The following is a 57,069-nucleotide window of genomic DNA, read 5'->3' as shown; positions in this document are numbered from 1 at the left end:
GCACATCCACAAGAAATCGTGATCGCCGCGTCCGCACCGATCCTGGCACGCCACCTATCCTTCCCACGGAAAAGACCTGTCGCCGGCCGGAGTATAACGAGCCCAGGCCGGGAGAGCGGGCATCATCCAGCAGTGAGACTGACCGGCGGCCGCACCGCCTAACTGAGACTGGCGCGTGCAGGGCAAGTGCGAGCGCAACGCGGGAAAGCCTGGGTGAGACGGTCTTATGGAGGATTCGCAGCGCTTGTCCTCGCCGCCGAGCCGCGTGGACGAGGCCTTGCCGTCATCCACCCTACCCTGGACCCACCACCCTGCGTCGAACCCGCCATTCGCACCGTGCCGCCCCCTCTCCCGCCTGCGGGAGAGGGTTGGGGTGAGAATGTTCCAGCCTGAGCGATTGGCCACTCCGGGAAGCCCGCGTGGATGAGGCCTTGCCGTCATCCACCCTACCCTGGACCCGCCACCCTGCGGAGAAACCGCCATCCGCACCGTGCCGCCCCCTCTCCCGCCTGCGGGAGAGGGTTGGGGTGAGGGTGTTCCAGGCTGAGCGCTTGGCCACGCCGGGAAGCTCGCGTGGATGAGGCCAGGCCGTCATCCACCCTAAACCGCTCCCACTCCAGACCGCGCTAGAACAACCCCATCTGCCGATCCAGCAACCGATCGAAGCGGTCGCCGACGAAGGGCAGGATGGCGTCGGCCACCGGGGCCAGCTGGCGCTGCACATAGTGATCGTAGTCCGGCGGCGCATGGGGCAGTTCGACCGGTTCGGCGCCCGAGGTGGTGATCAGGTAGCTGATCCAGCCGCCGCGGCGAAAGCGGCTGCGGCGTCCCAGGCGGGCGTTTTCCGCCTCCAGCAGCCGCGCCGCGCGGACCTGCGGCGAGAGGTTGCTCTGGTACTCCTCCAGCGGCCGGCGCAGGCGCTTGCGATAGACCAGCAGGTCGTCGAAGTCGCCGGCGCGGGTCTGGGCGACGAAGTCACGCACATAGTCCTCGTGGGGCTCGCCGGTGAAGATACGCAGATACAGCTCGCGCTGGAAGCGCTGGGCCAGCGGCGACCAGTCGCTGCGCACCGTCTCCAGGCCCTTGAACACCAGTTCCGGCTGACCCTCGGCACCCGGTCGCAGCCCGGCGTATCTTTTCTTGCTGCCCTCCTCCGCGCCGCGGATGGTGGGCATGAGAAAGCGGCTGAAGTGGGTCTCGTACTGCAGCTCCAGGTGGCTTTCCAGTCCCAGCTCGGTCTGCAGCTGCGCGCGCCAGTGGGCATTGACCGCCGCCACTAGGTCGCGACCGATGCGCTCGGCCTCGGCTTCGGCATGGGCAGCCCCGAGCCAGACGAAGGTGGAGTCGGTGTCGCCATAGATCACCCGATGACCACGCGCCTCGATCAGCTCGCGGGTCTGGTGCATCACGGCGTGGCCGCGCAGGGTGATGGACGAGGCCAGGCGGTGATCGAAGAAGCGGCAGTGCGGGGTGCCCAGCACGCCATAGAAGCTGTTCATGATGATCTTCAGCGCCTGGGCCAGGGGTGCGTTGCCGGCGCGCTTGGCGGCGTCGCGCCCCTCCCAGACCCGCGCCACCATCTCCGGCAGGCAGTGCCGGGTGCGATGGAAGCGCGCGCCGCGAAAGCCCGGTACCGTCTCGTCCTCGGGCAGCGCCAGGCCCTCCACCAGGCCCACCGGATCGATGAGAAAGGTGCGGATCAGCGAGGGATAGAGGCTTTTGTAGTCCAGCACCAGCACCGAGTCGTAGAGCCCGGGCCGGGAATCCATGACGAAGCCGCCGGGGCTGGCCTCGGGCGGCTGGGCGCCGAGACTGGGCGCGACGAAACCCTGGCGGTGCATCAGCGGCAGATAGAGGTGGTAGAAGGCGGCGATGGAGGCGCCATGACGCTCCAGCGGCAGACCGGTGACACTGGCGCGCTCCAGCAGGAAGCGCAGCAGCCCGGTCTTGGCGAAGATCCGTGTGACCAGTTCGCAATCCACCAGGTTGTAGCGCGCCAGGGCGCTCTTCTCGCCGGCGAACATGCGGTTGATGGAGGCCATGCGGTCGTGGGGATTGTCGATGGCCTTGCCCTCGCCCAGCAGGCTGCGGCTGACATTCTCCAGGCTATAGGAGGGAAACACCCAGGTCGCCGACTTGAGCGCCTCCACCCCGTCGATGATCGGCCGTCCGGCCAGCAGGGCGTGGAAGGGACGGCCCTGGCCGCCGGGTTCGTAGCGATCGTCCTCGGCGGCGCCCCGGCCCAGGTGCAGCGGCACACCCAGCTTGCGCGCGTGCTCGTGGAGCACGCGGATGTCGAACTGCAGCACGCTCCAGCCGATGATGACGTCAGGATCATGGCGCGCCATCCAGGCGTTGAGGCGTTCGAGCAGAGTGGCGCGGTCGGCGACGTATTCCAGATCGAAGTCCACCGCGGCGTCTTCGCCGGTGGGGGGGCCAAGCATGTACACCTGACGCTGGCCGCAGCCGTGCAGGCCGATGCTGTAGAGCTCGCCGCGCTCGCTGGTCTCGATGTCCAGCGACAGGGTCCGCAGCGTGGGGCGATAGTCGGGATCCGGCCGCAAGGGCGCGCCGTCGGCGGTGGGTAGCGTCACCGGCGCGGTGATGAAGCGTTCCATGAGAAAGCGATCCGCCGGGGCGATGTCCGTCTCGTAGACCTCGATGCCGGCGGCGGGGAGGCGCTGCTCCAGTTCGCGCAGGGTGCGATAGCGCGGCGCATAGAGCCCCAGGACGGGGCGCCGCTGGAAGTCCTGCAGCGCCAGCTCGCGGATCTCCACCCCGGCCGGCAGCAGGCGCTCGATGTCCGCCCGTCGCGCGGCCGGGGCGAAGGCCACCGCCTGCTGCCCCGGCACCCGCAGCTGGTGCGGACCGCTGTCGGTGGCGAACCAGAACACCAGCTCCATCCCGGTGGAAGTCTCGCGCCAGAGGCGTGTCAGCAAGAAACCCTGGACGGCGGCCAAAGCAATGGCACTCCTCGACATGGATGAAGGGTCCATTCTCGCAAGGCCAGCCGATACCGGCGACCTCGACGTGCCAGATGGTCCGCTCGTCGCCCCCGCCGAACGGCCTGTGTCCTGTGGCGATGATCTTGCATCGAATGCCCACACCCGTCGTAGAGCCGACTTGTCGACTTTTGGGCGCACCCTTGGTTATAGCTGTCAGGCCGTGTATGAATCCGTTGTCGTCGTCTTTCTCCAGCGCTGTCTCACCCCGCTACAACGCCCAGCAAGCACGGGTGCGCGAGCAGGCGCGCCGCTGGCTGGAGCAGGACGTCCTGGTGCTGGATACCGAGGCGACCGGGCTGGGCGAGGATGCCCAGCTGATCGAGGTGGCGGTCATGACCCTCAGCGGTCGGGTGCTGCTCGATACCCTGGTCCGCCCGAGCATCGCCGTACCGCGCGAGGCGACCCTGATCCACGGTCTGACCGATGCCCACCTGGCCCAGGCGCCACGCTTTCCCGAGGTGTTCGCCACCCTCTGGCCCCTGCTGCAGGGCCGCACCGTGCTGGCCTATGGCATGGCCTTCGACTATCGCCTGCTGGCCCACAATGCCCGCCGCCACGGTCAGGCCCTGCCGCCGGAACTGGAGTGCGAGACGCCGCCGGTACAACTGGTGGATGGCACCCGTCTGCACTGCCTGATGCAGCTCTATGCGCACTTCTGGCAGGAGCCGAGTCTGGACAGCCGCAGCCAGGACGGCTGGCGCCGCAAGTCCCTGGCCATGGCTGCCCGCCAGCAAGGCATCGCCGTGCAGGAAACCCATCGCGCCCTGCCCGATTGCCGACTCAAGGCCGCTCTGGTGCAGGCGCTGGGCGAGGACGCACCGGCTACCTGGAGCGGGCTGCAGGCCCTGGCGGGCTAGCCGGGCAGCAGTCCGCCGGCAACACCGGCAAGCAGACCGGCTAAATTCGCGCGGCTTGCCATACTGGAGGCGTCATCCAGCCCGAGGCACCGCCATGAAAGCCGTCGTCTATGAAGCCTTTTCCGCGCCACCCCGCCTGACCACGGTCGCGGACCCCACCCCCGAGCCCCACGGCGTCGTACTCAAGGTCATGGCCACTGGCGTCTGCCGCAGCGACTGGCACGGCTGGGTCGGCCATGACAGCGACATCGAGCTGCCCCATGTGCCAGGCCACGAACTGGCCGGGGTGGTCGAGGCGGTGGGCAGGGACGTGACCCTCTGGCGCATCGGCGACCGGGTGACGGTGCCCTTCGTCGGTGGCTGCGGCGCCTGTCCGCAGTGTCATGCCGGCCACCAGCAGGTCTGCGATCACCAGTTCCAGCCCGGCTTCACCCACTGGGGGTCCTTCGCCCAGTACGTCGGCATCCACCAGGCCGATCTCAATCTGGTCGCCTTGCCCGAGCAGCTGGACTTCGCCACGGCGGCCAGCCTCGGCTGTCGCTTCGTGACGGCCTTTCGCGCGGTGGTCGATCAGGGCCGGGTCAGCGCCGGCCAGTGGGTGGCAGTGCACGGCTGCGGCGGCGTCGGCCTCTCGGCGATCATGATCGCCCGCGCCCTGGGCGCCCAGGTGGTGGCCATCGACATCACCGCCGACAAGCTGGCCCTGGCGCGTCGTCTCGGCGCGGTGGCGACGATCGATGCCACCCAGGTGGCCAGCGTCCCCGAGGCGGTGCAGGAACTCACCGGCGGCGGTGCGCACGTCTCCCTCGACGCCCTGGGGCATCCCACCACCTGCTGCAATTCCATCGCCAGCCTGCGCAAGCGCGGCAAGCACGTCCAGGTCGGGCTGCTGCTGGGTGACCAGGCGACCCCGGCGCTGCCGATGAACCTGGTGATTGCCCGGGAACTGGAGATCCTCGGCAGCCACGGCATGCAGGCCCATCGCTACGACGTGCTGATGACCATGCTGCGCCAGGGCACCCTGGCGCCGGAGCAGCTGATCGGCCGCGAGATCAGCCTGGCCGAATCCAGCGCGGCGCTGATGCACATGGATACCTTCGCAGGCACCGGGGTGACCGTCATCACCCGCTTCGACTAATCCGCCTCCGCCGCCTGCAACACCCAGCGCAGGCCCTGCAGGTCCTCGGCGGTCAAGGTTTCGCGCAGGCGGCAGAGACGATAGTGAACGCGGGTGTTCATGGCCACCCACTCCAGATCCTGGCGGGTGGGTTGGGCGACGAAATATTCACCGTAGCGCTCGTCCAGCCCGGCCATGCGGTACTGGCCCTTGAGCGGCAGGTAGATCTGGCCGTTCATCTCCCAGCGACTGGCGCTGCAGCCATTGAAGCGCACCTTGTCGCCGAAGGTGGAGAGCTGGGTGCGGAAATCGGTGGTGGCGTTGCCGGCACTGGTCTTGAACTGACTGGCGATCACGCTGAAGACGATGCCTTCCGGCGAGGGCGCGCCACGCCATTCGATGACCCGGCGATTGAGGGCCGCGTCGAATCCATCGGTGAAGATACCGGCGGCCTGCGCCGTGAGCGTTGGCAGGGTCAAGGCACCCAGCAACGCCATCATTGTTTTCAAAACGAGCTCCTGGTGATGACCCCATCCTCCAGCCTGAGGCAGCAGGCCGAGGCGGCAAAGGGCCAGCTTCAGACTTTGGAGACCCGATTGGCTGAAAGGTGCCCCCAGCGGTCCGGATAAGCGGTATCTTTCACAGTCTAGGCTCTGTACGAAAGGTGCCTGCGCTCGGTGATGCTGCGTAAAAAATCAGCTCGGAATGCTCATTTACCCCTCGTAAACTCCGCTTCCTCGCCGATTTTTGTCTTGCCTGACCTTCGCTCGGCGACTTTTCATACAGAACCTAGCGACGAGCCTGCCTCGTCCACCCCCTTGAACCGTCGCCGGCGAGGCGTACGGCCCGACCACGAAACGACCGGCCAAGCCGCCGGAGAGCACTGCGAGGATCTATGAGCGCTGCGGACATCGATTGGAAGACCCTCGGTTTCGACTACATCAAGACCGACTTCCGCTATATCGCCACCTATCGCAACGGCAGCTGGGGACCCGGCGAGCTGACTCGCGACAACCAGCTGCATATCAGCGAAGGCTCCACGGCCATCCACTACGGCCAGCAGTGCTTCGAAGGCCTCAAGGCCTATCGCTGCCAGGACGGCTCCATCAACCTGTTCCGTCCCGATCGCAACGCCGCGCGCATGCACAGGAGCTGCGCCCGCCTGCTGATGCCGCCGGTCCCCACCGAGATGTTCATCGACGCCTGCCAGCAGGTGGTCAAGGCCAACGAGGCCTGGATTCCGCCCCACGGTACCGGCGGCGCCTTCTATCTGCGTCCCTTCGTCATCGGCGTGGGTGACAACATCGGCGTGCGTACCGCCCCCGAGTTCCACTTCGTGGTGTTCGGCATCCCGGTCGGTGCCTACTTCAAGGGCGGCATGACCCCGCACAACTTCGTGATCTCCGGCTACGACCGCGCCGCGCCCCAGGGCACCGGCGCCGCCAAGGTCGGCGGCAACTACGCCGCCAGCCTGATGCCCGGCGCCCAGGCCAAGGCCGAAGGCTTCGCCGACTGCATCTACCTGGACCCCCTGACCCACAGCAAGATCGAGGAAGTCGGTTCGGCCAACTTCTTCGCCATCACCGGCGACGGCAAGTTCGTCACCCCGCGCTCCGAATCGGTGCTGCCGGGCGTGACCCGCATGTCGCTGATGGACCTGGCGCGCGAGCGGCTGAACCTGGAAGTGGTCGAGGGCGATGTCCATATCGACCAGCTCGACCAGTTCGTCGAAGCCGGCGCCTGCGGCACGGCGGCGGTCATCACCCCCATCGGCGGCATCCAGTACGGCGAGAAGCTGCACGTCTTCCACAGCCTGACCGACGTCGGCCCGGTGACGCGCAAGCTGTACGAAGAACTGACCGGCATCCAGACCGGCGACAAGCCGGCCCCGGAGGGTTGGATCGTCAAGGTCTGACCTGGGGTTGGTTTGGTTCGAAAAAGGCGCCTCAGGGCGCCTTTTTCGTTGGAGAAGGGGTTGGCGGTAGGTTGGGTTGAGCGCAAGCGAAGCCCAACGCCAAAGGCACGGCGTAGGTTGGCGCTGAGCGCAAGCGAAGTCCAACGGATTGCGGTTAGGGTTATAGGTGCCCTAGCTATTTATCGCGATCTGTTCGTGGCTCTTGTTTCGCCCACCCGGGCGACTCACTTTTTTCAATCGCGAAAAAAGTAAGCAAAAACGCTTGCCCCGACCATCCGGCCCTACGCTTCGCTCCGGGTCCGCTCACGCCAGCGCCGTTCCGGCGTCGGCCTACACGGGCCGTCCATGGCCCGTTAGGCCTCTCGCCGCATCCATGCGGCTCGACCCACTCCACGACACTGGCGTTCACCCTGCTGAACGGGGCGATTCGCCAGCCTGAAAGTATTGGTGGAAGGACCTGTAGCGTGGACAACGGCGAAGCCTTGTCCACTTTTCGCGGTCAAGCACATCAGTGGAAAACGCTGCGCGGTTTTCCACGCTACGCCTTGACTCTACTGGAATCGCGGCCATGGGCCGCTCCTACGGGATATCCGGCTACTGTAGGAGCGGCCCATGGCCGCGATAAAGACAGTTGGTTCGGCAGTTAAAGGCTGCCAGTGGAAAACGCTCTGCGGTTTTACACGTTACAGATCTTGTGAACGCCCAAGCTTCAGGCTTGCGCCCCGTCCCCGTCAGTGAGGCCGAGTGCAGGCGTTGCGGAGGGGGTTGCGAGGCAGGACGCCGAGCAAGGCGCGAGGGGCAGGAGGCCCCTTCGTGCCGTGCCCCCGGAGCGGCGCCGGAGCGAGGGGACCCGGAGCGTAGCGAAGGGCCGAAACGTGGAGTGTGCTTTCTTTTGCTTACTTTTCTTTGCACCGGGCGGCGATCCGCAAGCAAAGAAAAGTAAGTCGTCGGCTAGGCGAAACAGGGGCTACAAGCGAAACTCAACAACTAGCCGAAGCATCCAAGTCCGCAACGTTGGGCTTCGCTTGCGCTCAACCCAACCTACGCCGCCCTACCCTACACCCTCTCCCGCCGCCGCAGGATGGCGCGGGCGCCGATGAACAGCACCGCCACGCAGATCGCCGCCGCAAAGAACCACCGCTTCGACACATGATGCTCGGCGAAGAAGTCCCGCAGGATCTCGCCCACCGCATAACCGATGCCGGTCATGAAAAAGCCCCAGAGCAGCGCGCCGATGATGTTGAAGAACAGGAAGCGCCGCGGGCGTACGCCGCTGGCGCCGATCAGCAGCGGGCCGATCAGGCGGAAGCCGTAGGCGAAGCGGATACCGATGATCCACAGCGCCTCGTGGCGATGGATGCGGCTGCGCAACCAATCGATGCGCGCCTGCTGACGCTTGAAGCGCCCCAGGATGCGGTCGCCATAGCGCCGCCCGAGAAAGAACAGCGTCTGGTCACCGATGAAGCCGCCCAGGGCCACACAGACGGCCGTGAGCGGATACAGCAGGTAGCCGTGGCGGGCGGCGATGCCGGCCAGGATGGCCACGCCATCGCCCTCGATCAGGGCGCCCAGGACGGCGGCGCCGTAACCGTAGTTGCTGATGACCTCGCTGTCGATCATGGTGCGTCCCTAGAGACCGAGAATGGTCAGCATGATGAAGGTGCCGAACAGCACGAAGTGGGTCATGCCCTCGATGGCGTTGGTCTCGCCGTCGTTGAGGTTGATGGCGGCGACGATCAGGGTCACGGCCATCATCACCGTTTGCACCGGGGTCATGGCCATCTGGATGGGCTGGCCATTGTACAGGGCGATGGCTTCCACCACCGGCACGGTGAGGATCACCGTGGACAGGCTGGCGCCCAGGGCGATGTTGATCACCGACTGCATGCGATTGGCCATGGCCGCGCGCAGCGCGGTGAGGATCTCGGGGCTGGCGGAGATCACCGCCACCACCAGCGCGGGGACCAGCGCTGGCACCGCCAGGCCTTCCAGGCCGGTATCCAGCGACTTGGACATCACCTCGGCCAGGGCCCCAGTGGCGACGATGCCGACGATCAGCATGGCGATGGACAGGGTGGCGCTGCTTTCGCCATGGCCAGCGGTGGCGGCTTCGCCCTCGACCGCCGGACGCTTGCGCTTCTTGTCCGGGTAGTTGTAGCTGAAGAAATAGCTGTGCGGGCCGGTCTGCATGCGCAGGAACAGGGTATAGAGCAGCGCCATGGCGCCGATGGTGAAGAAGGAATAGACGTGCCACTGGGCCGAAGGGATGAATTCCGGCACCAGCATGGAGATGCTCACCGCGGTGATGATCATCACCCCGTAGCTGCGGCTGGAATCGTCGTTGTAGGGCTGTTCGCCATGCTTGAGGCCACCGAGCAGGGCGGCCAGGCCGATGATGCCGTTCATGTCCAGCATCACCGCGGCATAGATGGTGTCGCGGGCCAGGGTCGGCGAATGGTCGTGGCTCATCATGATCGCCAGGATGATCACCTCCACCAGCACGGCGGAGAGCGTCAGGATCATGGTGCCATAGGGATCGCCGACCTTTTCCGCCAGCAGTTCGGCGTGGTGGGCCACGCGCATGGCCGCGCAGATGATGGCGGCGATCAGACTGCCAGCCGCGATCAGCGCCAGGGTCTGGCCACCGCCGAGCAGGGTGTGTTCGAACACATAGGCCAGCACCGTGGCGCCGATGGCGACCAGCAGCAGGGTTTCGTCTTTGAGGGCGGCAAGCATGGAAAGGTGCGTCCTTGGTTAAGCAATGCCTTGTTACGACCGCCATAGACGGCAAAACGCTCGCAAGCCGAGTCAGTACCTCTGCAACCCCGCCGTAGGCGGCCCGCTATGCTCGAAGCCGCCGCCGCGCTCATGCCGAGTTGATGTGCTCCTTGCAGTACAGCCGGCGGTAGGCGGCCGGTGTCATGCCGCGCTGGCGACGGAACAGTCGGCGGAAATAGGCACTATCGCCGAAGCCGCAGCGCTCGGCGATGCGCGCCAGTGGCAACTCGGCATTGAGGAGCAGGCGCTCAGCCGCGGTAATACGCTGGCGATGGATGGCTTCGGTCAGGGTAATGCCGAAGGTCTGGCGGAACACCCGGCCCAGGTAGTCGGGATTGCAGCGCAAAGCACTGGCCAGCGTTGCGGCGCCAAGGGCTTCGCCGAAGCGCGTGCCGATCAACTGGCGGGCACGATAAGCCAGGGCCACCCCGGCCCCCTGGTCGGCGCTGGCCAGCGGACTGCGCGCCAGGCGCTCCAGCAGCGCCAGCAGCAGCAGTTCCAGGGCTGCCGGTGGGGCGCCATCTTCCTGTTCGGCAAGAAACAGCCGCAGCAGGGCGACGAAGCGCTCCGGCACCTGCACCTGGGAACGCTGGGGTATCGCCAGGGCCTCTCCCGCGGCGGGCGCAGCGGCTAATTCGAAATGCAGCCAGTAAAAACTCAGGTCGGGATCGAAATCGCCTAGGCCTTCGTGCAAGCGCCCCGGCTGCAGCAACAGGGCTTCGCCGGCGCCCAGGACGAATTCCTCGTCCTCCTCGCGGAGCCTAAGGATGCCGCGGTTGACGTAGATCAGCTCATAGGAATCGAGGATTCGCCGTGGATGGCGTCCCACCCCGCGGGAGATGAAGTGGCCGCCGTTCTGTACCTGCAACGGGCTGGCGAAAATCAGTTGCAGCATGACCGCACCCTTGGCATTCGTCGATCCATCCAGCTTGGCACGATAAGTCGGAATCGTCCCGTTTTTATACGTCTCGGCTCTCTTGTCGGCCGCCGCCCACGGATGCCAACCTAGCGTCCAGGCCAACCGCTCCAAAGGCGGCAGGAACAGGCTCAGACCGTCCAATTCGACGGTCGCACTCCAATAATGACAAGAAAGGGAGAAGCTCGCATGACCACCTCGGTCCTTACCTCCGCACCCCTCGCGCCTGCCTCGTCTGCGGCGGAATTATCTCGGACGGAAAAATTCGGCTATGGCCTTGGCGATGCCGGGGGCACCATCATCACCTGCCTCATCGCCAACTTTCTTACCTTCTTCTACACCGACATCTTCGGCCTCACCCCAGCCGTGGTCGGCACCCTGTTCCTGGTGCTCCGGGTCGTGGATGCCCTCGCCGATCCGCTGATGGGCACCCTGGCCGACCGCACCAACAGCCGCTTCGGTCGCTTCCGCCCCTGGCAACTGTGGGCCGCTCTGCCCATTGGGTTGGCCGGCATTCTGACCTTCAGCACCCCGGACCTCGATCCCACCGCCAAGCTGGTCTATGCCTTCGTCACCTACCTGGCGCTGTCGCTGAGCTACAGCGCCATCAACGTGCCCTACTGCGCCCTGATCAACGCCATGACCACTCGCCAGCAGGAGGTGGTGTCCTGCCAGACCTGGCGCTTCATGCTCTGCGGCCTCGCCGGGTTGCTGGTCTCGGTAGGTCTGCCCTGGATGGTCGTCGCGTTCGGCCACGGCGACCCAGTACGAGGCTATCGCTGGGGCGTCACCCTGCTTTGCACCGTGGCGGTGGCCATGTTCCTCTGGTGCTTTTTCAGCGTACGTGAGCGCGTACCCCTGGCAACCCTAGGTCACTTCAGGCTGCGCCAGCACCTCGCTGCGATGAAGCGCAACGACCAGTTGCTGCTGATGCTGGTGCTGTCCTTCCTACTGATCAACGTGTTCAACGTACGCGGCGGCGGCTACCTGTACTTCATCACCTACGTACTACACGGCAGTACGGCCTACACCTCGCTGTTCTTCGCCATGGTGGCCTTGGCCACCACCGGTGGCGCCCTGCTGGTTCCGCCCCTGTCGCGCCGGGTCGATCCGCTCCGGCTGTACCTGGGCGTCAACCTGTTGCTGGCGGTCTGGAGCCTGGGACTGTACCTGGTGCCCACCGGCACCGAGCACGCCCAGCTCTGGCTCGGCCTGATCTTCGCCACGTGCCTGGTGCAGGGCATGACGCTGCCGCTGCACTTCTCCTTCATGGCCTTCGCCGACGACTACGGTCGCTGGAAGACCGGGGTGCGCTCCTCAGGGCTAAACTTCGCCGCCAACCTGTTCTGCATCAAGCTGGCCTGGGCCTCGAGCGCCCTGATCATCAGCGTCCTCTTCACCCTGGTGGCCTACCATCCCGGCCAGGGCGCCCAGACCCCGGCCTCGCTGGCCGCCATCACCCTGCTGCAGACCCTGGTCCCCGCCCTGCTGCACCTGGCGCTGGCGGGCGTACTGGTGTTCTGCAAGCTGAATCGCCCTTTCATGCAACGCCTGGCCGACGACCTGCAGGCCGCCTGCTGATCTTCTGGAGGATTTCATGACCACTACCCTTCACGACACCCCGCGCGTCCGGCTCGACGACCCTTTCTGGAACGCCTATCGGCAACTGATCCGCGAAGTGGTCATCCCCTACCAGTGGGAGGCGTTGAACGACCGTGTCGACGCCGCCGAGCCCAGCCACGCCATCGACAACTTCCGCATTGCCGCAGGACAGCGCCAGGGCGAACACCACGGCATGGTGTTCCAGGACAGCGACGTGACCAAATGGCTGGAAGCGGTGGCCTACCAGCTCGCTCAAGCTCCTGATCTGGCGCTGGAAGCCACCGCGGACGAGGTGATCGCCCTTATCGGCGCCGCCCAGCAGCCGGACGGTTACCTCAACACCTACTTCACCGTGAAGGCCCCCGCCGCACGTTGGACCAACCTCGCCGAATGCCACGAGCTGTACTGCGCCGGCCACCTGATCGAAGCCGCCGTGGCCTACTACCAGGCCACCGGCAAGACCGCCCTGCTGGACATCGCCCGGCGCCTGACCGACCACATCGACCAGGTGTTCGGCCCTGGCCCGGAGCAGTTGCGCGGCTATCCGGGACACCCGGAGATCGAGCTGGCGCTGATGCGTCTGTACGAGGCCACCGATGAGCCACGCTACCTGGCCCTGGGTCGCTACTTCGTCGAGCAGCGCGGCCAGCAGCCGCACTACTACGACGCCGAGTACGAGCGCCGTGGCCGCACCTTCCATTGGCCCAGCCACGGCCCGGCCTGGATGATCAAGGACAAGGCCTACAGCCAGGCCCACGCCCCCATCCTCAAGCAGGACAAGGCGGTCGGCCATGCGGTCCGCCTGCTCTATCTCTACACCGGGGTCGCCCACCTCGCCCGGCTCACCGGCGACGCCGAACAGGCCGTTGCCTGCCAGCGCATCTGGGACAACCTGACCCAGCGCCAGCTCTATGTCACCGGCGGAGTGGGCGCCCAGAGCCATGGCGAATCCCTGACCTGCGACTTCGACCTGCCGAGCGATACCGCCTACGCCGAAACCTGCGCCTCAGTGGCCTTGGTGATGTTCGCCCGGCGCCTACTCGAGCTCAGCCCGGAAGGCCGCTATGCCGACGTTCTGGAGCGGGCCCTGTACAACACCGTGCTGGCCGGCATGGCACTGGACGGCCGGCACTTCTTCTACGTTAATCCTCTGGAGGTAGACCCCGCGACCTTAGGCGGCAGCCACCGTTACGACCACGTTCACGCCATGCGCCAGCGCTGGTTCGGTTGTGCCTGCTGTCCGCCGAACATCGCCCGCCTGCTGGGCTCGCTGGAGGACTATATATATCTGCAACGCGAGGACTGCCTGTATGTACACCTCTACGTAGGCAGCGACCTCGACTGCACCGTCGCCGGCCAGCGCTGGCACCTGCGCCAGCGCAGCGCCTACCCCTGGCAGGGCCGCATCGATTTCGAGTTGAGCGGGGAGGCCCAGAGCGGCACCTTTACCCTGGCCCTGCGGTTGCCAGACTGGTGCCCGGCGCCCGGGGTACGGATCAACGAAGAGGCGGTCGAGGTTGCGCCCCTAGCGCGCGACGGCTATTGCCTCCTGCGCCGCAAGTGGCAGGCCGGCGACCGGGTTGAGCTGGACCTGCCCATGCCGACCCAACGCCTGCGCACCCACCCTCGGGTACGCCAGCTGGCCGGCAAGGTGGCCCTGCAGCGCGGGCCGCTGGTTTATTGCCTGGAGCAGGCGGACAACGGCGTCGATCTGCACAACCTGTCACTGCCACCAACGGCGCACTTCCATGAGATCCAGGGCCGTGCGCCGCTGACGCAGGTCGTGCAGCTGGAGACCGACGGATTGCGCTGGAACGGAGCAGGCAGCCCCGACCAGTCACTCTACCGCCAGGATCCGGCCTCGACTCAGGCAAGTCCGCAGCGACTCACTTTCATTCCCTACTACGCCTGGGCCAATCGTGGCGAAGGCGAGATGCGGGTCTGGGTCAACGAACGCTGAGGGGCATCAGGCGGTGTCTGCCGCCAGGCATGGCTGGATTGAAACCGGCGCGTTCACCGGCCTGACCTTCTGTCCTAGGCAGCCGGGCTCATTTGCCTCTCGGAGACGTAGGCATGAGCCCGGGCCTCTCACTGCGCTGACCTTTCCTTGCCCAACCTTCGCTCAGGTGCCCCTAGTTCGCTTCCGATCCACGCGGCGCCAGGCGCTTCCACACCGCCTTGGTACCCGAGGCGCAGGCCTGGCGATACCCCAGGGCATGGCGCTCCACCAGGAACCAGGAGACCACCGCCAACGGCAGGGTGATGCCGATCGAGAGCAGCACCATGGTCCAGGCCTCGATGCCGGGGATCACCGCCGCCAGGGTCTGCTGCACCGGGAAGGAATAGATGTAGAGCCCGTAGGAATAGTCGCCCACCTCGTTGAAGGCGCGGATGCGCCCGCCCGGAACGAAGGCGAGGTAGAGCAGCACGTAGCCCAGCGTCAGGTTGTAGACCAGGAAGAAGCTGTCACGGTCGGGGGTGGCCACCGCCAGCAGTGCCACGGCGGCAGCGAACAGCGCACGTGACAGCGGAATGTAGCCGCGCAGCACATAGAAGGCGCCCCCCAGAAAGAACATCTGGAACAGCCGCAGCAGGTGCGATTCGCTGGCGAAGAAGTAATAGGCGAACAGCTTGAACAGCACGGCACCGGCGGCGAACAGCAGGATGGCGCGCTGGAAGTGCCGGCTGTCCAGGCGCAGCCAGAGCACGGCCAGCCACAGCAGCGCCAGGGCGCCGTACATGCCCACCTCGAAAGGCAGCGTCCACAGCGAGCCGTTGACGATGGTCTGTAGCGGATTACCCTCGAACAGCCCGGGCAGGTCGAATTCGGCACCGGCGATCAACCCGGTGTTCTTCAGCAGATAGAACCAGGTCTGGGGATCGCTCAGATAATCCTGCAGCGGTGCCCGGGTCAGCCAGGCGCCGAGGCCGAGCACCGTCAGCATCAGCATCACCAGCAAGCCTGGCACCACGCGCAGGGCACGGCCCCAGACGAAGTCGATGATGTCGGCGCGGCTGAGCAGACTCTTGGTGACCAGGAAACCGCTGGTGATGAAGAAGATGTCGACCGCGATATCGCCGAGGGTCATGCCCAGGCTCTCGCGCCCGGGTTCCGCCGTGGCGGTGCCACTGGAGATGGCGAAACTGTGGCTGAAGACCACGGCGAGCGCCGCGATCATGCGAATCAGATTGAGATTGTTGTTCTTGCCGCCAACGTAATCCTGAACGGTCTGCACGGATACCTCACGCCTGGTGTTTGGAGCCATGCGTCCCGATTGTAGTCAGATCCGGACCCAATGCAGGTGTTATGGCCCTTTGCTGGCCCAAAGCGTGGAATGCTGGGAATTTCTAACCGACGAAGCCACCGTACATCGGTCAGCGGGAACCCGGATGCCTGCGGAAAACCCGGCAAAGCGTGCGACAATCGTCCATCTTTTTCCGATTCAAGCTATCCCGAGGCTCCCATGTACGACTGGCTCAACGCCCTGCCCAAGGCCGAACTGCACCTGCACCTGGAAGGCACCCTGGAGCCCGAACTGCTGTTCAAACTGGCCGAGCGCCATGGCGTCGCCCTGCCCTGGGGCGATGTCGAAGCCCTGCGCGCCGCCTACAACTTCGGCAACCTGCAGGAATTCCTCGACCTCTACTACGCCGGTGCCGACGTGCTGCGCACCGAGCAGGACTTCTACGACCTGACCTGGGCCTATCTGCTCAAGTGCAAGGAGCAGAACGTCATCCACACCGAGCCCTTCTTCGATCCCCAGACCCACACCGATCGCGGCGTTCCCTTCGAGGTGGTGGTGCGCGGCATCACCCAGGCGCTAAGCGACGGCGAGCGGCAGCTGGGCGTGACCAGCGGGCTGATCCTGAGCTTTCTGCGCCACCTCTCCGAAGATGCCGCCCAGGCCACCCTGGACCAGGCACTGCCGTTCCGCGACCACTTCGTCGCCGTCGGCCTGGACAGCTCGGAAAAGGGCCATCCGCCGAGCAAGTTCAAGCGTGTCTTCGCCCGTGCCCGTGCCGAAGGCTTTCCGGCCGTGGCCCACGCCGGCGAGGAAGGTCCGCCGGAGTACATCTGGGAAGCCCTCGACCAGCTCGGCGTGGTGCGGATCGACCACGGCGTGCGCGCCTTCGAGGACGAGCGCCTGATGGCCCGCCTGGTCGACCAGCAGATCCCGCTCACCGTCTGCCCGCTGTCCAACACCAAGCTCTGCGTGTTCGACGACATGAGCCAGCACACCATCCTCAAGATGCTCGACCGCGGCCTCAAGGTCACCGTCAACTCGGACGACCCGGCCTACTTCGGCGGCTACGTCACCGAGAACTTCATGGCCCTGCACGAAGGCCTGGGCATGACCCAGGAGCAGGCCCGGCGCCTGGCGCAGAACAGCCTCGACGCCCGCCTGGTGAAATGAGCATGAGCCTGACCGCTGCCGAGATTTCCTACTACGAACGCTTCGCCGAGCGCCTGGCCGACGCCGCCGCCGTGGCCATCCAGCCCTACTTCCGCGCCCAGCTGGCGGTGGACGACAAGGGCGACGCGGCCATCGCCGGTCGCCGCTACGACCCGGTGACCATCGCCGACAAGGCCGCCGAACGGGCCATGCGTGAACTCATCCAGGCCGAGCATCCGGATCACGGCATCCTCGGCGAGGAAGAAGAGAACGTCGCCGGCAGCAGTCCGCTGACCTGGGTACTCGACCCCATCGACGGCACCCGCGCCTTCATCACCGGCCTGCCGCTGTGGGGCACCCTGGTGGCGCTCAACGACGGCAACCGTCCGGTGATCGGGGTGATGAACCAGCCCTTCACCGGCGAGCGCTACCTGGGCACCCCCGCCGGCGCCTGGCGCAATGGCGCGGCCCTGCGCACTCGCGCCTGCGCCAACCTGGCCCAGGCCCGGCTGATGTGCACCAGCCGCGACATCTTCGACACCCCCGAGCGCCTGGCCGCCTTCGACGCCGTGGCCGCCGAGGTGCAGCTGGCCCGCTTCGGCGGCGACTGCTACGCCTACTGCATGCTCGCCTCGGGTTTCGTCGACGTCATCATCGAAGCGGGCCTGCAGCCCTACGACGTCCAGGCGCTGATCCCCATCATCGAAGGCGCCGGCGGCCGCATGACCGCCTGGGATGGCGGCGATGCCCAACAGGGTGGCGCCATCCTCGCCTGCGGCGATCCGCAGCTGCATGCGCAGCTGGTGGAGCGGTTGCAGCACCTGGCTTGAGGCTTGGCAGGCGGGTCCGTAGGTTGGTTGAGCGCAGCGAAGCCCAACGCGGAGTTTGCCGTGATGCCTTGGTTTATCAGTGCCCTATTTGCTTATCGAGTGCTCGGATGGCTTTTGTTTCGCCTCCTAGGGCGAAACAAAAGCCTCAGCAAACCTCGATAAACAGCCAAGACACCAAAAGCCATCGCGTCCCCTCGCCAACCTCTTAAGCCCCCTCTAAGCCAACTCCCGTATACCGGCAGGATTCCACCAAGAGTCCCTGCCGTGCGCCCCTCTTCGCCCCCTGCCTCCTCCAGAGCCGCAAAGCTGGAGCGGGCCCTGCTGCTCGGCTGCCTGGCCGCCTACCTGCTCGCCGGTCTGTTCGGCCGTGGTCTGTGGAAGGCCGACGAGCCCTACTCCTTCGGCATGCTGTGGAATTTCCTCACCACCCCGGACTGGCTGATTCCCCGGGTCGGGACCGCGCCCTTCATGGAAAAGCCGCCGCTGATGTACTGGACCGGCGCCCTGGCCGCGCGGTTGTCCGCGCCCTGGCTGAGCGTCCCCGACGGCGCGCGGCTGGCGGTGCTGGGCTGGATGCTGGTAACCCTGGCCGCCCTCGCCTGGCTGACCCAGCGGCTGCTGCCAGGTCGCCGGCGCGAGGCCGTGCTCGCCCTGCTGGGCATGTTCGGGGTGGTGCAGCACAGTCATCTGCTGATCGCCGACGTGCCCCAGCTGGCCGGCGCCACCCTGGGCCTCGCCGGGCTGGCCGCGCACCTGCACGACAACCGCCACCCCTGGCGCCAGGGCCTGCTGTTCGGCAGCGGCCTGGGTATCGCCTTCATGAGCAAGGGTCTGCTGGTGCCCGGGGTGCTGGGCCTCACCGGGCTGCTCTGCGCGCTCTGCTGGCCGCGGCGGCTGGTCGAGCCGGAAGGGCGTCACTGGCTGCTCGCCGCCAGTCTGGCCGCCCTGCCCTGGTTGCTGCTCTGGCCGGCGCTGCTCTGGCACCGGGCGCCGGAGCTGTTCCATACCTGGCTGTGGACCAACAACATCGGCCGCTTCTTCGGCCTGGAGGCGCGCAACAGCGATACCGATGGTCTGGCTTCCAGCCTGGAGGATCTGCTGGCGCTGTCCTTCCCCACCGGGCTGATCCTGCTCGGCGCTACCCTCTGGCAGCTGTATCGCCGTGGCGGCAGCCCGCTGAAGCGGCTGGGTCGGCATCCGGGACTGGCCACGGTGGTGCTCTATGCGCTCGTCTGCCTGGCGGTGCTGCTCAAGTCGGCGGTGTTTCGCAGCCTCTATCTGCTGCCGCTGTTTCCGGCCCTAGCGCTGCTGGCGGCAAGGTTGCAGCCACCGCCGGTCATCGCTCGCCTCGGCCGTGATACCAGCCTGGCACTCTGGACGCCGCTCATCGTCCTGCTGGCCCTGGGCGGTATCGGCCTGGCCCTGGGTTGGGCCCTGCCCTGGCCGCAGCTGATCCGCGAGCACTTGCCGATCACGGAACGCCTGGCGCCGAGTCCCCTGGCCTGGGCGGTCGCGCTGCTGGCCCTGGTAGGCTGGGGCGTCACCCTGGCGCTGCGTGTACAGCTGGCAGCCGCCAGCGTCTGGTTCGTCGGCCTGACGGTCAGCTGGACCCTGGCCAACAGCCTCTGGCTACCCTGGGTCGACCTGGGCAACAGCTATGCGCGGCCCTTCACCGCGCTGCAGCGGGTGCTCCCCGCCACGGATTGCGTGGCCAGCTACGGCCTGGGCGAGTCGGAGCGCTCCATGCTGCACGTCTACAGCGGCTATCCCCCACAGGAGCTGAGCGGTCTGCACCAGGTGCCCTGCCGGGTACTGGTAGTGCAGGACGAGTGGCACGAAGCCGTGACGGTACCGCCAGGCTGGCAGTTGCTCTGGCAGGGCGCCCGCCCCGGCAATCTCAAGGAGCGCTTCCGCGCCTTCACGGTGTTGCCGAGGGTGCCCTGAGGCGTTGGGCTTCGCTGCGCTCAACACCAACCTACAAGAACTCATTCCCCCGGTAGGTTGGTTGAGACGGCTCCACCGTCGAAGCCCAACGGGCCGTACTCAAAGGTCGCCGCCATTACCCCAGGCCGCGAGCAGATCCTGGGATTCCATCACCAGCCCCAGGTGCAGGGAGACCATGCTCAGCGCCGCCCGCTCCAGGCCTTCATCGGTTCCCCGCACTAGGTCGCGCAGGACGATGACCCGGTAGGTGCGGTTGCTGGCGTCGAAGGCGGTGTTGAGCACGCAGCAGTCGGTGAGGCCGCCATCCAGCACTAGGGTGGTGATGCGCTGGTTGCGCAGCAGGAAGTCCAAATCGGTGGGATAAAAGGCCGACAGCCGCCGCTTGTTTTCCACCCGCAGATCCTCGGGCAGGACCTCGGTGAGCAGCTCGGTCCAGGGCGAGCCTTCCAGGGCATGGGCGTCGGCATTGGGAATCGGCCCGACGTGCAGCGGAAAGGTCCGCCGCCAGGCCGCAGGAATACCGCCCAGGTCGTCGGCACCATTGGCACGCAGTACCGATTTCACATGGACGATACGCACGCCCAGGGCGCGGGCCTGGCGGTGGAAGGCGTCCACCGGTGCCACCAGGTCGCGGGCGCGGGGCGCCGGGCAGGGGCACTCCGGCGAGGCGTCCAGGTGGCCGCGGTGCAGGTCGATGGACAGCACCGCCGTGGTGCTCGGGTCCAGGTAATCGGCGAAGTCCGCCCGCGCCAGCAGGCGGGGCTCCTCGTAGACGAAAGCACGCAGGTTCATCGACGCTCCTCGCGGACATAGGCTTCGCCCAGGGCGCCGGGCTGGCTCAGGCGGTCACGCCCGGCCAGGGCGACCCAGATCATCACGCCCAGGGTGACGACATAGGGCGCCATCAGGATGAAGTATTGCGACAGCCGCACCCCGGCGGCGGCCAGTTGCGGAATCAGCGCCTCGATGCAGCCGAACAGCAGCGCCCCGGCCAGGGCGCGCCAGGGCGACCAGCGGGCGAAGATCACCAGGGCCACGGCGATCCAGCCACGACCACCGGTCATCTCGGCGATCCACAGCTTGGTGCTGAGCACGGCGATGTAGCCCCCGGCCAGACCGACCAGCGCCGCGCCGGCGAGGATCGCCAGCAGCCGGTAGCCAGCCACCGAGAGTCCTGCCGCATCGGCCGCCTGGGGATTCTCGCCCACCGCCCGCAGGCGCAGCCCGGGGGTGGTGCGTTCAAGCCAGGCGATCACCGCGAAGAAGATCAGCGGGGTCAGATAGACCAGCAGGTTCTGCTGGAACAGCCGTCCCACCAGCGGCAGGTCCGACAGCGGCCAGAGTGCCAGCGCCGGCAGCCCGGACACCGGCTGGTTGGTCCAGCCCCAGAGGGTGCCGAGCAGGCCGGTGAGGCCCTGGCAGAAGAACACCAGGGTCAGGCCAGCAATCACCTGGTTGATGCGCAGCCAGATCACCATGACGGCGAACAGCAGCGACACCAGCGCCGCGGCGCCCATGGCCGCCAGCAGCGCCAGGCCGGCATTGCCCAAGGCCAGTTGCGCGCCGATGCCGAACAGCGCGCCGACCAGCATCAGGCCCTCGGCATGCAGGGCCAGCACCCCGGATCTTTCCGTGAGGATCAGCCCCAGCGCCGCCAGGGCGTAGGGTATGGCGAAGTCGGGGACGTTACCCAGCCAGCTGGCGAGCAGGTTCAAGCGGCACCTCCCTGGCTGCGTCTGAGCCGATGGCGGATGAAGAAATCCGAGGACGCCACGCAGATGACGATCAGCGCCTGGATCAGCTGCACCATGGCGAAGGGGATCTGGTAGAACACCTGCAGATTGCGCCCGGCGACGAACAGGGTCGCCACCAGGAAGGCCACCACGGCGGCGGCCAGCGGATTGTTGCGCGCCAGGAAGGCGATGAGGATGCCGGAGAAGCCGTAGCCCTGGTAGAAGGACTGGGTCAGCCGCCCCTCCTGCCCGGCCGCCACCACGAAACCGGCCAGCCCGGCCAGGGCGCCGGAAGCCAGCACCGTGGCAAGGATGGTGGCGCGCACCGGCACGCCGACGGCGCCGGCCACCCGCGGATTGGCGTCGACGAATCTCAGGTACAGCCCGGCGCGACTCAGGGCGACGAACCACCAGGCCAGCACCGCCACCAGCAGCGCCAGGGGCACCGCCAGGCTCAGCCCGGGTAGCAACTCCGGCAGCCGCTCGAAGGAGCGGAACAGCGGCGAATAGGGAAAGGTGTCGCGCGGGTCCTTCCAGGGGCCGAATACCAGGTGCAGCAGGAAGTTGGCGGCGATGTAGTTGAGCATCAGCGAGGCGATGATCTCGTTCACCCCCAGGCGCAGCTTGAGCAGCAGGGGCGCCAGTGCCCAGAGCAGGCCGCCGAGCAGCGCCGCCACCAGCATCAGCGGCAGGCGCAGGGCTTCCGGGCCGATCTCGAACAGTGACACTGCCGTGGCGCCGAGGGCCCCCCAGATCATCTGGCCTTCCAGCCCCAGATTCCAGAAGCGCGCGCGAAAGGCCAGGCAGCCGGCCAGACCGACCAGGATCACCGGCGCGGCCTGGAACAGGGTGGCCTGCAGGCTCTGGGCATCGAACAGGGTGGCGACCACGAATTCGTTGAGCAACTCGCCAGCGGGCACCCCCGCCAAGACCAGGATGGCGGCCGACAGGCCCAGGCCCAAGAGCAGCGCAAGACCGAGGATCAGCGCCTGCCAGGGCCAGGCCAGCTGCTGGCGGATCTCCAGGGTGTAGCGGCGGCTGAACAGCGGTTGCCGTGGTCGCGGGCTAGCGACCTCGGCCAGGGGAGCACTCAGGGGTTCAAGCATGATTCACCATGGCATGGCCGATCGCCTGGCGATCGGCGGGTCGCTGGAATTCGGCGACGAGGCGTCCGGCGCTCATCACCCCGATGCGGTCGGCGAGGGCCAGTACCTCGTCCAGGTCTTCGCTGATCAGCAACACCGCGGCGCCGGCCTCGCGGGCGGCCAGCAGCCGTGCCTGCACCTCGGCACCGGCGCGCACGTCGAGGCCACGACTGGGACTGTGGGCCAGCACCAGCTGCGGTTCGCGGCCGAATTCCCGGGCGATCACCAGCTTCTGGGCGTTGCCGCCGGACAGCAGCGCCGCCTTCTGCCGCACCGAGCGCACGCCCTGGACATCGAATTGCGTGACCGCCGCCTGGGTCGCGGCTTCCTGGGCGCGTCTATCCAGGCGGGCGAAGCCACCGAAGCGACCGCTGTGCACCGCGCCGATGGCGAAGTTGTCGGCCACCGACAGGGACCCGGCCAGGGCGCTGCCATAGCGGTCGGCGGGAATGGCGGCGATGCGCAGGTCGCGGCGTCGGGCGCTGGCGGCCGCGGCCAGATCGCCGAAGCCCTCCAGCCGCACCTCGCCTTCGTAGGGCTGCGGCAGGCCCATCAGCACGTCGGCCAGCTCGCCCTGCCCGTTGCCGCCGACCCCGGCGATGCCATAGATCTCGCCAGCGCGCAGCTCCAGGTCGATACCGTCCAGCGCGCGCCGTCCGCCGCGTTCCGGGGTGCGCAGGCCACGCACCGTCAGCAGCGGTACCCCGGCGGCGCCTCGCGGAGTGTCGGCGAGCGGCTGGGCATCGCCCACGGTGAGGCGCACCAGTTCGTCCACCGACACCTCGGCGGGGTCCAGGCTGCGCAGGGTGCGGCCGCCGCGCATCACCGTGAGGCGGTCGGCGTAGCTCAGGGCGTCCTGCATGCGATGGGTCACCAGCACCACCGCCGCGCCCTCTGCCGCCAGGGCGCGCAGGGTCTGCAACAGCCGCTCGCCTTCGCCGTCGGTGAGCACCGCGGTGGGTTCGTCGAGGATGAGGATGCGCGCCCCGGCCAGCAGCACCTTGAGGATCTCCACCCGCTGCTGTTCGGCGATGGACAGCTCCGCCACGCGCTGCTCCGGGCGAATGGCGAAGCCCAGGGCGGCGGCCTGCTGGCGGATGCGTTCGCTGATCTCGGCCAGGCGCCGGCGGTGGCTACCCTGCCCCGCCGGCAGGCCGAGCAACACGTTCTCCGCCACGCTGAAGGGTCGCACCAGCTTGAAGTGCTGGTGGACCATGCCGATGCGCAGCCGGGCGGCGTCCGCCGGACCGCGCAGCCGCACCAGGTTGTCGTCCACCAAAAGCTCGCCGGTCTCCGGCGCATAGAGGCCGGCGGCGATGTTCATCAGCGTCGACTTGCCCGCGCCGTTCTCGCCGAGCAGCGCATGCACCTCGCCCCAGCGCACCAGGAAGTCCGCCTGCTGCAGCGCCTGGAAGCCATCGAAGGTCTTGCCGACGCCACGCAGTTGCAGGGCGTTGTGTCTTTTCATGCTGGTCGGCCTTTGTCCAAGGATCGCCTCCGTGGAAAACGCTGCGCGGTTTTCCACCCTACCCAGGGGTGAACCGCTACTTCTGCGTCGTCACGCCCTGGACGAACCAGTCCATCTGCCACAGCGCCGGGTCGGACAGCACTTGGCCGGCGGCGACCCGCTCCTTGCCGTCGCGATCGCTCAGAGGACCGGCATAGATCTGCTTGCCCTTGAGCAGCGCTTCGCGCTCGGCGAGGATCTTTTCCTGGGCCGCCTTGGGCACGGCGTCGCCGAAGCCGGCGATGTCGGTGCCGCCGTCGGCCATGGACACCAGGGCACCGTTGGGTGCGGGTTTCCAGTGGCCGGCGATGACGCGCTTGAGCTCCGGCACCAGGAAGCGATCCCAGACCCACACCGAGGAGCAGAGGGTGGCCTCGGGCGCGAACTGGCGCATGTCGCGGTGGTGGCCGGTGCCATAAACGCCACGCTCCTGGGCGACGATCTGCGGCGTGGGGGTATCCACGTGCTGGCCGATGACGTCGGCGCCTTGGTCGATCAGCGCCGCGGCGGCGGCGCGCTCCTTGACCGGATCGTTCCAGCTGCCGGTGTAGATCACCGTGAGGGTGGCATTGGGATTCATCTGCCGGGCGCCCAGCTCGTAGGCGTTGATGGTCCAGTTCACCACGCCGAAGGGATTGGCGGCGACGAAGCCCAGCTTGCCGGTCTTGGACGCCGCGCCCGCGGCCATGCCACAGAGGTACTGGCTTTCGTAGGTGCGGCCATAGAAGGATTCCAGGTTGCGCCCGTTGGTGGTGCCCGAGGCGTTGAGGAAGGCCACCTCGGGATACTGTTCGGCCAGTTGCTTGAAGGTGTCGGAATAGCCGAAGGCGGTGCCGATGACGATGTTGGCGCCGCGCTTGATGAAGCGCTCGGCGGCCGGGCGGATGGCCGAGGCGGTCTCCGGCACGTTTTCCACGAACTGGATCTTCATACCCAGTTCCTTCTCGATCTTCACCCGCGCCTCGTCCATGGCCTGGGTCCAGCCGCCGTCGTTCTTGGCGGTGAAATACAGCATGGCAATCTTCGGCTCGCCCTTGAGGGTGAAGCCCTCGTCGTCCGCCTGCGCCCCGGTACCCAGCCCCATCAGCGCCAGCACACACGCCACTCTTCCCAGCCATCTGCTCAGCATTGTCTCGTCCTTAGCCTTGTCTACAACATGTGGTTGATACGGAACACGTTGCCTTCCGGGTCCAGCAGCACCGCCTGGTACCAGTGGTAGTAGGTTTCGTAGGGCGCCTTCAGCAGGCGGGCGCCGGCGGCCTCGGCCACCGGCACCAGCCGGTCCACTTCGGCGCGGCTGTCCACCTCCAGGTTGAGCAGGAAGCGGCAGCCCTCACTGCCGGCGAATTCGCCCAACCCCAAGAGCTCATAGGCCTCCGGCGCGTTGAAGCCGATGGCGGTCTTGCCGGTGTCCAGGCCACGGAAGATCGGCGAGCGGATCGCCTCGATCTCGGGAAAATCGAACACCCGCTGGTAGAAGCCGCTCAGGGCCACCACGTCCTGGGCGAAGACGTTGACGTAGGAAAGACTCGGCATCAGGCCACCCGCACGCCGGTCTGGGTTCCGCCGAAGGTGGTCTGCTTGACGAACTTGGATCTCAGGTGGTCGCCCGAGGTGATGGGCGCATGGCGCGGCGGCGTGCCGGGCGTGGCGCAACCGGGCAGGCATTGGATGAGGGTGTCGTAGTTGGGCTGGTGGAAGAACACCAGGGACTGGCGGCGGGTGTCGCAACCGGCATCCGCCGGTGGATTCACCACCCGGTGCAGGGTCGAGACCCAGCGGTCGTTGGTCCACTGCATCATCAGGTCGCCGATGTTGACCACGAAGCCGCCCGGCACCTTGGGCACGTCCACCCACTCGCCGTCGGCATTGCGCACCTGCAGGCCACCGGGCGCGTCGTCGGGGCGGACGATGGTCAGGCTGCCGTAGTCGGTATGAGCCCCGGCGCGCAGCTGGCCGGGCAGCGCCGCCTCCTGCTGATGCGGATAGCAGAGCGTGCGGAACATGCTGATGTGGCGATCGATGCGACTGTCGAAATAGGTTTCCGGCAACGCCAGCCCCAGGGCGAAGAGGCGCATCAGGGTGCGTGCCAGGTCGCTCATGGCGGCGAAATACTCGGCATAGGCCTCGCGGAAACCGGGGATGGCTGTCGGCCAGACGTTGGGTGCGAAGTGCGGCCCGGCTTCCGGACCGCGGTAGTAGGCCGTCTCCGGGACGTCCAGCGGACCAATGGAAAAGGACTCCTTGAGATCCCCTGGTGCCGCCTCCTCCAGGCTGTAGGACAGACTCTCCTCGGCCACCGCGCTGTAGCCGCGCACCTGATCCGGGCGCGGCCGATCGGCCTTGCGCTTCTCCGCCAGCGGCAGCTCGAAGAAGGCCCGCGAGAGGCGCGAGACCCGCTCGACCAGTTCCTCGGGCACTTGGTGATGGGTGATGACCAGAAAGCCGATATCGCGGCAGGCCTGGTCGACGGCCTTGGCCACCGCCTGCTTGCCGGCGGCCGAGCCGGCGAAATAGGGGGCCAGATCGATGATGGGAACACTGGACAGCGGCATGACGGACCTCACGGGTTGGACGAAAGGAGACAGCGCGACGCACGTTCACCGGGCAGGACGGCAGCAGGGAAATTGCAACCGTTGTGCCATCTTTGGACCATTTGGTAAAAACTTGAAAAGCCAATGAAAACAGCAGGTTGAGGAAGAGATTCAGAATCTGCTGACGGCGCGCTGCACCTTGAGCGATCAGCGTGCACCGGGGTGGCGCCCAGGGGGGGACGGCGCCGAGCGGGAAGGCGTTGGCGAGAGGAAACGGCTTGGCGACGTTGGGCTTCGGCACTGTAGCCGCCTCGACTCAACCTGCGGCTAGCCTCTGCGTAGGTTGGGTCGAGCGCAGCGAAGCCCAACGAATCCGGACCATCACGTTGGATACTGCAGTTTCCAGCTGTTGGGTTTCGGCGATGGAGCCATCTCAACCCAACCTGCGGACCCTCCCGCTCACACTATCCAACCAACCCCTCTCCCCGCAGGAGAGGGTTGGGGTGAGGGCCACCCTGCACGGACGCCACAAACGACAACGCCCGTGCCGGCATTGCCGGACACGGGCGCTGTGGGAACCTGTTGCCAGGCTTAGTGCTGGTGACCGCCTTCGCCATGGATGTGGCCGTGGGCGATTTCTTCGTCGCTGGCCGCACGCACGTTGACCACCTTGACGTCGAAATTCAGACGCTGGCCGGCCAGGGGATGGTTGCCGTCGACGGTGACCTGGTCGCCGTCGATGTCACGCACGGTGACGATCTGCATGGCGCCATCCGGGCCGGAGGCGTGGAACTGCATGCCCACTTCCAGCTCGTCCACGCCTTCGAACATTTCCTTGCCCAGGGTGGCAACCAGTTCGGGGGTGTATTCGCCGTAGGCGTCTTCCGGCTCGATGGCCACCTTCAGCTCGTCACCCGCCTGCTTGCCGGACAGGGCGCGCTCGAGGCCGGGAATGATGTTGCCCGCGCCTTGCAGGTATACCAGCGGAGCACCACCAGCGGAGCTGTCGATGACTTCGCCGGCGTCGTTGGTCAGGGTGTAGTCGATGGATACTGCCGTGTTCGCCGCGATCTGCATGGCCAGAACCTTCATGCTGGGAAAAAAATAGGATGACGCATCAGTCTACGCGTCCAACCTAGCAATTGCGAATGCGTTCGGTCAGTCCCCTGGCGCCCGGAGGCATCTGGAGGGCGCCCCTGCAACGGTACTCGACCGCTCGTCACGCAATCGCCATGGCCGCTTCACGGCGCTGTCATCCCGGCTACCTAGGGTTTGCTGCATACCCACTGCCGGAGCCCTGCCATGCCGATTCCAGTGTCCGCACCGCCCGCGCTGCGCGCCGAACGCCTGTCGACCGCCGCGGATATCCGCGCTGCCCAGCGCCTGCGAGCTGCGGTCTTCGGCAGCACCTACGGCGTGCATTTCGCCGACAACCTCGACCAGGACGCCTACGACGCCCACTGCCTGCACCTGGGGGTGCGCGACCTGCGCAGCGGCGAGCTGATCGCCACCACGCGGCTGCTCGACGGGCGCCGCCGCGAGCGCCTGGGCAGTCTCTACAGCGAAAGCGAATTCCAGCTGGAAGGCCTGGATGGCCTGCAGGGTCCGCTGCTGGAGATCGGCCGCACCTGCGTGGCGCCCGGGCATCGCACCGGCGCCGCCATCGCCCTGCTGTGGGCGGAACTGGCCGAGATCATGGCCTGCGGCGACTATCGCTACCTCATGGGCTGCGCCAGCGTGCCCATGGCCGACGGCGGTCTGCAAGCCGCCGCCCTGCTGCGCCAGGCCGCGCGGGACGAGCGTATCCCGGCGATCCGCGCCACGCCGCGGCGCCCGCTGCCCTTCGTCGCCGTGCCCGACAACCTGGTGGTGCAGCTGCCGCCCCTGCTCAAGGCCTATCTGCGCCTGGGCGCCCAGGTCTGCGGCGCGCCTTGCTGGGATCCGGAATTCGGCGTGGCCGACGTCTTCATCCTGCTCAAGCGCGAAGACCTCTGCCCGCGCTATGCCCGCCATTTCAAGGCCGCGGTATGAGGCGACCGCGCCTCGCCGTGCGGCTGCTGCCGGTCCTGGCCGCACTGCTGCTCGGGGCGCTGTTCGCCCTGACGGTGGCGCTGGCGGTAGCGCTCAGTCGCAGGCCCTGCCTGGGGTTGCGGCAACGGCTGACGCGACGTTTCTTCCAGCTGCTGGCCCGGACCCTGCGCCTGCGCCTGGAGGTCCGCGGCGAGGTACCGCGCGGCACCCACCTCTGGCTGGCCAATCATGTGTCCTGGCTGGATATCGTCGCCCTCGGCAGCTTGCGGCCGCTGGGCTTCCTGTCCAAGGCGGAGGTGGCGGAGTGGCCCTTCGCCGGCTGGCTGACGCGCCAGGCCGGCACCCTGTTCATCCGCCGTGGCGCCGAACGCGGTGACGCCCTGAGCGAGGCGCTGACCACGCGCCTGACCCAGGGCCTGTCACTGGCGCTCTTTCCCGAGGGCACCACCACCGACGGCAGTGTGCTGCGCACCTTTCATGGCCGGCTGTTGAGTCCGGCCATCGCCACCGGTACCCCACTGCAACCCGTGGCCCTGAGCTACTGGCGCCACGGCGAGCCTGACCGGGCCGCGGCCTTCATCGGCGACGACGACCTGGTGAGCCACCTGCTGCGCCTGCTGGACAACGGCGGCACCACCCTGAGGATCGAGTTGCTGCCAGCCATCCTGCCCCAGGACCGGCCGCGCCAGGTGCTGGCAGGTGAATGCCAGGCGGCCATCGCCGCCCGCCTCGGGATTCAACTGGAAACGCGCGCCGCGCGCTCGGCGGCGGCAAAAGCCTGCAGCTGCGGATAGAAGTCGCGAAAGTCTGCCAGCAGGCCATCGTAGGCGGCCTCCAGCTCGGCGAAGGCGCCGGCCAGCAGTTCCGGACGCGACAGCCGCCGCGCCATGCCCTCCACCACCCGCTCCAGCACGGCGAAGTCCCGGTAGCTGCCCAACCAGTCCTGATGCGCCATCAGGGGTGCGATGCGGGCCAGCCGTGGCGGCAGTTCCGGCTCCTCCAGCAGGGTCTGGTAGCAGTCCGCGACGAAACCCGGCAGCGGCTGCTCGGCATAGTCATGCCAGAGGCGCGCCAGGCAGTGATCGAAGAAGACATCCACCAGCAGTCCGGCCACCCGCCGCCGCGCTGCGGGCAACCGGGCCTTGGCCCGGATCACCAGAGGGTGGTCGTCGGTATAGACGTCGATGCGCCGGTGCAACCGGATACCGGCGGCGATTCCAGCGGGCCAGGCGTCCGCCGAGCCCTTGACGAAATCGCCATAGAGGCTGCCGAGGCGATCTTCACGGCTGGGGCCGCCCAGGTGCAGGTGCGCGAGATAATTCATCCCTTCAGCATACTCCAGCCGCGAGCGGGCGGTTTTCCTGGACGACCCGCGGCTGCTAGGCTCGGACCTCCCTTCCCTTTTCCGCTGGAGTCGTCATGCCCGTTCGCGCCGTGTTCCTCGACTATGCCTCTCTCGACCTCGGCGATCTGGACCCGGCGCCCTTGCGCGCGGTGTTCGACGAGCTGGAACTCCATCCGGCGAGCGCCCCGGACGAGGTCGCGACGCGCCTGGCCGGCGCCCAGGTCGCCATCGTCAACAAGGTGGTGCTGGACGCCGCCATCCTGGCCGCCTGCCCGGACTTGAAGCTGGTACTGGTCAGCGCCACCGGCACCAACAACATCGACCTGGAAGCCGCGCGCGCCCAGGGCGTGCGCGTCTGCAACTGCCAGGGCTATGGCACCGCCTCGGTTGCCCAGCACACCCTGGCGCTGCTGCTGGCCCTGGCGACCCGCTTGCCGGACTACCAGACAGACGTCCGTGCCGGTCGCTGGCAGACCGCCAGCCAGTTCTGCCTGCTCGACCACCCCATCGTCGAGCTGGAAGGCAAGACCCTCGGCCTGCTCGGCCTCGGCGAGCTGGGCAGCGCGGTGAAGCGCCTGGCCGAAGCCTTCGGCATGCAGACCCTGGTGGGCCAGTTGCCCGGTCGCCCGGCGCGTCCCGGCAGCCTGCCGCTGGCCGAGCTGCTGCCCCAGGTGGATGCCCTGACGATGCACTGCCCGCTGACCGAGCAGACCCGCGGCCTGATCGGTGCGGCGGAACTGGCGGCGATGAAATCCACGGCCTTCCTGGTCAACACCGCACGCGGCGGCATCGTCGACGAACAGGCCCTGGCCGATTGCCTGAGGCGCGGCCACCTGGCCGGCGCCGCCACCGATGTGCTCAGCGTGGAGCCCCCGCGTGACGGCAATCCGCTGCTAGCCGGCGACATTCCGCGACTGATCGTCACCCCGCACAACGCCTGGGGTAGTCTCGAGGCGCGTCAACGGATCATCGGCCAGCTCGCCGCCAATGCCGAGGGCCATTTCGCCGGCACGCCGCACCGGGTGGTCTGCTAAAGTTCGCGCTTTTTTCGCCAGGTAGCCCCATGGATCCGCGCAGCGAAGTCCTCCTCCGTCACCCCGAGCGCTTTGGCGGCGCCTTGCTGCTCGCCGGCTTGCCGGCCGATGACCTGCTCGGCACCCTGCCCGCGGCCAGCGGCTGGAGCTGGCATGCGGGCGAGGCCGAACAACTGGTCCGGCGCTATCCGGGTCGCGTCAGTCTGGGGATCGAACCCCCGGCGGGCGACTTCGCCAGTGCCGTGCTGTTTCTGCCCAAGTCCCGCGAGGCCACCGACTTCCTGCTCACCGCCCTGACTCGCTGCCTGCCGGCCGAAGGCAGTCTCTTTCTGGTCGGCGAAAAGAAGGCCGGTATCGAACGCGCCGCGCGCCAGCTGGGTGCCTTCGGTCAGGCCAGCAAGCTCGACAGTGCCCGCCATTGCCAGCTGTGGGTGGTGCAGGGACCGCGCACCTCGGCCGATCCGCAGCCGGACGCCTGGCTGCAACGCCAGCCACTGGACCGGGCTGGGGTGAACCTGGAAATTCTCAGCCTGCCGGGCGTGTTCAGCCATGGCCGGCTGGATGTGGGCACGGCGCTGCTGCTGGAGCAACTGGATGGCCTGCCCGAAGGTGCGGTGCTCGACTTCGGTTGCGGCGCCGGCGTGGTCGGCGCCGCCCTGGCGCGCCGCTATCCTGCCAGCACCCTGCATCTGCTGGACGTGGACGCCTTCGCCGTGGCCAGCAGTCGTCAGACCCTGACGGCCAATGGTCTGAGCGGAACGGTGATCAGTGGTGATGGCATCGCCGCGGCGCCCATGGGACTGGCCGCCATCGTCAGCAATCCGCCCTTCCACAGCGGCGTGAAGACCGACTACCGCACCACCGAGACCCTGCTGGCCGAGGCGGTGCGTCATCTAAAGCCCGGCGGTGAATTGCGCCTGGTGGCCAACAGCTTCCTGCGCTATCCGCCACTGATCGAGGCGGCCTTCGGCAATTGCCGTACCCTGGCGGAACGCGACGGCTTCAAGGTCTACAGCGCCCGGCGACGGTAGCGACACCGAGCCCTGTTGGGCTTCGCTACGCTCAGCCCAACCTACGGCTATACCTCGGCGCCAGAGCCGCCCCCTCTCCCCCTGGGAGAGGGTTGGGGTGAGGGAAACCTCCTCTCCCAACCCAAAACCTCAGCCCTTCTTCGCCGCCTCGTACAGCGGCATCACCTTGGGAATCGCCGCCTGCAGGGCCTTGGTGCGGTTGGCGTCGGAGGGGTGGGTACTGAGGAATTCCGCCGGCTGCTTGCCCTGGCTGGCCTGGGCCATCTTCTGCCAGAGGGTGATGGCGGCATTGGGGTTGTAGCCGGCGCGCGCCGAGAGCTCCAGGCCGATCAGGTCGGCCTCGTTCTCATTGCCGCGGCTGAACGGCAGGCTCAGGGCCACCTGGGACACCTGGTCGGCCAGCTGCATGCCGCCCTGGCCAACGCCCAGCAGGGCGCCACCGAGGTTCTCGCCCATCTGGATGGCATAGGCCCGCGACATCTGCTCGCGGCTGTGCTCGCGCAGGGCGTGGGCGATCTCGTGGCCCATCACCGCCGCCAGTTCGTCATCGGTCAGCTTGAGCTGATCGATCAGCCCGCTGTAGACGAAGATCTTGCCGCCCGGACCGCAGTTGGCGTTGAGTTCGTCGCTCTGCACCAGGTTGACCTGCCAGTCCCAGTTCACCGCATCCGGGCGGAAGGCCGCGGTCTGCGGGATCAGGCGCTTAGCGATGGCGGCGACGCGCTTGCCGTCGGCGCTGTCATTGGCCAGCTTGCCGGCGGACTTGGCCTCGCTGACCGTCTTGGCATAGGACTGGGCGTACATCTGGTTGACCTGCTGCTCGGACAGCATGCTGAACATGTACTGCTTGCGCTGCACCCCGACCGCACCACCCGAGGTGGTGTTGACGGTCTGGCAGGCGACCAGCAGCAGGCTCAGGGACAGGCCTGCGAGGGGAAGGATACGGCGCATGGGAATCTCCAGGTATCGAGGCGGATACAGTCTAGAGAGGGGCGTCAGACCCGGCAACGTCCGGTAACGCCCGGCAACGCTCTCCTGCCAGGCGACCGGAGGCCTCAATGGATAGGCGTCACCGCCGATAGCCCCGGCATCGAACGTTCCCGGAGTCCCCCATGAATTCCCGCTCCATCCGCACCTCCATCACCCTGCTGGCCGGGGCCTGCATCCTGGCGGTGGTCGCTGCCCTGATCGCCTATACCCTGTTCGCCGGTCAGCGCACCCGCGCCCTGGTCGACAGCCACACCGAGGCGCTGGCCGCCACCGCCGCCGAAGCCCGGCTGACGGCCGAGGCCGAGGCGGTGGGCAACCAGCTGCAACGCCAGCTGGATGTCCCCCTGCAACTGGCCAATCAGCTGGCGCAACTCAGCGTGGCCATGGGCAGTCCGGGCGACCAGCAGGTCGAGCTGGATCGCCAGAGTCTGGTGCGCCTGCTGGGCCAGAGTCTGAAGCGGCAGTCCGGCCTGCTCAGCCTCTATACCGTCTGGGAACCCAATGCCATCGATGGCCAGGACGACCGCCATCGGGGCGACGCCGCGGCCGGCTACGACGAGCAGGGGCGCTTCACCCCCTGGTGGCACAAGACCCTCGACGGCGATGTGACGGTGGAACCGATCGGCCCGACCGTGGAAAGCCAGACCCGTCTGCCGTCGGGCGTACGCGAAGGCGAGTACTACCTCTGTCCGCGGGAAAATCGCACCACCTGCGTGCTCGATCCCATGCCCGACACGGTCAACGAACAGCAGGTGCTGATCGCCTCCTTCAACGTGCCGATCCTGGTCGGCGGTGCCTTCAAGGGCGTGGTCGGTGCCGACGTGCCGCTGGACTTCATCCAGCGGCAGCTGGTCAAGGCCAATGGCCGCCTCTATGGCGGCGTGGGCCGCATGGCCCTGGTGGCCGGGCGCGGCACCCTGGTGGCCTACACCGCCGACGCCAGCCAGCTGGGCAAACCGGCCGAACCGGCGCTGGGGGCGACCCTGGCCGGCCTCAAGGACCTGGGCGAAGGCGTCACCCGTCGCTTCGACGCCCAGAGCGAGCGCTATCAGGTCTATCTGCCGCTGCGCTTCGCCGGCGACAACCGCCAGGTCTGGACGCTGATCATCGAATTGCCCCGCGCAGCCGTGCTGGCCGACCTCTACAGCCTCAAGGACACCCTGGGCAGCCAACGCCACCAGGACGTGATCGGCATGCTGCTGGTAGGCCTGGCGGTCGCCGGCGCCGGTCTGCTGGTGCTCTGGCTGATCAGCCTGCGCATCGCCCGGCCGCTGCGGCAGATGGTGACCATGCTCGACGCCATCGGTCAGGGTGACGGAGACCTCACCCAGCGCCTCGCCACCGAGCGCCGCGACGAGGTCGGCGCCATGGCCGGCGGCTTCAACCGCTTCCTGGCCTCGCTGCAGAGTCTGATCGGCAAACTGATCCATTCGGTGGGCGAAGTGGCCTCGGCCGCCGAGCACACCTCCCATATCGCCCAGCGCACCCGCGACGGCGTGGAGCGCCAGCTGCAGGAGATCGAGCAACTGGCTACCGCCATGCAGGAGATGACCGCCACCGCCCAGGACGTGGCCGGCAATGCCGGTCGCGCGGCGCGGGCTGCCACCGAGGCGGACGGCGCGGTCAACCAGGGCCAGCGCCTGGTGCAGCAGAACGTCGCCAGCAGCGCCGCCCTCGCCCAGGAGATCGAGCGCGCGGTGGAGCAGGTCCGCCGGGTCGCCGAGGACAGCGAGAACATCGGTTCCATCCTGACCACCATCAATGGCATCGCCGAGCAGACCAACCTGCTGGCGCTCAACGCCGCCATCGAGGCGGCGCGCGCCGGTGAGCAGGGTCGCGGCTTCGCCGTGGTGGCCGATGAGGTGCGCAACCTGGCGCAAAAGACCCAGGTGGCCACCGGCGAGATCCAGAGCATGATCCAGCGCCTGCAGCAGGGTACCCGCGAAGCGGTGACGGTGATGCAGGCCAGCGGTGCCCAGACCAGCACCCAGGTCGCCCAGACCGAGGCCACCCGGCACGCCCTGGACACCATCCTGGCGGCGGTAAGCGAGATCACCAGCATGAATCTGCAGATCGCCAGTGCGGCGGAGGAACAGAGCGCGGTGGCCGAGGACATCAACCGCAACGTGGTCAACATCGGCCAGAGCGCCCAGGCGGTCCACGGCGAAGCCGACAGCGCCTCCCGCGCCGGCCAGCAGCTGCGCGAACTCGCCGAGCAGCAACGCCAGCTGGCGGAGCGGTTCCGGGTCTAGCTCTCTACTCCGTCCCCCTCTCCCTCTGGGAGAGGGCTGGCCCAGGGACTTGCAACGCGCTTTGACGTCTAGGCGCTACAGCGGCGTCAGACACTCCGGCCCGTCCACCTCGGGTCGGTTGACGATGTCGGCCAGCACCCGCTCGCGCAGCGGCATGCCGCCCGCGGCCAGCAGCGCCTGCAGGGCTTCGGGCGTGCTGTCCGGATCCTGCCAGAGGGCACGCCCCGCTTCATCGAGCAGGATGGGCCGCCGCAACGGGCCGGCGGCCTGGGTGACCATGGCCACCGACAGCCAGAGCTGATCCCCGGCCGGATAGGCTTCCCAGAGCGCGGCGAACCAGGCCAGGGGTTCGCCATTGAGCATCCAGTAGGGTCGCTTGCGGTGGTTGCCGCGCCATTCATAGAAGCCGTTGGCCGGCAGCAGGCAACGCCGCAGGCGAAAGGGCTCGCGAAACATCGGCTGGGTGGCCAGGCTTTCGGCGCGGGCATGGGTGGGGGTGCGGGAGAGATCGGTGAGCCAGGGTGGGGTCAGTCCCCAGCGGCCACTGTCGACCCGCTCGCCATCCGCGGTCCGCCGCTGCAGCAGCACCTGCTGATGAGGGGAGATGTTCCAGCGCGGCGGATGCTTTTCGGGGAATCCCGGCAAGCCAGCGAATTCGGCGGGCCAGCGGAACAGGGCGTAGCGTCCGGACATGAAAACCTTTTAGGTTCTTTACGAAAAGTCGCCGAGCGAAGGTCAGGCGAGGCGAAAAGCTGAGGAAGCGGATCGGGCTCGCGAACGAGTTTACAAGTGGTAAATGAGTATTACGACCGGGCTGGCGTGCCAGGCGTTTTTCAACGAAGCATCACCGATGCGTAGGCACTTTTCGTAAAGAACCTAGCAGACGAGGATGCCCTGCTCGGGGGAGGGATCCTCTCCCGGCAAAGGCGTGGCGGCATTGTACGCGGCGATCAGCGCCTGCGCGCGCTGGGCCTCCTCGTCGTCGACCAGCAGGCCGAGCAATCCTGCCGCTGGCAGGTCACCGATGCCACCGAGCAGGTGGCGACCGGCGAGGAAGCCACTGATGCCCTCGCTGGCGAGTACCGCCAGGAGCAGTTCGCCCTCGTGCAGTGACCCCGGCTCATAGATGCGGCGCATCAGTCATCCTCCCGCCGAACCTCGAGATTCCAGTCCTCGCCATCGGTATGCAGGCCGAAGCGGATCGGTCGGCAGCAGACTTCGCAGTCTTCGTAGTAGTCCTGATCACCGCCGCTGAGGTCGAGCACCACCTCGCCCGGTTCGCCGCAATAAGGGCAATCGTATTCCTGGCTTTCCAGCATCTGCCTGCACTCCTTGACCGCCAACCTGCCGCCCATCCGGCCCCTGGCGCTTGCATCTGGCGCCACGCCCACTACTATGGCCGCCGGAATTTCTACAAGAGAACACCATGGGCGAGTTCGAAGCCATTCGACCCTATAACGACGCGGAAGTCCCCGGGGTTCTGGCCCGCCTGATCGACGACGACCACTTCATCGGCATCCTCGCCGGCTACCGGTTCCCGCGCCTGTCCAAGGGACTCGGCTGGGTAGTGCGCCCCCTGCTGCGCACCCGCCTGCGCCAGGAACTGAGTGGTATCCAGAGCGTCGCGGCGCTGCAGGACAAACTCGAACCCTATGTGGATCGCGCCATCGAGAAGGCCTCGGACGGCGTTACCTACTCCGGCATCGACCAGCTGCGCAGCGGCCGCGCCTATCTGTTCCTGGCCAACCACCGCGACATCGTGATGGACCCGGCCTTCGTCAACTATGCCGTCTACCACGCCGGTCTGCCAACGCCGCGCATCGCCATCGGTGACAACCTGCTGCAGAAGCCCTTCGTCAGCGACCTGATGCGGCTGAACAAGAGCTTCATCGTGCACCGCTCCATCAGCGGCCGGCGCGAAAAGCTGGCGGCGTACCAGAATCTGTCCGCCTACATCAATCACTCGATCCGCCAGGACGGCCAGTCCATCTGGATCGCCCAGGCCGAGGGCCGGGCCAAGGACGGCGACGATCGCACCGATTCGGCCATCCTCAAGATGTTCCACATGAGCTGCAAGGACGAGCCCTTCGCCGAGCTGGTCAAGGCGCTGAACATCGTACCGGTGTCCATCAGCTACGAATTCGATCCCTGCGACCAGGCCAAGGCCCGTGAACTGCACACCCGCGCCACCACCGGCAGCTATGCAAAGGCGCCGGGCGAAGACGACGTCAGCATCGCCCGGGGCATCACCGGCTACAAGGGCCGGGTGCACGTGGCCTTTGGCGAGCCGGTCACGGGTGAGTTCGAGGATGCCAAGGCGCTGGCCCAGGAAATGGACCGGCAGATTCTCGGCAACTACCGGCTGTTCCCGGCCAGTTACCTGGCCTATGCCGCCTGGGAGGGCCGCGATCCGGACCTGGCCGTGCCCGCGGTGGACAGCCTGTTTCCCGCCGAGGAAATCGCGGTCGCCCGCAGCGAATGGGAAAGGCGACTGGCCGAGTGTCCGGCGCAGTACCGAGAGCAACTGGTGCGCCAGTACGCCCAGCCGGTGCTGAACAAGTACCGCGTCCTGGCCGGTCTGGAATAGCCCAGGCGCGCTCATGAAAAAGCCCGGCACGAGCCGGGCTTTTTTGTGGACGGTCGCGGCTCAGTGGCCGCTGAGCACCTGCACCACGGTCGGATCCTTGAACACCCGGGTCAGGGCATCGCTCAGCACATCGCTGACCAGCTTGGTGTTGGCCTCGGCGTTGGGCGCCATGCCGAAGCGCTGGTTGAGGCTGGCGCCATAGCGACCCTTGTAGCCGCGCTGGCTGTTGCGCACCTCGACCTGGAAGGCCGCGGCGACGTCGGACGCGGTGACGTACAGCTCCTTGGGCGACTGGTAGTTCAGTTCGGCCAGGGTCAGGGTTAGCTGGGGCGCACCGGGACCGGCATTGGGTGATGGCGTGAAGCCCATTTCGCGCACGGCCTTCTCCGCGGCGGCCTGCAGCTTGGGAATCACGTCCTGGGTCTGCACCACCACCACGCTGGTGTCGGGATAGAGACCGCCGCGGGTGCCGAGGGTGAAGGAGGAACGGCCGTCGACCACCCGGACCGAGACCGGCTGGCCCTGGCCGACCGGCGCGATGGGCGCGGTGATCTGGGGTTGCGGACTCAATTGCTGAGGGCTGCTGGCGCAGCCGGCCAGGGTCAGACCAGTGGCGGCGAGCAGGCCGAGCAACAGGCGATAGCGCATGCAGAGACTCCGAAGAAAGGGACAGGGGGCAGTATACCCAGCCCCCCAGCGGCGTCGATAGACCGGCCTTCCGGACAGGGAAACGCCGGCACGGGGCCGGCGTCGTTCAGACCAGGCGTTACGGCTTGGCCGCCAGCGGCGGCCGGGTCTGGCTGCGTTCCAGCCAGCCGCCACCGAGCGCCTTGTACAGGGTGACCTCGCTGTTGAGCTGGTTGAGTCTGTCGGTGATCAGCTGCTGCTGAGCGCTGTACAGCGAGCGCTGGGCGTCGAGTACCGTGAGGTAGTTGTCGATGCCCTGGCGATAGCGCAGGTTGGCCAGGTCGTAGTACTCCTGGCTGGCCTGCACCAGGTCCTGCTGGGCCTGCAGCTGGTCGTCGTAGGTGCCCTTCGCCGCCAGGGCATCGGCCACCTCGCGGAAGGCGGTCTGGATCGACTTCTCGTAGGTGGCGACGTTGATGTCCTTCTGGATCTTGGCCGCATCCAGGCTGGCCTTGAGGCTGCCGGCCGTGAAGATCGGGATGTTGATGCTCGGCGAGAAGGTCCAGTAGCCGGAACCGGCGTCGAACAGGCCGTTCAGGTCCCGGCTCGCCGTGCCGCCCTGGGCGGTCAGGCTGATGCGCGGGAAGAAGGCTGCCCGGGCCGCGCCGATGTTGGCGTTGGCGGCGCGCAGCTGCAACTCGGACTGGAGGATGTCCGGACGCTTCTGCAGGAGATCCGACGGCAGATTGGCCGGCAGGTCGGCGAGCAGATCGGTACCGTCCAACCCCTTGCTCTGCGGCAGCTCCACCGGGATCGAGGTACCCAGCAGCAGGGCCAGGGCATTGCGATCCTGGGCCACCTGGCGGGTGTACTGCGCCAGATTCGCCCGCGCCCCTTCCAGGGCGGTGCGCGACTGGCGCAGGTCCAGGCCGCTGGCCACGCCGTTCTCCACGGTCTGGCGGGTCAGGTCGTAGGAGCGCTGATAGGCCGCCAGGGTCTCGCGGGTCAGTTGCAGCATGCGCTGGTCGGTGAGCCAGGCGTAGTAGGCGTTGGCCACTTCCGAGACCAGCGAGATCTGGGTGCTGCGGCGTCCTTCGCTGGTGGCGAAGTAGTTGAGCAGCGCCTGCTCGCTGAGGCTGCGCAGGCGACCGAACAGGTCCAGCTCATAGGAGGTGAACCCCAGGGTCACGCTGTACTGGCTGCTGATGCTGCCACCACCGCCGCCACCCGCGCCATTGGCGCTGTTGCCGGCGAGCAGTTCGCGAATGGCGGAGACCTGGCTCAGGTCCTCCGGCTGGCGGGTACGGGTCCCGGTGCCACTGACCGCGATGTCGGGAAACAGCTCGGCGCGCTGCACGCGGTATTGCGCCTGGTAGAGGCGCACGTTCAGCGCGGCCTGGCGCAGGTCGCGGTTGTTGTCCAGCGACAGCTGGATCAGCTGCTGCAGGGCCGGGTCGCGATAGAAATCGCGCCAGCCGATGTCGGCTGCCTGCTGGTCACGATTGACCGTCAGGGCATCGTAGGCCTGGCCATGGGGCCAGGCGTTCTCCACCGGCGCATTGGGTCGCTGGTAATCGGGGATCAGGCTGCAGCCGGACACGGCCAGCATGCTCACGACCACCGCCAAGACAGACTTCTTCATATCAGTGTCCTTCCTTGCCATGGGCTTCCTGGTCCTTGGTGGCCTTGTCCTTGAACAGGCTGCTGACCACCACATAGAACATGGGAATCCAGAAGATCGCCAGGATCGTGGCGGTGAGCATGCCGCCGATCACGCCGGTACCCACGGCGTGCTGACTGCCGGAGCTGGCGCCCGAGGAGATCGCCAGGGGCACCACGCCCAGGATGAAGGCCATGGAGGTCATGATGATGGGGCGCAGGCGCATGCGCGAGGCTTCCACCGCCGCATCGACGATGTTCTTGCCGCCCTCGTGCAGCTCCTTGGCGAATTCCACGATCAGGATGGCGTTCTTCGCCGCCAGGCCGATGGTCGTCAGCAGACCGACCTGGAAGAAGACGTCGTTGGCCAGGCCACGGAAGTAGGTGGCCAGCAGGGCCCCCACCACCCCCAGCGGCACCACCAGGATGACCGCGATCGGGATCGACCAGCTCTCGTACAGCGCCGCCAGGCAGAGGAACACCACCAGCAGCGACAGCGCATAGAGCGCCGGCGCCTGGGAGCCCGACAGGCGCTCCTCGTAGGACAGACCGGTCCAGGCAATACCCACGCCCTGCGGCAGGTCCTTGGCCATGCGTTCAATCTCGGCCATGGCGTCACCGGTGCTGTAGCCGGGCGCCGCGGAGCCGAGGATCTCCAGCGAGGAGATGCCGTTGTAGCGCTCCAGCTTGGGCGAGCCGTAGATCCACTCGCCGCGGGCGAAGGCCGACACCGGCACCATCTCGCCGGCGCTGTTGCGCACGTACCACTTGTTGAAGTCCTCGGGATTCATCCGCGCGCTGGCTTCGCCCTGCAGGTACACCTTCTTCACCCGACCGCGGTCGATGAAGTCGTTGACGTAGCTGGATGCCCAGCCGATGGACAGCGTCTGGTTCACGTCGCTCTGCGACAGGCCCAGGGCGCGCACCTTCTCGTCGTCGACGATGAGCTTGAATTGCGGCTCGTCGTTGAGGCCATTAGGACGGGTCTGCACCAGCTTGGAATTCTGCGCGGCCATGCCGAGCAGCTGGTTGCGCGCGGCCATGAGCGCCTCGTGGCCGATGCCGCCCTGGTCCTGCAGGTAGAAGTCGAAGCCGGTGGCGTTACCCAGCTCCAGCACCGCCGGCGGGACGATGGCATAGACGATGGCGTCCTTGATGCCCGACAGGTAGCCCATGGCCCGACCGGCCACGGCGCTGGCGCCGTCCTTGGCGTCCGGGCGCTGTTCCCAGGGCTTGAGCTGGATGAACGCCAGACCCGAGCTCTGACCACGACCGGCGAAGTTGAAGCCGTTGACCGTGAACATCGAGCTGACCGCGCTCGAATCGTTCTTCATCATCATCTCGCGCATGGTGTCGAGCACCTTCTGCGTCCGCTCGGCACTGGAGCCCGGCGGCGTGGTGACCTGGGCGAAGATCACGCCCTGGTCCTCTTCCGGCAGGAAGGACGACTGGATGCGGGTGAAGAGGAACACCATGACGCCGACGATCAGCAGGTACAGCAGCAGGAAGGGCACCTTGTGCCGGATCACCGCGGCCACGCTGCGCTCGTAGCGGTGCTGACCGCTCTCGAACTTGCGGTTGAACCAGCCGAAGAAACCGCGCTTCTCGTGGTGCCCCTGCTTGACCGGCTTGAGCAGGGTGGCGCACAGCGCCGGGGTCAGGATCAGCGCCACCAGCACCGAGAGCACCATCGAGGAGACGATGGTGATGGAGAACTGGCGATAGATCACCCCGGTGGAGCCGCCGAAGAAGGCCATGGGCACGAACACCGCCGACAGCACCAGGGCGATACCGACCAGGGCGCCCTGGATCTGGCCCATGGACTTGCGCGTCGCCTCCTTGGGCGAGAGCCCCTCCTCGGCCATCACCCGCTCGACGTTTTCCACCACCACGATGGCATCGTCCACCAGCAGGCCGATGGCGAGCACCATGCCGAACATGGTCAGGATGTTGATGGTGAAACCGGCGGCCAGCAGCACCGCGAAGGTGCCCAGGAGCACCACGGGGACGGCGATGGTGGGGATCAGGGTGGCCCGGAAGTTCTGCAGGAACAGGAACATCACCAGGAACACCAGCAGGATCGCCTCGCCCAGGGTCTTGACCACCTCATGGATCGAGGCGGTCACCACCGGGGTGGTGTCATAGGGATAGACCACCTCCATGCCCGGCGGCATGAACGGCTTGAGGCGCTCGATGGTGGCGCGGACCGCCTTGGCGGTGTCCAGGGCATTGGCCCCGGTGGCCAGACGCAGCGCCATGCCGGAGGCCGGCTTGCCGTCGAACTGGGCATCGATGGAGTAGTTCTCGCCACCCAGCTCGACCCGCGCCACGTCACGCAGGCGCACCTGGGCACCGCTCTGGTCGACCTTGAGGAAGATCTTGCCGAACTCCTCGACGCTGGTCAGGCGGGTCTTGCCGATGATGGTGGCGTTGAGCTGCTGCCCCGGCACCGCCGGCAGGCCGCCGAGCTGACCGGAGGCGATCTGCACGTTCTGGCTCTGGATGGCGCTGCTGACGTCGACCGGCGTGAGCTGGTACTTCACCAGCTTCTGCGGATCCAGCCAGATGCGCATGGCGTACTGGGCACCGAATACCTGGAAGTCGCCCACACCGCTGGTCCGCGCGATGGGATCGCGCATGTTGGAGACGATGTAGTTGGACAGGTCTTCCTTGGTTAGGGAGCCGTCCATGGAGACCAGGCCCACCACCATCATGAAGTTGCGCTGGTACTTGGCGACGCGCATGCCCTGCTGCTGGACTTCCTGCGGCAGGAGCGGCGTCGCCAGCTGCAGCTTGTTCTGCACCTGGACCTGGGCGATGTCGGAATTGGTGCCCTGGTTGAAGGTCACGATGATGGTCATGCTGCCGTCGGAGTTGGACTCCGAGGAGATGTACCTGAGGTTGTCGATCCCGTTCATCTGCTGCTCGATGACCTGGACCACGGTGTCCTGCACCGTCTGCGCCGAGGCGCCCGGGTAGCTCACCTGGATCGAGACCGCCGGAGCGGCGATGTTCGGGTACTGGTTAATCGGCAGCGTGAGGATCGACAGAATGCCGGCGAGCATGATCACCAGGGCGATTACCCAGGCGAAGATGGGCCGGTCGATGAAGAACTTGGACATCAGGCGCTCCCCTTACTGACCCTGACCCGCCGGCTTCTGCTCGGCGGAGGCGATGTTGCTCGCCGGCTTGGTGGTGACGGTGGCACCCGGCTTGATCTTCTGCAGACCTTCGGTGATGACCTTGTCACCCGCCTTGAGGCCGTCGGTGACCAGCCATTCGGCGCCGACGGTGCGCTCGGTCTTGAGGATCCGCTGCTCGACCTTGCCTTCGCCGTTGACCACCATGGCGGTGGGCTGGCCCTTGAGATCGCGGGTCACACCCTGTTGCGGCACCAGCAGGGCATTCTGGCGCACGCCGGATTGCAGCTCGGCACGCACGAACATGCCGGGCAGCAGCAGCTTGTCGGGGTTGGGGAATTCGGCGCGGATGGTCACCGAGCCGGTGCCCTGGTCCACCGAGACCTCGGCGAACTTGAGCTTGCCGGGACGGCTGTAGGCAGTGCCGTCTTCCAGCATCAGCTTGACCTGGGCGGCGTTCTCGCCCTGCACCTTCTGCAGCTGACCGCTGTCCAGCTCGCGGCGCAGGCGCAGCAGATCGGTGGCGGACTGGGTCACGTCGACATAGATGGGATCGAGCTGGGTGATGCTGGTCAGGGCGCTGGTCTGGTCGGCGGTGACCAGGGCGCCTTCGGTCATCATCGAGCGCCCGATGCGCCCGGAGATGGGCGCGGCGACCTTGGTATAGGCCAGGTTGATCTCGGCGTTGCGCAGCGCGGCCCTGGCCGATTCCACCTGGGCTTCGTTCTGCCGCTGCATGGACAGCGCATCGTCGGCTTCCTGCTTGCTGATCGCCTGCTCCTTGACCAGGGCGCCATAGCGCTGGGCCTTGAGCCGGTTGGAGGCCAGGGTCGCCTGGGCCTGGGCCAGGGAGGCCTTGGCGGAATTGACGTTGGCCTCGTAGGTACGCGGATCGATCTGATAGAGCTGGGTGCCGGCCTTCACGTCGGCGCCTTCGGTGAAATAGCGCTTGAGCAGGATGCCGCTCACCTGCGGCCGCACCTCGGCGATGCGGAAGGCGGACGTGCGCCCGGGCAATTCGTCGGTCAGGGTGACGGTGCGAGGCTGCATCGTCACCACCCCGACCTCCGGGGGCTTCTGCTGCTGTTGCTGCTGGTCCTTGTTGTCCTGCTTGCCGCAGGCACCCAGGGCCAGGGCCACGGCCAGCAGGGCGGGAGCGAAAAAGGCATGCGCCGGCTTGATCTGCATATCAAAAGTCCTTGAAAGCGGGGAAATGAGCATGCGCAGCGCGCCTTGTGGATCCGCACCGGCTCGAGCATAGGAATTATTATCAGACAAATATACTTACGTTCACGACTGTTTGTAAATAACCCAAGCGCCTTACTCGGGTATCTCGCCGGCGACTCCGACGTCTCGTGAAAACGGCTATGCCGATAAAAGTCAGGCCAGTGCGACCGACCTCGGTAGCAGACCATGAGGCGGGAGGCGAGTTCTGCCGGGAAATCCCGGTGTCGCCTGCCTCGTCGGCAAAAACGACCAGGCATAAAAATGCCGGACGAATCCGGCATCTTTGGTTACAACCTGCGGGCGTCCCGTTACTGGCGCACGCCTTCGAAGGACAGCATGAATTCCACTTCCTGGGATTTCGGGCCGAGGTCCTTCTGGATGTTGAAGTCCTTGAGCTTGAGGGTGGTGGTGCCCTCGAAGCCGGCGCGGTAGCCACCCCACGGGTCCTTGCCCTCGCCCATGAAGTGGGCCTTGATGGTGACCGGCTTGGTCACGCCGTTCAGGGTCAGGTTGCCGGTGACGTCGGCGGTGCCATCGCCGGTGGGGGTGACCTTGGTCGATTCGAAGCTGGCCTGGGGATGGGCGGCGACGTTGAGGAAGTCGGCGCTGCGCAGGTGCTTGTCACGCTCGGCGTGGTTGGTGTCGACGCTGTCGGTGTTGATGGTCACCTTGACCTTGTCGGCGGACGGATCCTTGGCATCGAAGCTGAAGTTGCCGTCGAAGTCCTTGAAGGTGCCGTACAGCCAGCTGTAGCCCAGGTGCTGGATGCGGAACTGGATGAAGGCGTGCTGGCCCTGCTTGTCGATCTTGTAGTCGGCGGCCATGGCCTGGCCAGCGCCCAGCAGAGCGGTACCCAGGGCCAGGGCGGCAACGGTTTTCTTCAGCATTGGATGGAGCTCCAGGTGGTGGTGGGAAGCGAACATCAGGAAGGAGTGTGGACCCGACCGAGCATGCGGACCAGGGTACCGTCGCGGTCGACGAAATGGTGCTTGAGCGCGGCCACCACGTGCAGACCGGCCAGGACGATCAGCGTCCAGGCGAACCAGAGGTGGATCTTGCCGGCGGTATCGGCCTGATCCGGCAGGCCGCTCAGGGTCGCCGGAACCTTGAACCAGCCGAAGACATCGATGGCCACGCCATCGGCGGTGGAGATCAGATAGCCGGCCACCATGACGCTGAGCATCAGCCCATAGAGCAGGAAGTGCCCGGCACCGGCGGCGCGGCGCACCAGGGGGCTGCCCTCCACCGGCGGCGGCGGACTGACCAGGCGCCAGAGCAGGCGCAGCACCAGGGCGATCAGCGAGAGGATGCCGGCGCTCTTATGCAGTTCGGGGGCGGTGTGGTACCAGGTGTCGTAGTAGTCCAGGGTGCGCATCCACAGGCCGGAGGCGAACATGGCGACGATCGCCAGGGCCATGACCCAATGCAGAACCAGACTTACCAGACCGTAGCGAAGGCCATCGTTGCGCCAGTGCATCGCTTTTCTCTCCTGAAAAAGCTTTGCCTAAGCCTAGCCGCAAACGTATCGATGGAAAGCGGAAAAAGTATCGAATCAATATCGAAGGAATCGATGGATCGGACGGCGCGCGAAGGCCCCGTCCGCTCCGACCCAGACGCTGCGCGATGGCAGCGCCCGGGCTCAGGCAGGGATCAGAACGACCAGTGGAACAGCTTCCAGAAGAAGCCGTGCTCGCCACTGTCCTTGGCCGGCGCAGCGGCGGCGGCCTTGGGCGCAGCAGCCGGCTGGGCAGCGGTCTTGGCACTGGCCACGACCGGCACCACGGCCTTGCCGGCCTTGAGATCGCGGACCTGACCGGCAGCGCGCTGACCGCTGGCCAGGGCGCCTTCCAGGGTGCCCGGATGCAGCGGATCGGTGTGCTCGCCGGCGAAGATCACCCGGCCGGCGGGCTTTTCCCACAGCCGCCAGTAGCGGGTGATCTGGCCCGGACCATAGGCCAGGTAGGCACCGCCCACGCCCGGATCGCGGCTGTAGCGACGGACTTCGTAGCCGGAGAAGGCACCCCGCGCCTTGGGGTAGAAGGCGTGGAAGCGGATCAGCACCTGATCGACCATCTGCTTGTCGCCAAAGGCCTGCACCAGACGCGCGCTGTCACCGGCCAGGTTAACCAGCACATTGGCGCCGCCCTTGACGTCCGGCTCCACCCACAGCATGCCCAGGCCCTGGTCGCTGTAGATCTCGCCGCTCATGCGCGACTTGCTGTCCCACACCGGGGTCTTGAACTTGAGCAGGATCTGGTCGCGCCAGCCATAGGTGGTGCCCTTGATCGCCGCCTGCTGGGTAGCATCCAGCGCCGGGGTCATCTGCACCTGGCCGAGGGCGCGCAGCGGCACCGCCATCACCACGTAGTCGGCCTTGTAGCCGGTGGCACCGGCCTTGACCACGACACCATCCTTGTCCTGGACGATGCTGGAGACCTTGTTGTCAGTCTTGATCGTCTTGATCTGCTTGACGAAGGCCTGGGCCAGCACCTCGCTGCCACCGGGCAGACGGGAGGCGCGCAGGTCCTTGTCGTCGACGCCGCGATAGACGCGGGTCTGCTGGGCCAGATAGAGCAGCGACAGCCGCGAGGGCTCGTCGTAGCGGACGCGGATGCGCTGGTTGATCAGCTGGCGCGCCACCGGCGGCAGATTCTGCTTGTCCAGCCAGGTGGCGGCGTTGATCTGGTCGAGGGCGTGCAGGGTCGGGGTGGCGGTCGGCTGCAGCGGATCGCTGATGGCGGCAGCCAGATCGTCCAGGGACTTGTCGACGCGTTTGAGGGCATCGGCCACGGCCGGCATCTTCTGCGCCAGGTCTTCCTGGGAAAAGTACTGGCCTTCGATCAGATAGCCCGGGGTGCGCACGAAGGACGGCGCGTCCACGGTCTTGAGCTTGAAGGTGTCCAGGTAGTGGTTGAGCACCGGCTGGGCCTTGGTGTCGCCGATCCATTCGCTGGAGGCGAGACCGGAACGACCGCCGACGCGCGCGCCGGCTTCCAGCAGGGTCACGTTCCAGCCGGCCTGCTGCAGTTCATAGGCCGAGGCCAGACCGGCCATGCCGGCACCGACCACGATCACCGAGGGACCACTGGGCGCTACGGGTGCCGCGGTAGCCTTTTCCGGCGCCTTGTGCGTCTCTTTATGGGCCTTCTCGGCAGCGCCTGCGCTCAGGCTGGTAGCGAATACGCCGGCTGCCAAGCAGACGGTAAAACCTGTCCAACGCGACGACATCTTTTCTAGACTCCTGGGACCGGGAAACGGCGGTGGCGCAGCATACGCCAGCGGCCCCGGGGCAACCAGACGGCGCCATGACCGGCAATCGGCCCGCGCCTTGCTCCCGTCGCGCGCCCTGGCTTAGGCTTGCGCCCCCTTTTTATCGCCGGGCCCGCCGCCAGGAGACGCCAATGACCAATCACGACTGGATGCGCCGTGACCTGGAGGTGCTCTGGCACCCCTGCACCCAGATGAAGGATCACGAGCAGCTGCCGGTGATCCCGATCCGCCGTGGCGAAGGCGTCTGGCTGGAGGACTTCGACGGCAAGCGCTACCTGGATGCCGTCAGTTCCTGGTGGGTCAATGTCTTCGGCCACGCCAATCCGCGCATCAACGAGCGCATCAAGGCCCAGGTCGACCAGCTGGAGCACGTCATCCTCGCCGGCTTCAGCCACCAGCCGGTGATCGAACTGTCCGAGCGCCTGGTCGCCCTGACCCCGGCCGGCCTCGACCGGGTGTTCTATGCCGACAACGGCTCCTCGTGCATCGAGGTGGCCTTGAAGATGAGCTACCACTACTGGCGCAACGTGGGCCAGCCGGAAAAGCGCCGCTTCGTCACCCTGACCAACAGCTACCACGGCGAGACGGTCGCGGCCATGTCGGTGGGTGACGTGGCGCTGTTCACCGAGACCTACCAGGGTCTCTTGCTGGACACCCTCAAGGTGCCCAGTCCCGATTGCTACCTGCGCCCCGAGGGCATGGACTGGGAAGCGCATTCGCGGCAGATGTTCGCGCACATGGAGCGCACCCTGGCCGAGCACCACGCCAGCGTCGCCGCGGTCATCGTCGAGCCGCTGATCCAGGGCGCCACCGGCATGCGCATGTACCACCCGGTCTATCTGCGCCTCCTGCGCGAGGCCTGCGATCGCTATGGCGTGCACCTGATCCACGACGAGATCGCCGTGGGCTTCGGTCGCACCGGGACGATGTTCGCCTGCGAGCAGGCCGGCATCCGTCCGGATTTCCTCTGCCTGTCCAAGGCCCTCACCGGCGGCTACCTGCCGCTGGCCGCCTGCCTCACCACCGATGCGGTCTACCAGGCCTTCTACGACGACTACCACACCCTGCGCGCCTTCCTGCATTCCCACAGCTACACCGGCAATCCGCTGGCCTGCGCCGCCGCCCTGGCGACCCTGGACATCTTCGCCCAGGACGACGTCATCGAGGCCAACAAGCCCCTGGCCCGGCGCATGGCCGAGGCCACCGCGCACCTGGTCGATCATCCCCACGTGGGCGAGGTGCGCCAGACCGGCATGGCCCTGGCCATCGAGATGAGCGCCGACAAGGCCCGCCGTACGCCCTACCCCTGGCAGGAGCGCCGCGGTCTCGCCGTCTATCAGCACGCCCTCTCCCGTGGCGCCCTGTTGCGACCCCTGGGCAACGTGGTCTACTTCCTGCCGCCCTATGTCATCACCCCCGAGCAGATCGACTTCCTCGCCGAGGTGGCGAGCGAAGGCATCGAGCTTGCCACCCGCACCTCGGTCAGCGTCGCCCTGAGCGACCTGCACCCCAACCACCGCGATCCCGGCTGATCTGGAGTCCGCCATGCGTCTAACCCGCTGCCACCTCGACCTGCCCCTGGCCCTCGGCCACCTCGACCTGCCCGAGGCTCAGGCCCACTACCTGGGCCGCGTGCTGCGCCTGGCGCCGGGGGATGCCATGCAATTGTTCGACGGCAGCGGCCGCGAATACCTCGGCCAGGTCACCGCGGTGGGCAAGAAGACCCTCAGCGTCGAGCTGACCGAGGAACTGCCCGGCCAACCCGATTCGCCGCTGCGCATCCACCTCGGCCAGGGCCTGTCCCGCGGCGAGCGCATGGACTGGGCGATCCAGAAGGCCACCGAACTGGGCGTGGCCGAGATCACCCCGCTGGTCAGCGAACGCTGCGAGGTGCGCCTCAAGGATGAACGCGCCGACAAGCGCCTGCAGCACTGGCGCCAGGTCGCCATCAGCGCCTGCGAACAGTGCGGTCGCTCCACGGTGCCGCTGATCCATCCGCCGCAGCTGCTGGCCGACTGGCAGGCCGGGCTGGACGCCGATCTCAAGCTGGTCCTGCACCCGGTGGCGGAGCCTCTGGAAAGCCATGCCCGCCCCACCCGCCTGGCCCTGCTGATCGGCCCGGAAGGCGGCCTGAGCGAGGCCGAAGTCACGGCCGCCCGCGCCGCTGGTTTCCAGCCGGCCCGCCTGGGACCGCGGGTGCTGCGCACCGAGACCGCCCCGGTGGTGGCCCTGAGTGTGGCCCAGCAACTCTGGGGTGATTTCCAGACCCCCTGATCTGCCCGCGGGCCGCTGCCCACGGCGGTCCGTCCCTTCCCCACGGATAGTTTTGGAGCCCCGGATGACCCTGCCCTCTCGCCCCTACGCCGCCTTCCTGTTCGACATGGACGGCACCCTGCTCACCAGCGTGGCCTCCGCCGAACGCGCCTGGAGCACCTGGGCACTCGGCCACGGCCTCGATCCGGCGGACGTCCTCGCCGTGATGCACGGAGTGCGGGCCGTGGAAACGGTGCAACGCTTCGCTCCGGCGGGCGCGGACATCGACGCCGAGACCCGCGCCATCACCGAACTGGAGATCGCCGACGTCGCCGACATCCAGGAAATCCCCGGCGCGGCGGCCTTCCTCGCCAGTCTGCCAACCGGCAGCTGGGCGCTGGTCACCTCGGCCTCGCGCCGGCTGGCGGAAGTGCGGCTCGCCGCGGCCGGCATGGCCCTGCCGCCGGTGATGATCTGCGCCGAAGACGTCACCCAGGGCAAGCCCGCGCCGGACTGCTTCCTGGCGGGTGCGCGCAAGCTGGGAGTGGCGATCGGCGACTGCCTGGTGTTCGAGGATGCCCACGCCGGCTTTGCCGCGGCCAAGGCGGCCGGCGCCGATGCCGTGGCCATCACCGCGACCCATCGCCAGCCGCTGGACCTGGGGCTGCCGACCCTGGCGGATTACCGCGGAGTCGCTGTCAGCCTGGATGAAAACGGCAAGATACGCCTCACCCGGCAGTCCTAGAACACACCAGCAGCGGCCAGCCGTTCTTCTACGCCGATCAGATCGGGAATGCGCGCCGTGCCGCCTTCGTAGGCCACGGCGCCCAGCTCCAGGGCGGCCAGGGGCACCTCGGCGGCGACCAGCTCCGGGGTGATGCGCAACGAGCGCGGAATGCTGCGGATCAGCAGCGCCAGGAAGCGCACCCGCTCACGCCCACCCAGGGCGTTGAGGATGGCCACCCGCGCATGGCGATCGCCATCGAATTGCGCGGCACTGCCGCTGGACAGCGCTTCGAAACTGATCAGCGGCAGGCGCAGATCGCGCCAGGCGACCTGGCCCAGGCACCAGTCCGGCTGCACCGGCAGCGGCCGGATCTCGCGACAGGGCACCAGCTCGGCGACCGCCGCGTTGGGCAGCAGCAGGGTACGATCGGCCAGGGTCAGCAGCAGACCGGTCAGGTGTTCGGCGGGAGCGGCGGTCGACATGGGGAATTCCTTTAGCTTCGCTGCTCGGCCAGGCGCGCCACCAGGGCTTCGGCCAGGCCGCGGGGATCGGCGGTAAGGGTCGCAAGACCCGATTCGCGCAGGCTTTCCGGCATGCTCGGGGCGATGCAGGTGCTCGCCGACTGGGTCCAGAGCGTGCCACCGCGACGCCGCACATAGGGCGCCGAAGCGGTGCCGTCGTTGCCCATGCCGCTGAAGACGATGACCCCACAGCGCGCGCCGAAGTGCTGCGCCAGATTGAGCATCATCTGGCTGATCGACGGCGTATAGGGCTCGGGCCAGGCGCGCTCGACGATGTCCAGGGCACCAGAGGCGCGAAAGGTCAGCTCCTGCTGGGTCGGCACCACCACCACCTCGCCGCAGCGTACCGGCTCACCCGGGCGCGCGCCCTGGATATGCCATTGGCTGTGCCGGCCGACCGCGCGCAGCAGGCTGGCGGCAAAGCCGTCGCCGATGTGCTGGGCATAGAGGAAGCCGACCGGCAGACCGCCCGGCAGGGCATCGAGAAAGGCCTTCACCGCCGCCGGACCGCCCAGGGACGCGGCCAGCAACCAGACCTCGGGGGCCGGATCGCCGGCTGGCAGCGGCAGATTGGCCAGGGGTTCCGGCAGGGTCAGGCGCGGCGGTCGCGGCTGGTCCTGCAGCAGGGTTTCCAGGGCCGGGCCGACCGCCGCCACCGGATCGCCGATCAGCCGCTTGAGCTTGCCGATCAGGCGCTTTTCCCACTGGGTGAAGGGGTCGGTGAAACGCTCGGGAGCCTGGCCTTCGCCGAACAGGATGGGCACCTCGGCCCCCTCCAGCAGCGCGTCCACCAGTGGCGACTCCTCCGTCTGGCTCAGGTCGATCAGCCACAGGTCGGTCGCGACCGTGGGCCAGGCCGCTTCGTCGAAGCGCTCCGGATCGCTGTTGAGGACGACGTGATAGCCATTGTCGGCCAGCACCTGCTGCAGCACGTGGCGCTGCAGCGGACTGTCGGCCAGGATGGCGACGCGGGCGGTGTGCATCTCAGTCATCTTGCCTGACCAACCGATGGATGTGGGCCAGGAGTTCGCTCTCCTGGTAGGGCTTGCCCAGGTATTCGTTCACGCCCAGGCTCAGCGCCCGCTCGCGGTGCTTTTCCCCGGTTCGGGAGGTGATCATCACGATCGGCAGGTCCTTGAGGCGCGGGTCATGGCGCACCAGGGTCGCCACCTCGAAGCCGTCCATGCGTGGCATCTCGATGTCCAGCAGCAGGATGTCCGGCTGCCGCTCCTGCAACTGGGCGATGGCATCCACCCCGTCCTTGGCGGTGAAGACTTCCATGCCGTGGCGTTCCAGCAGGCGGCTGGTGACCTTGCGCACCGTGACCGAATCGTCCACCACCATGACCAGCGCCGGCCGGGTGACCTCGGCCACCGTGGCCGGGCCCTGCGCCAGCCGGGCGAGCTCTTCGCCGCTGGCGCGCTGGCTGCGGATCATCGCCAGCAGGTCGAGAATCACCACCACGCGCCCGTCCCCCAGCAGGGTGGCACCGGACAGGCCCGGTACCCCGGCGAATTGCGGACCGAGGCTCTTCACCACGATCTCCCGCGAGCCGGCCACCGCATCCACCTGCACGGCGACCGCGTATTCGGCGGAACGCACCAGCACTACCGGCAGCGGCAGGCTCTGGCCGCTCAGCTTGGGCTGCTGGCCGTTGTTGAGCAGATGGCCCAGGTAGCGCAGGTCATAGTGCTGGCCGCCGTATTCGAAGGTCGTCGCCCCCGGGCGGTAATAGCGCTCGAGATCGGCCGCGGTCACCCGCACGATACCCTCGATGGTGTTCAGCGGCACGGCATAGAGGTCATCGCCGGCATGCACCATGAGCGCGCGGTTCACCGACACGGTGAACGGCAGGCGGATGGTGAAGCGCGTCCCCTCGCCCGCCACGCTGTGGATGTCCATGTTGCCGCCGAGTTGCTTCACCTCCTGGTGCACCACGTCCATGCCCACGCCCCGCCCGGAAATCTGGGTGACGGTCGGCGCCGTGGAGAAGCCGGATTCGAGGATGAACTGCAGCAGGTCCTGATCGGTGAGTTGCGCGTCCTCCGCCATCAGGCCGCGCTCGATGGCCTTGCGGCGCACCGCGGCCAGGTCGATGCCCCGGCCGTCATCGGCCAGGGTCAGGATGATGTCGCCGCCTTCACGGCGCAGATCCAGGCTGATCACGCCCTCGGCCGGTTTGCCGGCGCGCTGGCGCCCGGCGGCGTCCTCGACCCCGTGGTCGATGGCGTTGCGCAGCATGTGCTCCAGCGGCGGAATGATCCGCTCCAGCACCGTGCGGTCCAGCTCGCCTTCGGCGTTGTCGACGCGCAGCTCGATCGGCTTGTCCAGTTCGGCGCTGACCTGGCGTACCACCCGGTGCAGTCGCGGCACCATGCGCTCGAAAGGCACCATGCGGGTCTGCATGAGGCTTTCCTGCAACTCGGTGTTGACCCGCGCCTGTTGCAGCAGCAGGGTCTCGGCATCGCGATTGCGCTGGCCCAGGGTGTTCTTCAGATCCAGGAGGTCGGAAGCCGATTCGAACAGCGCCCGGGACAGCTGCTGCAGCTGGGAATAGCGATCCAGCTCCAGGGGGTCGAAATCCTCGTAGCCGGCGCGATCCACGTCTTCGTGGTGGCGACTGATGATCTGCGCCTGGGTCTCGGTATCCAGCCGGCGCAGCTGATCGCGGACCCGCTCGATGGTGGCTTCCATCTCGCCGAGGGTGGTACCGATGTCGCTGACCTGCTGTTCGACGCGGCCGCGGAAGATCGAGGTCTCGCCCGCCAGGTTGACCAGCTGTTCCAGCAACGCGGCCGGTACCCGCACCAGTTCCTGGGAAGAGCGCCGCTGCGCCGCCTGCTGGCGGACCTGCTGCAGGCGCTGCACGAACGGCAGCGGCGCAGCCGCTGGCGCAGGCGTCTCGGCCGCCACCATGACCGGTGCCGTGGTACTGGTCGGCTCAGGCGATGCGGCGAACGGGCTCGCGACGCCGGACTCGGCGTCTGGGCCTGGCGTCTCGTCATCCCCGGCCAGGTCCGCGGCCGCCGGCAGATCAGACTCGATCGCGACTTCGGCTTCGGCTTCGGCTTCGGCTTCGGCCGTCTCGACCGGCACCGGGGACGTACTCGCCGGAGCGGCGGCCGGTAGTGCCAGCTGGGCGACCGCCAGCTGCAGTCCGTCGACCCCCTGGGTCGCCAGGGCGCGTACCCGCTCGCGATCGTCCTCGCTCAATCCCACGGCGAGCGAGCGCAATTCCGCCAGTTGCTGTTCCAGCTCATGGGCCTGCTCACCCAGGCCGTGCAGACCGGCCAGGCGCGCACCACCCTTGAGGGTATGCAGGCAGCGCAGCAACTCGTCCACCGCCACGTCGGGCGCGGCCGGCCAGTTCGCCAGGGCCTCGTCCATGCTGACCAGCAGGTCCTGGGCTTCCTCCATGAAGATTTCGAGGATTTCCGCATCGGTGTCGGCGTCGAAGACCGGTGCGGCAACCACGGGCGCGGCCGTCACGCCGGCCGCCAGCGGCTCGCCGCGGTAGTCACGCAAGGCCTCGATCAGGTCGCCAGCCGGCGCCGAAGCCTGCCCCTGGGCCAGGGCTTCGAGTTGTTCGTGCAGACGATCGTGGCAGCGCTGCAGCAGACTGCCCAGGTCGGCACCGGGCTTGATCCTTCCCCGCGCCAGACCCTCGTAGAAGGCCTCCAGGGCATGGGCCAGATCGCCGATGGCATCCACCTCGGCCAGGCGCGCACCGCCCTTGAGGGTATGCAGGTCGCGCAGCAGGGATTCCAGTTCGAGACTGTTGTGCGGTTCGGCTTCCCAGGCGCGCAGCGAGTTCGCCATGCTGTCGAGCAGGTCGCGACTCTCTTCGATGTAGATGGCCAGCAACTCGGCGTCGGGTCCCTCGTCCGACTCCGGCGCGGCGGCCAGGGGCGTCGGCGCACACAGCGACGACTCCGCAGCCGTCGGCTGGTCCGCGATGGCTTCGCCGAGCTCAAACTCGCCTGGGGTAGACCCGGCGGCGTCCGACCCCAGCCGTTCATCGAGATGGCCGGTACGGATGCGCTGCAGGCGCTCGACCTGCTCGCCATGCTCACTGACCGGGTCACCCGCCGCCAGCTCTTCGAGCTGCGCGGCGAGGCAGCCATGGGCGTCACGCAGGGGGTTGCCCAGTTCGGCGCCACCGGCGAGACGGCCATCGAGCAGGCCTTCGTAGATGGCGTCCAGCTCCGTCGCCAGACGCGCGACCGGCATCACCCCGGCGAGATGGGCGCCGCCCTTGAGGGTATGCAGATCGCGCTGCAGGGTGCCAAGGTGGAAGCGCTGCTGCGGCTCCACCAGCCAACGCTTCAGGGCCCGGTCGGCGCTGTCCAGCAGATCCTGGGCTTCCTCGAGGAAGATCAGCTGCATCTCCGGATCGACGGGCTCGGCAGCCTCGGGCTCGACCTCGACGGCATCCGCCGGCTCGCTGTCCACCAAAGGTGGCAGCAGCTCTTCCGGCTGATTCAGCGACTCCAGCTCAGGCTCGGCTTCGGCTTCGGCTTCGGCTTCGGCTTCGGCTTCGGCTTCGGCTTCGGCTTCGGCTTCGGCTTCGGCGGGCAATTCGACGTCCAGCGCCAGCTCGGGTGCGACCGGCGTGGCCGTTGCCGGATCGAAAAGCTCTTCGGGTTCGGGCTCGGCCAGCAGATTGGTGGCAGCCATTGGCAACCCGGCGAGAATGCCGGCCAGCAGGCCGCGCAGGCCCTGTATCCGCTCTTCGCTCGGCGTGGCCCGCATGCCACCGGCCAGCTGGTTGAGCATGCTGATCAGGGCTTCCTGGGCCTCTGCCGCTTCGCGGAAGAAGGCCTCGTCGGCGGGCAGCGAACCGCTCGCCGCGGCGGCATAAACCACCTGCAGCGCTTCAGCGAGTTGCTCGACATCGGCCAGTCCGACCCGGGCGGCCCCATCGGCAAAGGTATTCAGCCGCTCGGCCAGCAGGTCCGCGCAGGCCGCCTGGTCACCACCGGTCCGCCAGGCATGCAGGCGCTCATCGGCCTCCAGCAACAGGTCCATTCCGGGCATCAGGAAATCGGTCAGCCGCAGGAAGTCACGCTGCTCCGGCAGCGGTGCCTCGGGCAGCGGCAACTGGGGATCCAGCTCCTCCAGCAGCGCTTCGCAGGACGAGATGACGTCCGGCGCGCCTGCCAGCGGCGTTGCCAGCGCCCCTTCGTCGAGTTCGCCCAGGCGCTGCTCCAGCAACTCGGCACCCCGGGCCAGCAAGGCGCACTCGGGTTCGGCGAAGGCGACATGGGCGAGCTTGTATTCCTTGGCCAGCCGTTCCAGCGCGGATGCCAGCTCGGCCATCGGCGAACTGCCCGCCATATGGGCACTGCCCTTGAGGGTGTGCAGGGCACGCAGCAGATTGTCGGAGACCGGCTGGGCACTGCCGGCTTCGGACTGCTCGAGAAAGCGGCGCACGGTTTCCAGGTGCGCCTGGGCCTCGGTGCGGAAGATATCCAGCAGCTGGGTATCGGCTTCGGCGGCGACGGGTGCCGCGACCTCAGGCTCAAGCACCTCCGCTTCGGGGAGCGTCGCCGACGCGGAGGCGGCTGCGCTGCCCGGTGAGGTACGCTCGGGCAAGGCTTCGTTACGGGCCAGCGCATGAGCGGCGTGGGCCAGCCAGTCGACGTCGTCACGCTGCCGCTGACGATTCTCGGCGTACTCCTCGACCAGCTCCGGCAGCAGGGCGCAGGTCTGCTCGACCACCGTCTGCAGGGCGGTGCTGTGGGCGACGCTGTGGTCCAGCCGGCGATTGAACAGATTTTCCAGGGCCCAGGCCAATTCGCCGATGACCAGTGCCTGGACCATGCGGCCACTGCCCTTGAGGGTGTGAAAATTGCGCCGCAATTCACTCAGGGCGGTGCGCTGCTCGGGCTCGGCCTCCCAGATCGGCAGCCAGCGTTCCAGCTCCGCCTGGACCTCGCCGGCCTCTTCGATAAAGACCTCGCGCAGTTCGTCCTCGACCGGCTCGGCGTCGGCGGCGGGCGGCAGCAGCGCTTGCGGCACCTGCGCTGCCGGGGGGTTGATGGGACTGACCGGCGCGGCCAATACCTCGGCGATCACATCGGCATCGGCATCGGCGG

Annotated in this window: 46 protein-coding genes (1 of these 46 only partly in view); 17 read left to right on the top strand and 29 right to left on the bottom strand. The window is 67.3% G+C overall.

Annotation, left to right across the window (positions count from 1 at the left end):
• Positions 1-626: 626 nt before the first annotated feature.
• Complete coding sequence (locus OMP44_RS13385) at positions 627-2,960, bottom strand: DNA polymerase II (RefSeq protein WP_280308823.1); 2,334 nt, start codon at positions 2,958-2,960, stop codon at positions 627-629.
• Between the two features lie 209 nt (positions 2,961-3,169).
• Here OMP44_RS13385 and OMP44_RS13380 point away from each other — a divergent pair, with 209 nt between their 5' ends.
• Together OMP44_RS13380 and OMP44_RS13375 are read left to right on the top strand one after the other, a co-directional pair.
• Entirely contained in the window at positions 3,170-3,862 is a 693-nt protein-coding gene (locus OMP44_RS13380) for a 3'-5' exonuclease (protein WP_280308822.1), read from the top strand.
• 94 nt (positions 3,863-3,956) lie between these two features.
• Positions 3,957-5,000, top strand: a complete 1,044-nt coding sequence (locus tag OMP44_RS13375) for a zinc-dependent alcohol dehydrogenase family protein (protein WP_280308820.1) — start codon at positions 3,957-3,959, stop codon at positions 4,998-5,000.
• Here the strand turns inward: OMP44_RS13375 and OMP44_RS13370 are convergent.
• A complete protein-coding gene (locus tag OMP44_RS13370; RefSeq protein WP_178083908.1) occupies positions 4,997-5,488 on the bottom strand; it encodes a hypothetical protein in 492 nt (163 codons plus the stop codon). The genes OMP44_RS13375 and OMP44_RS13370 overlap by 4 nt on opposite strands.
• Before the next feature lie 386 nt (positions 5,489-5,874).
• Between OMP44_RS13370 and OMP44_RS13365 the strand changes: the two genes are divergently transcribed.
• Complete coding sequence (locus OMP44_RS13365; protein WP_133861416.1) at positions 5,875-6,894, top strand: branched-chain amino acid aminotransferase; 1,020 nt, start codon at positions 5,875-5,877, stop codon at positions 6,892-6,894.
• 1,056 nt (positions 6,895-7,950) lie between these two features.
• On the opposite strand, the gene OMP44_RS13360 is transcribed toward OMP44_RS13365, so the two are convergent.
• From OMP44_RS13360 to OMP44_RS13350, 3 genes are all read right to left on the bottom strand, one after another.
• Positions 7,951-8,514: a DedA family protein gene (locus tag OMP44_RS13360; RefSeq protein WP_133861417.1), complete on the bottom strand. Its 564-nt coding sequence runs from the start codon at positions 8,512-8,514 to the stop codon at positions 7,951-7,953.
• Positions 8,515-8,523: 9 nt separating this feature from the next.
• Complete coding sequence (locus OMP44_RS13355) at positions 8,524-9,630, bottom strand: calcium:cation antiporter (protein ID WP_280308815.1); 1,107 nt, start codon at positions 9,628-9,630, stop codon at positions 8,524-8,526.
• Between the two features lie 130 nt (positions 9,631-9,760).
• Positions 9,761-10,567: an AraC family transcriptional regulator gene (locus OMP44_RS13350; protein ID WP_280308813.1), complete on the bottom strand. Its 807-nt coding sequence runs from the start codon at positions 10,565-10,567 to the stop codon at positions 9,761-9,763.
• Positions 10,568-10,777: 210 nt separating this feature from the next.
• Between OMP44_RS13350 and OMP44_RS13345 the strand changes: the two genes are divergently transcribed.
• Together OMP44_RS13345 and OMP44_RS13340 are read left to right on the top strand one after the other, a co-directional pair.
• A complete protein-coding gene (locus OMP44_RS13345) occupies positions 10,778-12,169 on the top strand; it encodes an MFS transporter (RefSeq protein ID WP_273862935.1) in 1,392 nt (463 codons plus the stop codon).
• 16 nt (positions 12,170-12,185) lie between these two features.
• Positions 12,186-14,150, top strand: coding sequence for a glycoside hydrolase family 127 protein (locus tag OMP44_RS13340; protein ID WP_280308811.1), 1,965 nt, complete (start codon positions 12,186-12,188; stop codon positions 14,148-14,150).
• Positions 14,151-14,322: 172 nt separating this feature from the next.
• On the opposite strand, the gene OMP44_RS13335 is transcribed toward OMP44_RS13340, so the two are convergent.
• Positions 14,323-15,426 carry an acyltransferase family protein gene (locus OMP44_RS13335; protein WP_280308809.1) on the bottom strand — a complete coding sequence of 368 codons (1,104 nt, stop codon included), beginning with the start codon at positions 15,424-15,426 and terminating at the stop codon, positions 14,323-14,325.
• Between the two features lie 228 nt (positions 15,427-15,654).
• Between OMP44_RS13335 and OMP44_RS13330 the strand changes: the two genes are divergently transcribed.
• From OMP44_RS13330 to OMP44_RS13320, 3 genes are all read left to right on the top strand, one after another.
• A complete protein-coding gene (locus OMP44_RS13330) occupies positions 15,655-16,605 on the top strand; it encodes an adenosine deaminase (protein WP_133861420.1) in 951 nt (316 codons plus the stop codon).
• A 2-nt stretch (positions 16,606-16,607) separates the two neighbouring features.
• Positions 16,608-17,414, top strand: coding sequence for a histidinol-phosphatase (gene hisN / locus OMP44_RS13325; protein WP_280308807.1), 807 nt, complete (start codon positions 16,608-16,610; stop codon positions 17,412-17,414).
• 264 nt (positions 17,415-17,678) lie between these two features.
• Positions 17,679-19,358: an ArnT family glycosyltransferase gene (locus OMP44_RS13320; RefSeq protein WP_280308806.1), complete on the top strand. Its 1,680-nt coding sequence runs from the start codon at positions 17,679-17,681 to the stop codon at positions 19,356-19,358.
• 99 nt (positions 19,359-19,457) lie between these two features.
• Here the strand turns inward: OMP44_RS13320 and OMP44_RS13315 are convergent, their stop codons facing one another.
• From OMP44_RS13315 to OMP44_RS13280, 8 genes are all read right to left on the bottom strand, one after another.
• Positions 19,458-20,150 carry a cysteine hydrolase family protein gene (locus tag OMP44_RS13315; protein WP_280308803.1) on the bottom strand — a complete coding sequence of 231 codons (693 nt, stop codon included), beginning with the start codon at positions 20,148-20,150 and terminating at the stop codon, positions 19,458-19,460.
• Positions 20,147-21,073 (bottom strand): ABC transporter permease, encoded by a 927-nt coding sequence (locus OMP44_RS13310; protein WP_280308801.1) that lies wholly within the window; start codon positions 21,071-21,073, stop codon positions 20,147-20,149. The genes OMP44_RS13315 and OMP44_RS13310 overlap by 4 nt, the downstream gene beginning before the upstream one ends.
• Positions 21,070-22,197 (bottom strand): ABC transporter permease, encoded by a 1,128-nt coding sequence (locus tag OMP44_RS13305; protein WP_280308799.1) that lies wholly within the window; start codon positions 22,195-22,197, stop codon positions 21,070-21,072. Before OMP44_RS13305 ends, OMP44_RS13310 begins: the two co-directional genes overlap by 4 nt.
• Positions 22,190-23,704, bottom strand: a complete 1,515-nt coding sequence (locus OMP44_RS13300; protein WP_280308797.1) for an ABC transporter ATP-binding protein — start codon at positions 23,702-23,704, stop codon at positions 22,190-22,192. Before OMP44_RS13300 ends, OMP44_RS13305 begins: the two co-directional genes overlap by 8 nt.
• A gap of 76 nt (positions 23,705-23,780) precedes the next feature.
• A complete protein-coding gene (locus tag OMP44_RS13295) occupies positions 23,781-24,827 on the bottom strand; it encodes a BMP family ABC transporter substrate-binding protein (RefSeq protein ID WP_280309021.1) in 1,047 nt (348 codons plus the stop codon).
• Between the two features lie 65 nt (positions 24,828-24,892).
• Positions 24,893-25,279 carry a VOC family protein gene (locus OMP44_RS13290; protein WP_187980344.1) on the bottom strand — a complete coding sequence of 129 codons (387 nt, stop codon included), beginning with the start codon at positions 25,277-25,279 and terminating at the stop codon, positions 24,893-24,895.
• Entirely contained in the window at positions 25,279-26,298 is a 1,020-nt protein-coding gene (locus tag OMP44_RS13285) for an isopenicillin N synthase family dioxygenase (RefSeq protein WP_187980345.1), read from the bottom strand. The genes OMP44_RS13290 and OMP44_RS13285 overlap by 1 nt, the downstream gene beginning before the upstream one ends.
• A gap of 570 nt (positions 26,299-26,868) precedes the next feature.
• Positions 26,869-27,354: an FKBP-type peptidyl-prolyl cis-trans isomerase gene (locus OMP44_RS13280; protein ID WP_017639847.1), complete on the bottom strand. Its 486-nt coding sequence runs from the start codon at positions 27,352-27,354 to the stop codon at positions 26,869-26,871.
• 225 nt (positions 27,355-27,579) lie between these two features.
• Between OMP44_RS13280 and OMP44_RS13275 the strand changes: the two genes are divergently transcribed.
• The gene (locus OMP44_RS13275) at positions 27,580-28,308 is read left to right on the top strand and encodes a GNAT family N-acetyltransferase (protein WP_007162722.1); all 729 of its coding nucleotides are present in this window, start codon (positions 27,580-27,582) and stop codon (positions 28,306-28,308) included.
• Positions 28,305-29,102 carry a lysophospholipid acyltransferase family protein gene (locus tag OMP44_RS13270; RefSeq protein ID WP_280308790.1) on the top strand — a complete coding sequence of 266 codons (798 nt, stop codon included), beginning with the start codon at positions 28,305-28,307 and terminating at the stop codon, positions 29,100-29,102. The genes OMP44_RS13275 and OMP44_RS13270 overlap by 4 nt, the downstream gene beginning before the upstream one ends.
• Here OMP44_RS13270 and OMP44_RS13265 read toward each other — a convergent pair.
• On the bottom strand, positions 29,045-29,632 hold the full coding sequence (locus OMP44_RS13265; protein WP_187980347.1) for an acyl carrier protein phosphodiesterase: 588 nt from the start codon (positions 29,630-29,632) through the stop codon (positions 29,045-29,047). The genes OMP44_RS13270 and OMP44_RS13265 overlap by 58 nt on opposite strands.
• Before the next feature lie 95 nt (positions 29,633-29,727).
• On the opposite strand from OMP44_RS13265, the gene OMP44_RS13260 reads away from it, so the two are divergent.
• Both OMP44_RS13260 and OMP44_RS13255 read left to right on the top strand, forming a co-directional pair.
• Positions 29,728-30,687: a 2-hydroxyacid dehydrogenase gene (locus OMP44_RS13260; protein WP_280308788.1), complete on the top strand. Its 960-nt coding sequence runs from the start codon at positions 29,728-29,730 to the stop codon at positions 30,685-30,687.
• A gap of 29 nt (positions 30,688-30,716) precedes the next feature.
• The gene (locus OMP44_RS13255; RefSeq protein ID WP_280308785.1) at positions 30,717-31,718 is read left to right on the top strand and encodes a methyltransferase; all 1,002 of its coding nucleotides are present in this window, start codon (positions 30,717-30,719) and stop codon (positions 31,716-31,718) included.
• 129 nt (positions 31,719-31,847) lie between these two features.
• On the opposite strand, the gene OMP44_RS13250 is transcribed toward OMP44_RS13255, so the two are convergent.
• Positions 31,848-32,669, bottom strand: coding sequence for a M48 family metallopeptidase (locus OMP44_RS13250; RefSeq protein ID WP_187980350.1), 822 nt, complete (start codon positions 32,667-32,669; stop codon positions 31,848-31,850).
• Between the two features lie 161 nt (positions 32,670-32,830).
• Between OMP44_RS13250 and OMP44_RS13245 the strand changes: the two genes are divergently transcribed.
• Positions 32,831-34,960, top strand: a complete 2,130-nt coding sequence (locus OMP44_RS13245; RefSeq protein WP_280308780.1) for a methyl-accepting chemotaxis protein — start codon at positions 32,831-32,833, stop codon at positions 34,958-34,960.
• Positions 34,961-35,035: 75 nt separating this feature from the next.
• Here OMP44_RS13245 and OMP44_RS13240 read toward each other — a convergent pair whose 3' ends face one another.
• From OMP44_RS13240 to OMP44_RS13230, 3 genes are all read right to left on the bottom strand, one after another.
• Positions 35,036-35,653 (bottom strand): SOS response-associated peptidase, encoded by a 618-nt coding sequence (locus tag OMP44_RS13240; protein WP_187980352.1) that lies wholly within the window; start codon positions 35,651-35,653, stop codon positions 35,036-35,038.
• A gap of 183 nt (positions 35,654-35,836) precedes the next feature.
• Positions 35,837-36,097 carry a putative signal transducing protein gene (locus OMP44_RS13235; protein ID WP_133861431.1) on the bottom strand — a complete coding sequence of 87 codons (261 nt, stop codon included), beginning with the start codon at positions 36,095-36,097 and terminating at the stop codon, positions 35,837-35,839.
• Entirely contained in the window at positions 36,097-36,279 is a 183-nt protein-coding gene (locus OMP44_RS13230) for a CPXCG motif-containing cysteine-rich protein (protein WP_017639858.1), read from the bottom strand. Before OMP44_RS13230 ends, OMP44_RS13235 begins: the two co-directional genes overlap by 1 nt.
• Before the next feature lie 107 nt (positions 36,280-36,386).
• Between OMP44_RS13230 and OMP44_RS13225 the strand changes: the two genes are divergently transcribed.
• Entirely contained in the window at positions 36,387-37,547 is a 1,161-nt protein-coding gene (locus OMP44_RS13225; RefSeq protein ID WP_187980353.1) for a 1-acyl-sn-glycerol-3-phosphate acyltransferase, read from the top strand.
• A gap of 60 nt (positions 37,548-37,607) precedes the next feature.
• Here the strand turns inward: OMP44_RS13225 and OMP44_RS13220 are convergent, their stop codons facing one another.
• From OMP44_RS13220 to OMP44_RS13190, 7 genes are all read right to left on the bottom strand, one after another.
• Entirely contained in the window at positions 37,608-38,195 is a 588-nt protein-coding gene (locus OMP44_RS13220) for a YajG family lipoprotein (protein ID WP_280308771.1), read from the bottom strand.
• 118 nt (positions 38,196-38,313) lie between these two features.
• Positions 38,314-39,816, bottom strand: a complete 1,503-nt coding sequence (locus OMP44_RS13215) for an efflux transporter outer membrane subunit (RefSeq protein ID WP_280308768.1) — start codon at positions 39,814-39,816, stop codon at positions 38,314-38,316.
• A gap of 1 nt (position 39,817) precedes the next feature.
• On the bottom strand, positions 39,818-42,955 hold the full coding sequence (locus OMP44_RS13210; RefSeq protein ID WP_133861435.1) for an efflux RND transporter permease subunit: 3,138 nt from the start codon (positions 42,953-42,955) through the stop codon (positions 39,818-39,820).
• Between the two features lie 12 nt (positions 42,956-42,967).
• The gene (locus OMP44_RS13205) at positions 42,968-44,161 is read right to left on the bottom strand and encodes an efflux RND transporter periplasmic adaptor subunit (RefSeq protein WP_187980355.1); all 1,194 of its coding nucleotides are present in this window, start codon (positions 44,159-44,161) and stop codon (positions 42,968-42,970) included.
• A 347-nt stretch (positions 44,162-44,508) separates the two neighbouring features.
• The gene (locus OMP44_RS13200) at positions 44,509-45,087 is read right to left on the bottom strand and encodes a YceI family protein (RefSeq protein ID WP_059313566.1); all 579 of its coding nucleotides are present in this window, start codon (positions 45,085-45,087) and stop codon (positions 44,509-44,511) included.
• 35 nt (positions 45,088-45,122) lie between these two features.
• The gene (locus OMP44_RS13195; RefSeq protein ID WP_280308763.1) at positions 45,123-45,677 is read right to left on the bottom strand and encodes a cytochrome b; all 555 of its coding nucleotides are present in this window, start codon (positions 45,675-45,677) and stop codon (positions 45,123-45,125) included.
• A 173-nt stretch (positions 45,678-45,850) separates the two neighbouring features.
• Entirely contained in the window at positions 45,851-47,428 is a 1,578-nt protein-coding gene (locus OMP44_RS13190; RefSeq protein WP_187980356.1) for a flavin monoamine oxidase family protein, read from the bottom strand.
• 173 nt (positions 47,429-47,601) lie between these two features.
• On the opposite strand from OMP44_RS13190, the gene OMP44_RS13185 reads away from it, so the two are divergent.
• From OMP44_RS13185 to OMP44_RS13175, 3 genes are all read left to right on the top strand, one after another.
• The gene (locus OMP44_RS13185) at positions 47,602-49,002 is read left to right on the top strand and encodes an adenosylmethionine--8-amino-7-oxononanoate transaminase (protein ID WP_133861439.1); all 1,401 of its coding nucleotides are present in this window, start codon (positions 47,602-47,604) and stop codon (positions 49,000-49,002) included.
• Positions 49,003-49,015: 13 nt separating this feature from the next.
• The gene (locus OMP44_RS13180; protein WP_273860882.1) at positions 49,016-49,744 is read left to right on the top strand and encodes a 16S rRNA (uracil(1498)-N(3))-methyltransferase; all 729 of its coding nucleotides are present in this window, start codon (positions 49,016-49,018) and stop codon (positions 49,742-49,744) included.
• Positions 49,745-49,808: 64 nt separating this feature from the next.
• Positions 49,809-50,468, top strand: coding sequence for an HAD-IA family hydrolase (locus OMP44_RS13175; RefSeq protein ID WP_280308758.1), 660 nt, complete (start codon positions 49,809-49,811; stop codon positions 50,466-50,468).
• Here OMP44_RS13175 and OMP44_RS13170 read toward each other — a convergent pair.
• The 3 genes in view from OMP44_RS13170 to OMP44_RS13160 are tightly spaced (at most 11 nt apart) and all read right to left on the bottom strand, a layout consistent with a single transcriptional unit that may run on beyond the window.
• Positions 50,465-50,932 (bottom strand): chemotaxis protein CheW, encoded by a 468-nt coding sequence (locus tag OMP44_RS13170; protein ID WP_007161686.1) that lies wholly within the window; start codon positions 50,930-50,932, stop codon positions 50,465-50,467. The genes OMP44_RS13175 and OMP44_RS13170 overlap by 4 nt on opposite strands.
• 11 nt (positions 50,933-50,943) lie before the next feature.
• Complete coding sequence (locus OMP44_RS13165) at positions 50,944-51,963, bottom strand: chemotaxis protein CheB (RefSeq protein ID WP_273860884.1); 1,020 nt, start codon at positions 51,961-51,963, stop codon at positions 50,944-50,946.
• On the bottom strand, positions 51,956-57,069 hold the 3' portion of the coding sequence (locus OMP44_RS13160; protein ID WP_280308753.1) for a hybrid sensor histidine kinase/response regulator. Its footprint extends 2,032 nt past the window's final position; the window shows 5,114 of its 7,146 coding nt (coding positions 2,033-7,146); its start codon lies beyond the right edge, outside the window; the stop codon is at positions 51,956-51,958. The genes OMP44_RS13165 and OMP44_RS13160 overlap by 8 nt, the downstream gene beginning before the upstream one ends.

The sequence above is a fragment of the Pseudomonas flavocrustae genome, assembly GCF_029872515.1.
GTDB classification, from domain to species: domain Bacteria; phylum Pseudomonadota; class Gammaproteobacteria; order Pseudomonadales; family Pseudomonadaceae; genus Chryseomonas; species Chryseomonas aestiva.
Note: the sequence above shows the minus strand (reverse complement) of the source record. Positions and strands in the feature narration are given on the sequence as shown.

What these genes read in the sequence shown, in the direction of transcription:
- OMP44_RS13165 (WP_273860884.1), bottom strand. Translation starts at nt 51,963, where the DNA reads ATGACTGAGATGCACACCGCCCGCGTCGCCATCCTGGCCGACAGTCCG.
- OMP44_RS13225 (WP_187980353.1), top strand. Translation starts at nt 36,387, where the DNA reads ATGGGCGAGTTCGAAGCCATTCGACCCTATAACGACGCGGAAGTCCCC.
- OMP44_RS13215 (WP_280308768.1), bottom strand. Translation starts at nt 39,816, where the DNA reads ATGAAGAAGTCTGTCTTGGCGGTGGTCGTGAGCATGCTGGCCGTGTCC.
- OMP44_RS13220 (WP_280308771.1), bottom strand. Translation starts at nt 38,195, where the DNA reads ATGCGCTATCGCCTGTTGCTCGGCCTGCTCGCCGCCACTGGTCTGACC.
- OMP44_RS13270 (WP_280308790.1), top strand. Translation starts at nt 28,305, where the DNA reads ATGAGGCGACCGCGCCTCGCCGTGCGGCTGCTGCCGGTCCTGGCCGCA.
- OMP44_RS13305 (WP_280308799.1), bottom strand. Translation starts at nt 22,197, where the DNA reads ATGCTTGAACCCCTGAGTGCTCCCCTGGCCGAGGTCGCTAGCCCGCGA.
- OMP44_RS13210 (WP_133861435.1), bottom strand. Translation starts at nt 42,955, where the DNA reads ATGTCCAAGTTCTTCATCGACCGGCCCATCTTCGCCTGGGTAATCGCC.
- OMP44_RS13285 (WP_187980345.1), bottom strand. Translation starts at nt 26,298, where the DNA reads ATGCCGCTGTCCAGTGTTCCCATCATCGATCTGGCCCCCTATTTCGCC.
- OMP44_RS13275 (WP_007162722.1), top strand. Translation starts at nt 27,580, where the DNA reads ATGCCGATTCCAGTGTCCGCACCGCCCGCGCTGCGCGCCGAACGCCTG.
- OMP44_RS13295 (WP_280309021.1), bottom strand. Translation starts at nt 24,827, where the DNA reads ATGGGGCTGGGTACCGGGGCGCAGGCGGACGACGAGGGCTTCACCCTC.
- OMP44_RS13330 (WP_133861420.1), top strand. Translation starts at nt 15,655, where the DNA reads ATGTACGACTGGCTCAACGCCCTGCCCAAGGCCGAACTGCACCTGCAC.
- OMP44_RS13315 (WP_280308803.1), bottom strand. Translation starts at nt 20,150, where the DNA reads ATGAACCTGCGTGCTTTCGTCTACGAGGAGCCCCGCCTGCTGGCGCGG.
- OMP44_RS13250 (WP_187980350.1), bottom strand. Translation starts at nt 32,669, where the DNA reads ATGCGCCGTATCCTTCCCCTCGCAGGCCTGTCCCTGAGCCTGCTGCTG.
- OMP44_RS13365 (WP_133861416.1), top strand. Translation starts at nt 5,875, where the DNA reads ATGAGCGCTGCGGACATCGATTGGAAGACCCTCGGTTTCGACTACATC.
- OMP44_RS13380 (WP_280308822.1), top strand. Translation starts at nt 3,170, where the DNA reads ATGAATCCGTTGTCGTCGTCTTTCTCCAGCGCTGTCTCACCCCGCTAC.
- OMP44_RS13340 (WP_280308811.1), top strand. Translation starts at nt 12,186, where the DNA reads ATGACCACTACCCTTCACGACACCCCGCGCGTCCGGCTCGACGACCCT.
- OMP44_RS13245 (WP_280308780.1), top strand. Translation starts at nt 32,831, where the DNA reads ATGAATTCCCGCTCCATCCGCACCTCCATCACCCTGCTGGCCGGGGCC.
- OMP44_RS13230 (WP_017639858.1), bottom strand. Translation starts at nt 36,279, where the DNA reads ATGCTGGAAAGCCAGGAATACGATTGCCCTTATTGCGGCGAACCGGGC.
- OMP44_RS13190 (WP_187980356.1), bottom strand. Translation starts at nt 47,428, where the DNA reads ATGTCGTCGCGTTGGACAGGTTTTACCGTCTGCTTGGCAGCCGGCGTA.
- OMP44_RS13195 (WP_280308763.1), bottom strand. Translation starts at nt 45,677, where the DNA reads ATGCACTGGCGCAACGATGGCCTTCGCTACGGTCTGGTAAGTCTGGTT.
- hisN (WP_280308807.1), top strand. Translation starts at nt 16,608, where the DNA reads ATGAGCCTGACCGCTGCCGAGATTTCCTACTACGAACGCTTCGCCGAG.
- OMP44_RS13280 (WP_017639847.1), bottom strand. Translation starts at nt 27,354, where the DNA reads ATGCAGATCGCGGCGAACACGGCAGTATCCATCGACTACACCCTGACC.
- OMP44_RS13255 (WP_280308785.1), top strand. Translation starts at nt 30,717, where the DNA reads ATGGATCCGCGCAGCGAAGTCCTCCTCCGTCACCCCGAGCGCTTTGGC.
- OMP44_RS13375 (WP_280308820.1), top strand. Translation starts at nt 3,957, where the DNA reads ATGAAAGCCGTCGTCTATGAAGCCTTTTCCGCGCCACCCCGCCTGACC.
- OMP44_RS13175 (WP_280308758.1), top strand. Translation starts at nt 49,809, where the DNA reads ATGACCCTGCCCTCTCGCCCCTACGCCGCCTTCCTGTTCGACATGGAC.
- OMP44_RS13185 (WP_133861439.1), top strand. Translation starts at nt 47,602, where the DNA reads ATGACCAATCACGACTGGATGCGCCGTGACCTGGAGGTGCTCTGGCAC.
- OMP44_RS13180 (WP_273860882.1), top strand. Translation starts at nt 49,016, where the DNA reads ATGCGTCTAACCCGCTGCCACCTCGACCTGCCCCTGGCCCTCGGCCAC.
- OMP44_RS13360 (WP_133861417.1), bottom strand. Translation starts at nt 8,514, where the DNA reads ATGATCGACAGCGAGGTCATCAGCAACTACGGTTACGGCGCCGCCGTC.
- OMP44_RS13260 (WP_280308788.1), top strand. Translation starts at nt 29,728, where the DNA reads ATGCCCGTTCGCGCCGTGTTCCTCGACTATGCCTCTCTCGACCTCGGC.
- OMP44_RS13345 (WP_273862935.1), top strand. Translation starts at nt 10,778, where the DNA reads ATGACCACCTCGGTCCTTACCTCCGCACCCCTCGCGCCTGCCTCGTCT.
- OMP44_RS13355 (WP_280308815.1), bottom strand. Translation starts at nt 9,630, where the DNA reads ATGCTTGCCGCCCTCAAAGACGAAACCCTGCTGCTGGTCGCCATCGGC.
- OMP44_RS13235 (WP_133861431.1), bottom strand. Translation starts at nt 36,097, where the DNA reads ATGCGCCGCATCTATGAGCCGGGGTCACTGCACGAGGGCGAACTGCTC.
- OMP44_RS13265 (WP_187980347.1), bottom strand. Translation starts at nt 29,632, where the DNA reads ATGAATTATCTCGCGCACCTGCACCTGGGCGGCCCCAGCCGTGAAGAT.
- OMP44_RS13170 (WP_007161686.1), bottom strand. Translation starts at nt 50,932, where the DNA reads ATGTCGACCGCCGCTCCCGCCGAACACCTGACCGGTCTGCTGCTGACC.
- OMP44_RS13350 (WP_280308813.1), bottom strand. Translation starts at nt 10,567, where the DNA reads ATGCTGCAACTGATTTTCGCCAGCCCGTTGCAGGTACAGAACGGCGGC.
- OMP44_RS13200 (WP_059313566.1), bottom strand. Translation starts at nt 45,087, where the DNA reads ATGCTGAAGAAAACCGTTGCCGCCCTGGCCCTGGGTACCGCTCTGCTG.
- OMP44_RS13300 (WP_280308797.1), bottom strand. Translation starts at nt 23,704, where the DNA reads ATGAAAAGACACAACGCCCTGCAACTGCGTGGCGTCGGCAAGACCTTC.
- OMP44_RS13240 (WP_187980352.1), bottom strand. Translation starts at nt 35,653, where the DNA reads ATGTCCGGACGCTACGCCCTGTTCCGCTGGCCCGCCGAATTCGCTGGC.
- OMP44_RS13290 (WP_187980344.1), bottom strand. Translation starts at nt 25,279, where the DNA reads ATGCCGAGTCTTTCCTACGTCAACGTCTTCGCCCAGGACGTGGTGGCC.
- OMP44_RS13205 (WP_187980355.1), bottom strand. Translation starts at nt 44,161, where the DNA reads ATGCAGATCAAGCCGGCGCATGCCTTTTTCGCTCCCGCCCTGCTGGCC.